Raw genomic sequence first — 53,672 nt, forward strand, 5'->3', positions numbered from 1 at the left:
TGTTCCGCCAGGAGCATAGCTGGGTAGCTACGTCGGGAAGGGATAAACGCTGAAAGCATCTAAGCGTGAAGCCCACCTCAAGATTAGATTTCCCATAGCATAAGCTAGTAAGATCCCTTGAAGAACACAAGGTTGATAGGTCAGAGGTGTAAGCATGGTAACATGTTGAGCTGACTGATACTAATAGGTCGAGGGCTTGACCAATAAAAAGGCTAAAACTTATGTGCAATTTTGATGGAATAAAATTTCATCAACAAATCTGGTGATGATGCTTTTAGAGGATACACCCGTTCCCATACCGAACACGATGGTTAAGCTCTAAGAGGCCGATGGTACTGCACGGGCGACTGTGTGGGAGAGTAGGAGGTTGCCAGGTTGCGTGGCTCGATAGCTCAGTCGGTAGAGCAGAGGACTGAAAATCCTCGTGTCGCTGGTTCGATTCCTGCTCGAGCCACCATGTATGGCGCCATAGCCAAGTGGTAAGGCAGAGGTCTGCAAAACCTTTATTCCCCAGTTCAAATCTGGGTGGCGCCTCCATATTAAAAAGCGTAGTAACTTAAGTTACTACGCTTTTTATTTTTCTTTATAGATTTTAAAATAAGCTTATTTCATAGTTATATAGCTTTTAAGATAATTATTATTTAGTTGTGTATAATTAAAAAGTTATTCACAGAAAAGTGAGTAAAACGTCAAATAATACACAGTTTTTGTGGATAAGTATTGTTAATTGTTATTAAACTGTGGATATCTTTTTGTTTTATAAACAATTTTAAGATTAATTATCTTACTACAGGATGAGGAATATTTATCTTTTTATTAGTAAAATCAAAGGTTACTTCTATTCCAATAGGAATAGTTAGATTAGGATATTCATGTCCAAAAGGAAAATTTAATATTGTTGGTTTGTTTAAAGTTAAAATTCTATCCTTAATTACCTCGGTTATAGTAAAGTTATCTATAGTCTTATCTTCCTTATTAGGTGTAAAATATCCTAATATAAATCCCTTACAGCATTGAAGCTTATTTGCCATTAAAAGTTGGGTAAGCATTCTATCAATAGCATAAATTTTTTCATTTACTTCTTCAATAATTAAAATTTTATTTTTTGTTTCTATTTCAAAGGGAGTACCAAGAGAACTACATATAAGAGATAGATTTCCTCCTACCAAAACTCCCTTTATATTATTAGGATTTAGCATTTCAATTTGAGAATATCCGTTTAAATCAATTTTGTATCCTTTATTTCCTTTAATTAATGCAGAAATAAAACTTTCTCTAGTATTTTCTTCTTCAAAATTAGACTTAATCATTGGACCATGAAAAGTAATAAAACCTAACTGTTTATATAAATAGTTTAATAGAATTGTTATATCACTATAACCACAGACAATCTTAGGATTTTTTTTTATAATGTTTAAGTCTAGGTATGGAAGAATTCGCATAGTTCCATAACCGCCTCTAAAACATATAATAGCAGTTACTGTATCATCTTTAAACATATTCATAAGATCTGCAGCTCTTTGTCGATCATCTCCAGCAAAATAACCTTTTTTATCATAGAGATGATCACCTATCTTTACTTTAAATCCAAGATTCTTAAAGTCTTTTATTTTTTTTTCAATAATATCGAAGTCATCACAACTAGCAGGAGCTATAATACCTATAGTATCACCAAAACTCAATTTTTTTCCTAATAACATAGTTCTCCTCCAAGTATAAAAAAGAGAAAATGATTCTTATACTAATATTTATGATGAAAATAATAATAGTAGTATATAATTTATGAAAACATATCTTTTTTATAAAGAAGTGCCGCAACTATTAAGCATATACCTATAGTAAGTCCCATGACTATATAGAAAGCAAAAGGATTATCCTGAAATGGTAAGGCTATATTCATACCATATATACCTCCCATTATTGTAGGTATAGCTAAAAGTATTGTAACAGATGCAAGAACCTTCATAACTATATTTAGATTATTAGAGATAACTGAGGCAAAAAAATCCATAGTGCTTGCAAGAATGTTGCTATAAATTTCAGTCATTTCTATTGCTTGTTTATTTTCTATAATAACATCTTCTAGAACATCTTTATCTTCTGAATATTTTTGCATTATATCAAGTTTAAGCATCTTCTCAAGAGTTGCTTCATTGGATTTTAAAGACGTTGAAAAGTAAACAAGTGATTTCTCAAGAGAATGAAGCTGTATAAGTTCTCTATTCTTCATTGACCTATGCAATCTTTTTTCTATCATAAGACTCTTTTTATCTATTTGTCTTAAATACAAAAGATAATAAGTTGAGACTCTGTTTAGTATTTGAAGTATGAATCTTGATTTTTTAAAGGAGTAGAAAGATTTTATCTTACCTGAAACGAAGTCTGTTAATATTTTTGAATTCTTTAAACATATAGTTATTATTTCTTTTTCAGTATGTATAATACCTAATGGATATGTATCATATGTTAATGAGTTATCTTCCATTTCTGTAAATGGAATGTCTACTATAACTAAAATATTATTATTTTCTATATCAATACGAGAAGTTTCTTCATCATCAAGTGGCGCTCTCAAAAATTCTATAGGAACACCTGTCTTTTTAGAGATTAATACTAATTCTTCATATGATGGAGCTACTATGTTAATCCAACAACCGGGTTCTAAGTTGTCTATGCTGTTAAGGGTAGCATCAGTTTCACTTAATGATTTATAAATTTGAATCAAAAAAAACACCTCCAATCATGCTTTATTAAATTATACTAAGTATTGCAGTACGGGTAAACTATTAATGAAGTATTTTTCTAACAGAATAAAGTTTATAACGGAATAAAAACTTGCAAGTTTATATCTTTAAGCAATAATGAGAGAAAAGAACTACTATAAAGTATTAGTGGGACTATGTTCATAGATTATTAATAAAGGAAGTATTATAAGTTTAATGAAACATGAATGATATGGATTTAATTCTAAAAGAGTAGTATAATCACATTATTGATAGTATATAGGATTATGGGGGATCTTTTTAATATGGGGACTTTACACAGAGAAGTGATAAAGAGAAGAAAAGTTAGAGGCATAGTTCTTTCAATTATTATTCTATGTATGATGATTACAGTTTCTAATTTTGTTGGACAAATATTAGTAATTCAATCTAATATGAAAGCAATTAGTGATGGTTTGATTTCAATAGTAACAATTGGATTTTTATCTTTTGAAATTCTAAGGTGTAGAACTAGATATAAGTATTCAATAATTGTTGATAAATTAATTATTCATAAGATATACTCAGAAGATCAAAAAACTTTAGAAAACATTAAAATATCTGATATAGTGTATATTGATAAAATAGGTCCTAAGTCTAAAAAGTTTAATATTTCCTCAATAAGAATATATCTCTGTAATATCTTAAGTTCGGATACTTACTGCTGTATATATAAATATGAGGAAGAGTATAGAAAGTTCTATTTTCAGCCAAGTAAAGAGTTGGTAAATAAGATTATTAATTCAAGTTTAAAATATAATAAAGTAGCAGGTTAGCAATAAGCCGTTAAGCATAAGTTAAAGCTTAACGGCTTTATTGTTGCCATTTCATAAAGTGAAATCTAGCTAAAACTAAGCAGGGAGGATGATATTCAGTTTTATTATGCCAAAAAGTAAAAAATCATTTATATTATTAATTCGAAATGTTCGAACTAGTTTTTTAAGTTAATATAGAGATTTTTTCATATCATAGAATTCACCTTTTACATCGCCTAAAAGATTCTCACTTTGAATTAAGTCAAGGCCAGTAAATGCTAGACCTAAAGCAGCTTTAAGAGCTACTTCTTGACTATATTGAGACAAAGTCGCTTCTCCAAAGGCTTTTGTTCCATACTTAATAGATTTATCTTTAATAATTGATATATAAGGATGGATTGTAGGTACTTTATGACTTATAACGCCAAGGCTTAATCCTGCATCAATATCTCTAGGGTCACATATATCAATTATTCCAGTTTCTTTAAGATTATGGCTGAATAATCTATTTAGAGTTATGTTAGTTATAAGTTGTTCACTTGGAGGTTCATATAGAGCTACAATATTTTGAATTCCCATTAACTCGCTTACATAATGAGCTATTTCTCTTAGCTTCTGTTCAGCAAGTTTAGCTACATCCATTTCTTTTGCTCTAATATAGAATTTTGCTTCAGATTCTGCTGGAAGTAAGAGCGGTGTTGAACCACCCTTTGATAATATTGAGTTTACAGTAACATCTTTAGGGAATCCTTTAAGCAATGCATTTAAAATATTTATGGTTAATAGTATTGAATCTAAAGAAGTATAAATATCCTTATTTAAAAAGCTTAATCCATCATGTCCTATAAATTTAACACTTAAAGGGATAATGGCAGAGGATGTACCACTTTCACAGGTAACTACATCGGGATGTGCTATAAGCACTGCATCAATGTCGTCAAATATACCCTGACGAACCATAGTTGATTTTGTTCCTCCAAGATATTCGCCAGGACATCCTATAACTATAACAGTACCACCAACCTTTTCTATTATTTTTCCCAATCCTAAGGTGGCTGTTATAGACATGGTAGCAAGGAGATTGTGCCCAGTTATATGCCCTTCTTCTTTTACTGCATCATACTCACAAAGATAACAAATTTTTGGATGCCCATTACCTTTACTAGCATAAAAAGCAGTGGATATATCTAGAAAGTTATTTTGAACGTTAAAACCTCTATCAGAGAGAAATTTTGATATATATTCGCAAGCTTTATGTTCACAATAGCTTTCTTCAGGGTTATCATATAAAAACTTGCAAAGTTTATATAAATCCTCTTTTTCAGTGGATAGATATGATATCATTTCTTGCTTCATTATACTTAACCTCCTGATACTTATTCAGAATTATTTTATCCTTTGAAAAGAAAAATATTTATTGTGGACAAATTAAGATTATTTAATGAACTGAATAAAATATAGTATATAAGGCAAGAATCAAGATAGGTTATATGTTTTAAAGGAGGTGTAATGTAATTCATGTATAAAGATTTATCTGCAAAAAATAATTGTATAATATGTGGCAAACATTGTGAAAATGGTATAATAATAAAGGGAAAAGTGATATGTTCAAGTTGTGAGGAAAAGCTTGTAAGTTGTGAAATAGGAACAGATTTTTATGAATACTATAAAGATTGTATAAAAAAGCATCTTGTACCTAGTATTTTAAGAGATAATGTTGAAATGAATGAATACCTAAGATAAGTAAGGGGAGAGATAGTCGTGAAAAATATTCCTCTAGTACAAGGATTAAGCCAGTATATTAAAGAAGATAATGCACCTTTTTCTATGCCAGGACATAAGTATGGTAGAGGTTTTGATTTATCTTCATTAAAAACAAACTTAAGAGAAGTTATGATTTGTGGAGATATTACGGAAGTTGAAGGTCTAGATAATCTTCATAAGCCAGAAGGACTAATTAAAGAAGCACTTTTAAGATTAAAATTGCTATACACAAGTGAAAAATCATATTTCTTGGTCAATGGAAGTACTTCTGGAAATTTAATTATGTTATTTTCTTGTTTTGAAGAAGGGGACAAGGTTTTGGTAGAAAGAAATTGTCACCGTTCCATTTTTAATGGAATTATAATGAGAAAGCTGGATCCAGTTTATTTAAAGAGTAAAATAAGTGAAAAGATAATGGCTCCTGTTTCCATAGACACGGAGCATTTTTTTAGTGTGTTAGAAGAACATGAAGATATTAAAGGAATAGTAGTAACCTATCCCAATTATTATGGAATAACTTCAGATTTAAAAGTAATAATAAGGGAATGTAAAAAAAGAAATATAAGAGTTTTAGTAGATTGTGCGCATGGTGCTCATTTTGGAGTTCATAAGGATTTACCACAAAGTCCTTTGATTTTAGGAGCCGATATGGTAGTTATGAGTGCTCACAAAACACTTCCTAGTTTAACGCAAACAGCATATCTTCATGTTAATAATAAAGATTTCATTGAGAGGGTAGATTTTTATTTAGGAGTATTTTTAAGTACAAGCCCTTCTTATATATTAATGGCATCTTTAGATTATGCTAGAGCCTTTTTGGAGGAGCAAGGTTATAACGCCTATGATAAGCTTTTATCAAAAATAAAAGAAGTAAGGGAAAAAATAAATAGTCTTTCTTATGTTAAAGCTGTGGATAAAGAGTATTTAAAGGATGATATAAAAAAGTATAATATTGATATAGACGAAAGTAGAATAGTTTTAAATTTAAGAAAAGGATTAAGTGGTCATAAGTTATTAGAGTATTTAAGAAAGTGTAAAGTACAAGCAGAAATGAGTGATGAACATAATGTAGTATTAATATGTTCACCTTTTAATAATGAAGAAGATTATGATAAGCTAATATATGCCCTAGAAAAAATAGATGAAGAAATTATAAAAGAAAAAATTAAGCCAGTTTATAGTTGTTCCTTGCCCCAAAAGATTATAGCTCCTTTTGAGGCATTTAATAAACCTAAAGAAATCGTAGATTCGCATATGGTTAATGGCAAAATATGTGGAGAGAATATAATTCCGTATCCTCCAGGTATACCTCTAGTAATGATGGGAGAAAAAATTGAAAAAGAACATGTTGATATAATTAACCACTATATTAAATATGGTGTAACAGTTATTGGAGTAGAAGATAATAAAGTTAAGATTGTAAAAGATACTTAGAAAGAGTGATGAATATGGATAAAGGATTATTTATAGTATTTGAAGGTCCAGAGGGGTCGGGAAAGACTACAATATTAAAAACTGTTGAAAAGTACCTAAAGGAGCTTGGGCTAGGCTTTGTTACTACGAGAGAACCAGGAGGGATATCAATTTCTGAGCAAATAAGGGAAGTGATATTGAATAAAGATAACGTAGCAATGGATGGAAGAACAGAAGCACTTTTATATGCTGCTGCAAGAAGACAACACCTTGTTGAAAAAGTAATTCCAGCCCTAGAACAAGGAAAGATTGTTTTATGTGATAGATTTGTAGATTCCTCTTTAGCATATCAAGGATATGCAAGAGGGTTGGGAATGGAAAATGTTATGAAAGTTAATGAGTTTGCTATTAATGATTATATGCCTGATTTAACTATATTATTCGATTTAGATCCAGAAATAGGATTGAAGAGAATTGCTGAAAATAAAGATAGAGAAGTTAATAGATTAGATCTTGAGGGATTAAATTTTCATAGAAAAGTTCGAGAAGCATATCATATACTAGCTGAAAAATATAAAGAAAGAATAAGAGTAATTGATGCAGGAAAAGTTCTTGAAGAAGTTATTGCAGATGTAAATAATATTATTTATAACTTTTTGTTAAGTAAAGGATACATAGAATAATATAGTATCCAAACAGTATCTATTATGATAAAATAAGAAATAATATATAGCTAAAGAGAACTTTGAAAAGTCAGCATGACTTAACTTAATACGTAATGGATTTCAGAAATAGCCTCGATATTAAATGTTTTTCAAGTTCTAAGTTTAATTAAGAACTTGTTTTCTGTATTAAAGGAGGTATTTTTATGAAACTAGTTATAGCTATAATACAAGATGATGATGCTTTTCATGTGGTAGATACCATCACAGAAGCAGGTTTTAGGGTTACAAAACTTGCAACTACAGGCGGGTTTTTAAGGGATGGAAATACTACTCTTTTAATTGGAATTGAAAAAGAGCATGTAGATAAGGTAATAAACATCATTGAGGATATTTGCAAGACACGAAAGCAGATAATTACATCACCTTCACCAGTGCTGGGAACAATAGAAAGGTATACTCCATATACTACGGAAGTTGAAGTTGGAGGTGCAACAGTATTTGTTGTAGATGTCGATAAATTCGTTAAGTTATAAATAAAAAGGAGAGTGTACATTGAGTTTTATTGGTCATGAAGCTATAAGAGAAAGATTTAATAAAAGTATAAAAAATAGTGCACTCTCACATGCTCATCTGATAATAGGTGATGATGGCATTGGGAAGAGTATATTGGCAAAGGACTTTGCTGTAAAGATATTGGGTAGGGAAGAATGCAGAGATTATGTTGATATAGTAAATTATAAACCCAAAAAAGGTTCTTTTGGAGTAGACGAGGTAAGAGAAATAATCTCTGAGGTAAATAAAAAGCCTTATGAAGGAGATAAAAAGGTTATAATAATATATGATGGAAATAAGCTTACCACTCAAGCTCAAAATGCTTTACTTAAAACTATAGAAGAACCTCCTAAGGGAGTTTACATGATTTTATTATGTGAGAGCACTGAACTAATTTTAGATACAATAAAATCAAGATGCCAGATACATAAATTATCTCCTCTTTCCCTAGAAGAGATGGAGAATTTTATAGAAAAAAATTATGAAGCTTTAGATGAGAAAGTGAAAAAAACTCTTTTAGCCTTCAGTGAGGGTATACCAGGAAGAGTGCAGAAATTCCTAGAAGACAAAAGCTTTGAGGAAGTAAGAAATATAGTTTTAGATATGCTGAAGGATATAAATAAAAGAGATGAAAAAATAATAATAGAATATGAACAGCGTTTTACTCAATATAATGATAAGGAAGAAGAGATTCTTTCAACTATAGTATCCTTTGTAAGGGATATAATTGTTTATAAGGAGATAGAAAATTTATCCATGATAATAAATGGAGATAAAATAGATGATATAAAAGATCTATCAAACTTAATGTCTTACAAAAAGCTAAAGGCAATTGTAGGGGTAGTTGATGATACAAGAAAAAATTTTAAAAGTAACACCAACTCTTCTATGACCTTTAATGTTATGCTTATAAGTCTATTGGAGGTTTAATATGATAAAAGTTGTAGGAGTACGTTTTAAAAAAGCAGGTAAGATATATTATTTTGATCCTAATAGTATTGATATAAATAAAGGACAGAGTGTAATTGTTGAAACTGCAAGAGGGGTAGAGTTTGGAGAATGTGTTATAGGAATAAAAGAAATAAGTGAACAAGAAATTGTAGCACCCTTAAAAAGTGTTTTAAGAGTAGCTGATGAGAATGATATAAATAAACATGAAGAGAATAAGGCAAAAGAAAAAGATGCTTTTGAAATATGCTTAAAGAAAATATCAGAACATGGTCTTCAGATGAAGCTTATAGATGTTGAATATACCTTTGATAATAACAAGGTTATATTCTACTTTACAGCAGATGGAAGAGTAGATTTTAGAGAGCTAGTAAAGGATTTAGCTACAATTTTTAAAACAAGAATTGAACTTAGACAAATAGGGGTTAGAGATGAAGCAAAGATGATAGGTGGAGTCGGACCTTGTGGTAGACAAATGTGCTGTTCAAGCTTTCTAGGAGATTTCGCTTCAGTATCTATAAAGATGGCAAAGGAGCAAAGCCTTTCACTTAACCCAACTAAGATTTCAGGAATATGTGGAAGACTTATGTGCTGTTTAAATTACGAACAAAGTACTTATGAGCATATAAGAAAGAGACTTCCTAAAGTTGGTTCTGTAGTTGATACACCAGATGGCCGTGGAGAAGTTATTTCTAATTCTGTTGTTAAAGAGATGGTTAAGGTTAAGGTTAGAAAAGGAGAAGAGGAGTTAATAGAACAGTTTGATATTGAAGAAATTAAACTTATATCAGGAAGTTATGAAGGAAATGTAGATGATATGGACATTAAGCTTGAGCTTGAAGATGAAGCTGATAAACAGTTAATTAAGGATCTATTTAGCGGTAATTAGTATAGATAAGTTAAGTTTTTACTCAATCGACAGAATAATTTAACTATAGCTTCTGTATCTATAAAAGGAGGTTGATTATGAAATCTTCAATTAAGATTCCTAATATGAAGGGGCCAGATGATGTTAAGAAAATAAAAAAAGCTATAGCTTGCAATGAAGGGGTTATCGCTTGTGAGATTAGCAAGGAAAAGGGAGAAGTAAATATAGTTTATGATACTTATTTTATTCAACTAGATGATATTATAGCTTCTATTGAAGATTTTGGATATACAGTTTTATAAGAGTAAAATAATTATTACCAAAAATTCTTTAAAAATTAAAAAAAACATGATAAAATAAATATGGTGCTTAAATGCACCATATTTTTTAGGGGGGGTGCTTTATTATGGCATTTACAATTCAAGATTCTTGTGTAAGCTGTGGAGCTTGTGCTTCAGAATGTCCAATCAATGCTATAAGCCAAGGAGATACACAATTTGCTATAGATGCAGATGCTTGTATCGATTGTGGAAACTGTGCTAATGTTTGTCCTGTAGGAGCAGCAGTTCAAGAATAATTTTAAACCGGACAGGCCATCTTTTAAGATGGCCTTCTTTCTTTAGTAAGAAGAGTAAAAGCTCTCACCAAAAGGTGAGGGCTTTTTTGTATAATATTTAGATTAATTGGTAAATTATATATGAAATATTTACGGGAAGTGACTTATATGGAGGTTAAAAAATTTACAATCTTAGAAGGAACAAACCTAAAGGGAATAAACCAGCTTTTTTATGTTTTAGTGTCAGAAAAGGAACAAAAATTACTTCAAAGTAAGTTAACAAGCTATGAAATTATATGTACTGACTTAGGACTTAAAGGAGAAATTATTGATGAAGGTTTTTCTAATGAAGGTTATGAGGCATGGGTAAGTTATGATAGGTATTATATATGTCTTTATATAGTTGAAAGTTTGTTAAATGGAGAAAATGAGGATGAAATAAGCCAAATAGCTTGGGAAAAAGTAAAGGATGATTGGAGTTATGAACTTATTTTAAGGGTTAAAGATGAAGGTATTCCTGTAGTAATGTTATCTGAGCAAGAAATACAGATTGGATATGGAATAAATTCTTTAAGAGTGAATAAGGGGGTTTTTAAAAATGACTATTTAGAAAGCATAGATGAGATAATAAAAGAAATGAAGATTAAGAATAATGGACTAATACCTATAATTTCTGTTACAGGAACTAATGGAAAAACAACTACTGTAAGACTTATATATACACTTCTCAAGAATATAGGATATTCAGTTGGTATGGCATCAACAGGAGGTATTTTTATAGGAGATAAAAATATTAAGCATGGAGATACCACTGGTTTTTATAGTGCAAGGGAAGTGTTAAAGAACAATACTGTAGATGTAGCTGTACTTGAAACTGCCAGAGGCGGAATTATAAAAAAGGGATTAGGGTATGAAAAATGTTGTGTAGCTATAATAACATCTTTATCAGAGGATCATATAGGGATGAATGGGATTGAGGACTTAGATGGTCTTGGCAGAGTTAAGGCATTGATAGCAGATGATATGATTTATGGAGGTAAAATTATTATTAGAGCTATAGAGCCTTTGGTAAAGCTATTTACTAATAGAGAAGACATTGTGCTTTTTGATTTTGAAAAAAATGAATTTATTATAAAGCATATAGAGTTAGGAGGAGAAGCTTGGTATGTAGAAGATGGGTGTATAGTATTAAACAAAGATGGTATAGAGCATGAAATTATTAATCTTCAAAAAATACCTTTTGCTCATAAAGGATATTCAAAGGGTAATGTGAAAAATATAATAGCGGCCTTGGCTGCTATAAATACTTTCTATAAGGATATTCAGGATGTTATTGCAGTATTAGAGAATTTGCAATGTGATATTTATACTAATGCTGGAAGGCAAAATATAATAACTATTGATGATTATAAGATAATTTTAGACTATGGACATAATGCTGAAGCTTTTGAAGAGGTATTCTATATAGCAAAGAGTTTAAATCCATCAAGTATAACTGGAATTATAGCAGCAGCAGGAGATAGAAGAGATGAGTATATAAGGGAACTTGGTACTATAGCTGCAAGATACTGTAATCATATAATAATAAGAGAGCAGGTAGAAAGAAGAGGAAGATCTCAAGGAGAGTCTCCAGAGATTATTAAAAAAGGAGTTATGAATACTGGTTTTAATAGCAGTAAGGTGGAGATTATTTTGAAAGAGGAAGAGGCTATAGTCTATGCTATGAAGAAGGCCATAAAGGATGAAGTTATTGTTTTATTTACTCAGTGTTTGGATGTTGTTATTCCTGCTATAAATAACTACTTAGATAGTAGAGGATTAAAAAAAATTGCAGAGGATATAGATTTATTACATTAACATAAAAAAGGTGACAAGTTACGTCACCTTTTTTGGTGGAGATAAGAGTATTACTTTATTTATAGATGAAGTTTTTTCATTTAATATAAAACAGTTTGAATTTAATTTATTCACATTTTGCATGGAGGTTAAAAATTTTTCAGGGCCGTCAAGGAGAAATGAGAGAGCTGGGGTTTTATAATGCATTGGTATAATATATGAAGGATTTATAGAGCGTGATACTTTTGCAGCTTCTATTCCGTCTAAGGTATAATGTCCTCCTACGGGTATAAGAAGAAGGTCAATTTGTCCAAGTTCCTCTATCATTTCCTTTGATAGGATATGACCTAAATCTCCAAGATGACATATTCTAAAGCCATCTACTTCGATTATAAAAATTATATTATCTCCTCTCTTACTTCCTTTATCTTTATCATGATAACTTTTAAGTCCTATTATTGCACATAGGTTTAAGTTGTATTTACCAATTGTATCAATTACCTTTGTATTTTTTAGAAAGTGTCCTGTATTGGAATGATCAAAATGATTATGACTCACAGTAACAACATCTACATCACTTTTATAAGGATCATATCCTATATCTCCATCAAAGGGATCAGTTAAGATTCTTTTTCCAATAGAGGTTTTAATCAAAAAAGAAGCATGACCAAGCCATTCTATTTCCATAATGAAATCACCTTAATTCTAAATTTACTAAGTATTTTTACCATTAGGGTGAAAAATAATACTATAAAGAGAAAAAGTGAAAAATAAAAAGTTTTTTTCTTATAATCGTCTATAAACAGTATATTAAAAGATAATTGATATTTTTTGTATATTGATAACAAAATAAAAACATATTAATATATAATTAAGGTCAAAGAAAGTCAAAGTAAGGTCGGTGGATAATATGGCAAGACTATCTGATATTATAGAAGAATTTATAAAAAAACTTATGCAAGAAAATATTGAGCAAGAACTTCAAATACAAAGAAATGAGTTAGCCGATAAGTTTAGTTGTGCTCCTTCTCAAATCAATTATGTGCTTACTACTAGATTTACCTATGAGAAAGGTTATTTGATAGAAAGTAGAAGAGGGGGCGGGGGATATATAGTAATAAGAAAAGTTAATTATGATAATAGGGAACGTAGAAATAAGCTTATTAATGAAAGTATTGGAGAGGGTATAACATATCATAATTCCATTGCACTTCTTGAAAGTCTTTATGATGCAGATATTATAAATGAAAGAGAATTTGAAATTATGAAAATTGCTATCAATGATAGGACTCTGCAAAGTGTAGATAATAAGAATAAGGTAAGAGCAGATATATTAAGAGCAATGATTATAGTTTTATTATCTTAAAGAAAAGGATGGATGATAAATGTTATGTGAAAAATGTGGTGTAAATCAAGCTAATGTCCATATTGTAAAAGTTGTTAATGGAAACAAAAAAGAAATGAATTTGTGTGATAAATGTGCAAATGATGTATCAGATATACCTATTACTCCTTTTGAGGACTTGGAGCATGTCTCTAACTCGTTTCATAATTTGCTAAGTGGGTTAGTAGATTATATAAACAAATCCTCAAAAACTCCCGATAGCTTAGAGGTTAAGTGTGATAATTGTGGTATGAGTTATAGAGAATTTAAGAAGTTTGGATTTTTAGGTTGTAGCGAATGTTATAAAACTTTCTCCAATACTATAGTCCCAGTAATTAAGAGAGTTCAAGGAGATGTTGAGCATATAGGAAAAGTTCCATCAAAAGCAGGAAAGGGAATTTTAGAAAAGAAAAAGATATTAAAGCTTAAGGAAGAACTTCAGCAGGCTATTTTATCAGAAGAATATGAAAAAGCAGCAGTGCTTAGAGATGAAATAAAATCTTTGCAGGAAAAGTTAGATGAATAGGAGGGATATTAATGGAAAACTGGATCAATGCTGAAGAGAGAACTGAAGACATTGTTATAAGCTCTAGAATAAGACTTGCTAGAAATCTTAAACATACTCCTTTTCCCAATAAGCTGGAGGAAAAAGAAGCTAGAGAAAATATAGATACAGTAGAAGCCGCTTTTAATATCAATGAGAAGAATAGAGCTAAGTTTAAGACTGTAAGACTCTGGGAGAATAGTCCTAGTGTTGCTAGAAGTTATTTTGAAAAGCATTTAATTAGCGCAAATCTTATTAAAGGATATACTAAAACTGCTTTTTTATTAAGTAAAGATGAAACAGTAAGTGTTATGATAAATGAAGAAGATCATATAAGACTTCAGTGCATAACAAAGGGTTTAAATTTAAGGGAGGCTTTCCATGAGGCTGATAGGCTAGATTCAGAATTAGAGCAGTATCTTGAATATGCTTTTGATGAAAAGTTTGGATATTTAACGGTTTGTCCAACTAATTTAGGAACTGGACTTAGAGCTTCTGTAATGATTCATCTTCCTGCTCTAACTATGAATAATGAGATAACTAGTCTTTTAAAGGGATTAACACAAGTGGGAATGACTATTAGAGGTCTTTATGGTGAAGGTTCAAGTGCTGATGGTAACATGTACCAGATATCTAATCAAATTACCCTTGGGGTATCAGAAGAAGAGATACTTAGTAATCTAGAAGCAGTTGTATCTCAAGTAATAGATCAAGAAATAAGAGCAAGAGAAGTGTTAAAAACAAAATATTACTATGAACTTTTGGATAAAATATATAGAGCTTTAGGGGTACTAAAAAATGCTGTGATTTTAAGTTTAAAGGAATGTTTAGAATTACTTTCTTATGTAAGAATGGGAGTAGAAATGTCAATAATAAATGATATAAATAAAAAGCTCTTAAATAATCTATTAGTAGAAATTCAACCTGCTTCGCTTCAAGTAAAGGTAGATAAAAAGTTGAGTGGTAAGGATATAGATATAGAAAGAGCTAAGCTTGTAAGAGAAGTGCTTAGATAGAAATAGGAGGTGTATTTAGCATGTTATTTGGAAGATTTACAGAAAGAGCTCAAAATGTTTTAATGAATGCAAGAGAGCAATCTAAAAAATACAAGCATGGATATATTGGAACAGAGCATATTCTTTTAGGTATATTGATGGATGAAGGAAAAAGCAGAGAACTTTTAAATGGTTATGGAGTAACTACAGAGGGTGTAAGTAAGCTTATAGAACAGTATGTAGGTACAGGAGAGGTAGAATATTTCTCAGAGGAAATACCATTGACACCAAGAACTAAAAGGCTATTGGATAACTCACTGATAGAGGCAAGAAATCTAGGACATAATTATATAAGCCCTGAACACATTCTTTTAGCATTGATGAAAGATAATGAGGGTGTTGCTTATACAGTATTAAACAACCTAAATGTTAATTTTGATAAACTCAGAAGTGATTTAATTAATAGTTCAAATGCAAAGGGTGGAGCAGCTAGTGCCGGTCAAGAAGGAAATCAAAGAAAAACAAAAAATGATAAGACTCCAACTCTTGATCAGTATGGAAGAGATTTGACGCTTATGGCAGAAGAGGGAAAGCTTGATCCGGTCGTAGGAAGAGACGAAGAAACTCAAAGAGTTTTAGAAATACTTTGTAGAAGAATCAAAAACAATCCTTGCTTAATTGGAGATCCTGGAGTTGGTAAGACAGCCATTGCAGAAGGATTAGCACAAAAAATCATAGATGGAAATATCCCAGAGATACTAAGAGGTAAAAGAGTAGTGGCTCTTGATTTAACTTCAATGATTGCAGGTGCAAAGTATAGAGGTGAGTTTGAGGATAGACTTAAAAAGGTTATGGAAGAGCTAAGAGTTGTTGGCAATGTAATATTATTCATTGATGAGATACACACAATTGTTGGAGCTGGAGGAGCAGAGGGAGCTATTGATGCATCTAATATATTGAAACCAGCTCTCGCAAGAGGTGAAATTCAGTGTATTGGTGCTACGACCATAGATGAATATAGAAAGTATATAGAAAAGGATTCAGCTCTAGAAAGAAGGTTTCAACCTATTAATGTAGGAGAACCAAGCAAAGATGAGACGCTTCAAATTCTTAAGGGATTAAGAGATAAATATGAGGCTCATCATGGAGTGAAGATTACTGATGAAGCACTAGAAGCATCAGTGAATCTAGCAGATAGATATATAACTGATAGATATATGCCAGATAAGGCCATCGATCTTATTGATGAAGCTGCTGCAAAAGTAAGAATTGAGAATCTTACAACTCCACCAGATTTAAAAAATATTGAAGAAGAAATAGAAAAAGTAACTAAGGAAAAGGAAGATGCTATAACTGTTCAAAACTATGAAAAGGCTGCTGAACTAAGGGATAAAGAGAAATCTTTAAGGGAAAAGCTTGAAAATATGAAAACAAACTGGACTACTCAAAGTATTGCACAAACTCATATTGTAGGACCTGAACAAATAGCAGCAGTAGTTGCAAAGTGGACTAAGGTTCCAGTAGAAAAGTTAACTGAAAAAGAATCTGAGAAACTTTTAAAGCTCGAAGAAATACTTCATAATAGAGTTATAGGTCAAGGTGAAGCTGTAAAATCAGTAGCTAGGGCTGTAAGAAGAGCGAGAGTAGGACTTAAGGATCCTAATAGACCAATTGGAAGCTTCATATTTTTAGGACCAACTGGTGTTGGTAAGACAGAACTTTCAAAAGCACTTGCTGAAGCTATGTTTGGAGACCAGAACAATATAATTAGAGTAGATATGTCTGAATATATGGAGAAATTCTCTATTTCAAGACTTATAGGTTCTCCTCCAGGATATGTGGGATATGAAGAAGGAGGGCAGCTCACTGAAGCAGTAAGAAGAAATCCTTATTCAGTAGTACTTTTAGATGAAATAGAAAAGGCTCATCCAGATGTATTTAATATTCTTCTTCAAATACTTGAAGATGGAAGATTAACAGATAGTAAGGGTAAAACTGTTAACTTTAAGAATACAATTATAATAATGACATCTAACGTAGGTGCTCACACAATAAAAAAACAAAAAAATATTGGCTTTGGTATAGATCCTACTAAAGAAGAGTCAGCTTATGAAAAGATGAAGGATAATGTGATGGATGAGCTTAAAAAGAGCTTTAGACCAGAGTTCTTAAATAGAATAGATGACATTATAGTATTCCATCAACTTGAAGAAAAAGATCTTCTTCAAATTGTTGACTTAATGATAAAGTCTGTAGCAGAAAGATTGGAAGGTCAGGAAATTTATCTTGAATTTGATGAAGAAAGTAAGAAACTTTTAGTTGGAGCAGGAGCAGACTTGACTTACGGAGCAAGACCTTTAAGAAGAGTTATCACAAAGAAAGTAGAAGATAAGTTAAGTGAAGAAATGCTTAGAGGAAATGTACAGAGAGGTCAAAAGGTTAAGGTAACAGCAGAGAATGGAGAATTAAGATTTGTATCAAATAGTAAAGTTTAACTCATATTTTATAAGAATATAAAAGCTGCAGCGGAATGCTGCGGCTTTTTGCATATATAAAATATAGAATTAAATGAATTCTCTCGTAATATTAAATAATGTATAGTATGAAAGTTTATAAAATATAATTGGTATAACAAGGGTATAGTTATTTTTTAATCCAGTATAAATAAATTATATTTCTTCAAAATAAATTTATAGAAAGAATAATCTTTGATAATAATTATTTGTTAATACATAGTTGCTGAAATTCAAATTAGTAGTATAATAATATTAAAGGTACCCCTAATGGGTAATTCGAAGATTATTATAATTTATATATAAATTATGAAAGAAGAGGTAATTAATATGAGTAAAACAGTGAAAGATGTTGAATTAATGATAATCGGTTCAGGACCTGCTGGATTAACTGCTGCAATATATGCTGCAAGAGCAAAACTTAATGCCATACTTATTGAAAATGCAGTAGTTGGTGGTCAAGTAAGATCTAGTTATACAATAGAGAATTATCCTGGGTTTAAGTCAGTAGAAGGGGGAAAGCTTGCAGATCTAATGCAGGAACAAGCTTTAATATTAGGTGCAAATATAGATGAATTTGATATGGTAGAGAAAGTATATCTTTCAGAGAATGAAAAGATTATAGAAACTACAAATTATACGTATCATCCTGAGGCAGTAATAATTTCTACAGGAGCTACTCCAAAGAAACTTCCTATACCTAATGAAGAACAATTTGAAGGTAAGGGAATTCACTATTGTGCAGTATGTGATGGAGCTTTGTATGAAGGTAAGGTAGTAGGTGTAGTTGGGGGAGGAAACTCTGCATTAGAAGAAGCCCTATTCCTAGCTAGGTTTGCTTCAAAAGTAATAATCATAAGAAGATATGATTATTTTAAAGGAGAAGCTGCTACTTTAGAACAAGTGAAGAATAATCCGAAGATTGAAATTATGTACAATTATGATTTAGTAAAAGTAAATGGTAGTAATTTTGTTGAAAAAGCAATAGTAAGAAATACTCAAACAGGAGAGAAAATGGATATAGCATTATCAGCCGTTTTTGGATATATAGGGACAGAACCAAAGACAGAGCTATTTAAAAATTATATAGATCTTAATGATCAAGGATATATAAAAACTGATGAGAATATGAGAACAAATATTAAAGGCGTTTATGGAGCTGGAGACGTAAGAGATAAGAAGTTTAGGCAAATAACAACTGCAGTAGCAGATGGAACAATAGCTGCATTGGATGCTGAAAAGTACATTGTTGAAAAGAAAAGAGGAAAATAGACTTAATAAAAGCATATTCAATTTCAGAAGTATGGGGGGATATATATGTTTAGTAGTTTATGCTGTGAAAATAAAGTTTATAAAAATTTAGTAAATGGACAGTGGATCGACAGTAACACAGGTAATTTAATTGAAATATTTTCTCCGGTAGATGATTCAATTGTAGGTAAGATTCAAGCTATGAGTAAGAAAGAAGTAGATTTTGCAATCGAAAATGCAAAGGAAGCTCAAAAATCATGGAGAACCATTCCTGTAAACAAAAGAGCACAGATACTTTATAGAGCAGCAGAACTTTTAGAAGAAAAAACTAATGATATCGCTGAAATTATGATGAGAGAAATAGCTAAGGATAAAAAAAGTGCAGTTTCTGAAGTTCAAAGAACTGCAGATTATATAAGGTTTACTGCTGATGCAGCAAAGAGTATGGAAGGGGAAACTATACCAGCAGATAGTTTCCCTGGTTTCAACAGAAGTAAGATTTCTGTTGTCACAAGAGAGCCTTTAGGTGTGGTTCTTGCAATCTCACCATTTAATTATCCAGTTAATTTATCAGCCTCAAAGATTGCTCCAGCACTAGTTGCTGGAAATAGCATAGTACTAAAGCCAGCAACTCAAGGCTCCATTTCAGCTCTTTACCTAGCAAGAGTATTTCAAGAAGCAGGACTTCCGGCTGGAGTATTTAATACAATAACAGGGAGAGGAATTGAAATAGGCGATTACTGTGTTACGCATCCATCTGTAGACTTCATAAACTTCACAGGTAGTACAGAGATAGGTAAGAGAATATCTCAGATTTCAACTATGAAGCCTCTACTTATGGAACTTGGAGGGAAGGATGCTGCTATAGTTTTAGAGGATGCTGATTTAGAACTTGCTGCAAAGAATATCGTTGCAGGGGCATATTCTTATTCAGGTCAGAGATGTACTGCTGTTAAAAGGATATTAGTTGTTGACTCTGTAGCTAATGTACTTGTAAAAAAGTTAAAGTTTAAGATTGAAAAGCTTAAAGTTGGAAATCCTCTTCAGGAACAGGTAGATATAGTGCCGCTTATAAATGTAAAAGCTGCTGACTTTGTTGAAGGATTAATGAAGGAAGCACAGGAAAAAGGTGCTAAGTTAATTATAGGGGGAAGGAGAGAGGGTAATATCATTTATCCAACACTATTTGATAATGTAACTTTAGACATGAGATTAGCTTGGGAAGAACCTTTTGGGCCTATACTGCCAATCATAAGAATTAAAGATAGAGATGAGGGTATAGCCATTGCTAATAAGTCAGAATATGGCCTTCAAGCTTCAGTATTTACGAAGGATATAAACTCGGCTTTTTATATTGCCGATAAGCTTGAAGTTGGAACTGTTCAGGTAAACAATAAGACGGAGAGAGGACCAGACCACTTCCCATTCCTAGGAGTTAAGTCTTCAGGAATAGGAACTCAGGGAATAAGATATTCAATAGAAGCAATGAGCAGACCTAAAGCTATTGTAATTAATATAGGGGATTAACGAAATGTAAATTAGTCATTTTGTCGCACACTTATTATATAAAAAGGTAAAACAGCACCTCACCGGCTGCTGTTTTATTTTGAGTAAATGCTTATATATTTTTAGGGCTCTTAATAGCGCAGTTTGCATGTGATTCATGAATTTCTATATTTGATGGATATCTGGCAATATTAATGAATGAAGTTATAAAGTTAATAATTTTCAAGAATTTTAAGTATTTTAATAGAATTAATTATCTATACCTACTCCAGTATTTTTCTGCCTCTACTTCTAATTTAGCAAGCCTTGTGTAGTAATCTGGGAATTCATTTAAATGAGCCAAAGCAATTTTGCCAGTTATAATAGGATCATCATTTGTAACATTAGTTGCAGCATCTTTTTTACCATGCTCTAGTTCTACATCTAATCCCATTCTAAATTGTTCTATATCAAACTTACTAAAATCAATATTTAGCTGTTTAGCTATTTCAATGGCTTCTTCTGTAGTAAATGTTGTTTTAGAAATTTCTGAATTGATTGCAAATCTATAAGGTATTAGCATTTTGTCTGGTACATAGTAAAAGTATATTGGAATAAGTCGTACTACACAAGCAGGATATATTAATTGATACATAAGTTCCTCCATTAGTTATTAAAATATAGTCTATTTTATGCATAATTAATAATATTTGATAGTAGCTTTATCAAATATAAAGGAAGTTTTATACCTACATATTTCTAGTTTAGGAAGATGGAAGAAGTAGACCATATGATGAGTATAAAGAAGAAGCAAGTAGGAACGTAAGTAGCTACTTGCTTCTTTATAGATATTATAATACAGATATTTTTTAATATTTTGAAAAATTAACATAATGTTAACTTTAGTGGTATAATTTATAAAAAAATATAATATCTTACGGGGGTTATTTATCTATGAAGAAAAATGTATTATTAAAAAAACTAACGGTTGCTTTAGTTGCTGGATTATTGTCTGTTGGAGTTTTAAGTGGTTGTAGTAATAAAGAAACTAAATCTATTCAAACTGAAAAAGAAACAAATGTTATTGCTACACATGATGACAATCTTCACAAAGATAAAGTTACTGCTGGAGAAGCAGAAAAAGCTATCATAGAAGGTAATAAAAGATTTGTATCTGGAAAGCTTGCGAATAAAGATTTATCATCAGAAGTGCGTAAAGATCTTTCTAAAAATGGACAACACCCTTTTGCTGTAGTATTAACTTGTTCTGATTCAAGAGTTGCTCCAGAATTAGTATTTGATCAAGGGTTAGGTGACTTGTTTGTTATTCGTGACGCTGGAAACGTAGTTGATGCTATTGAGACAGGAAGTGTAGAATATGCTGTTGAACATTTAAATGTTCCACTAGTTGTTGTATTAGGTCATGAAAAATGCGGTGCTGTACAAGCAACTATTGAAGGTGGAGAAGCTACTCCAGACATTGAAGTAATGATAAATAAAATTAAACCATCTTTAGATAAAATAAAAGTAGAGAATAAAGATGCAAAACAAGAAGAAATAGCTTCAATGGTTGAAGATGAAAATGCAAAAGAAACTGTTAATGAATTATTAAAAAGTTCTGCAATTAAACACCTAGTAGATTCAGGGAAATTAAAAGTGGTTGCAGCAAAGTACCATTTAGAATCTGGTGAAGTTGAGTTCTTAAAATAAATATAAATTATATTTGATATGTAAAGAAGCAAAACAGTACTTCAATAGGAGGTGCTGTTTTGCTTTTTTACTTGTTGCTATTTAACAAAGTTAAGTCTAGCTAAGAGTAAAAGTATTTGATTTAAACGTTAGTTATTTTAAGTAAAGATTATTGAAGAAATTGATGAGTAGGTATTTTAAAAAATATAGAAATTAATTAGGATATATTTAAGAGAAATTTGTAATAATATTTTTGTTCACTTTAGATTAACACCAACTAAAGAACAAGAAATAATGTTAAACAGGACCTTTTGTTCTTGTAGGTTCGTATATAATTATTATGTTGGAAAGAAGATAGAACTATATAAAGTGAAGGCGACACTATGTCTTATGTTGAATGTGCTAAATTGGAGTTAAGCTTGTGGAGATAGTAGATTGAAGTATAGAGGAGGCGGGAAGTCTCATCACCTTGGGGCAAGGTAAGTTTACCAACATAGTAGGTAGGAGATAAATATGAGTACTAATTTAAGAAATTCTCTTGAAAAATCCATAAGAGCTTTAAGTAATGTAATAAGAGATATATTTAGAAAAATACCATATCTGTTTTTTGTAGTTGCTTGGAGTATTTATAGGATAGTTAATGAGTATTTTAATACAGTTGGACATAAACAGTTTATATTATGTCTACTTATTTTTGTAGTATCAGTTGGAATTTATGCAAAAAACAAGAATATATCTGAAACTATGTTAACATTTATGATAGGTGTATTGACTGTGTTCACTATTGATTGGGAAGAGGCAGATTTTAGATTGTTTATGTTGTTTTATTTGGTGTTTAATTTAATGATTTTCGTCATTGGCAGTATTAATTTGGCTGTTAAAAAGGATAATATTTTAATACAGGCAGCTAATAGTCTATGTAATGATTCTAACTACGATGAGATACACAGAAAATTAAATAAAATATTTGATAAGTCTACACCTAATAATCAATTAGCGCCCATTGAAAGAGCTGAAGCAATAAGGTTTCTAGCTTTTAGAAGAGTAGATATAGATGATATGTTGAAAGCTTTATCATCTATAGAAATTATTAAAACGGTATGGGAAATTGATTTAAATAAAGCCTGCAATGTATTCTATATATTATATGTATTTAGCTATAACCACTTTCCACATAAAAATCCATCAAAAAATACTATTGAACTCTTTAACAAAATTCTTACAATATCATTACCTCCAGAACAGTTTTTTGAATTATTTTTAAAAACAAAGAAAAAGATAATTTCAGATGAAATGGATTTTGACACATATATTAAAAAAATAAAAGAATTAGCTATTAATGGGATGGATTCCTGTGAAATAATTGAAGAACTTAGAAAACCCCATGAAGAATGATAACTATGCGAGGTTAACAATCTTCAAGGGTTTTTTTAAATCTATAGATTTAAGCTCCTAACATCTTTAATATACAATTAGCTAAATCTAATCCAGTATGTCCACACATATGGATACATTGTGCTAATGCTAAACCAGCCATTACCTCACCTCCCAAAGCAGTTTGTATTATTAAATATAACTGATAAATGTGGAGATAATATGGATATTTTTGAAAGTCTTATTATAATGAATGAGGTTTGAATGCATGACTTAGCTATAGAAGCGGAATTTCTTTATATAATAAGCTTATTTGCTATCATTTCACGAAATAAAATATGACTGAAGCTTAGTACGTTATTATTTAATAGATAAATCATATTGTATAGTTATTGACAATTACTTACATTGAGAATAAAGTGGAGGTAAGTAATCACTCATTTTCTTAGGAGGTATTATAATGAGTAAAAAAGTCATCTTAGTTTTATCGTTAATATTTACGTTTAGTTTAACTGCCTGTAGTAACGGAATAAGTGCAGATGAAAATGTATACAGTGGTACTGTAGAGTCTGAAAGTTTTAATGTATCTGCAGAAGTAGGAGGAAGGATTTCTGATATCAATATAAGTGAAGGCAGTTTAATTAAAGCAGGAGAAAAAATAGCTCAAATTGATCCTAAATTTTACGAACTTCAAAAAGCACAGGCTGAAGGAGCACTTAAAATAGCAAAGGCAAAGCAGGCTGAGGTTCCTGGTAATGCAAGAGATACACTTAAGGATCAGGCTCAAGGGGCAGTGGAACAGACACAGGCAGCTGTTGATTTAGCTCAACTGCATATTGATAAGACATCAATAACTGCTGCTGTAGAAGGTGTAGTCACAGAAGTTTTTGTTCATAAGGGTGAGTTAGTGTCATCAGGAATGAATATAGCGAAGTTTAGAGATAACAAAAATAAGTACGTAAAGATATATGTAGAAGAGAGTAAGAGAAATAAAATAACAGTTGGTAATAGTTTAGATATTAAAATAAATGATAAAACTGAAAAAGGCAAGATAATATATGTTTCACCAGAATCTGAATTTACTCCTACAAATGTTGAGACAAGGGATGAGAAGGAAAAAACATTATTTGAGGTTAAGGTAAAGTTTGAAGGTAATAGTGAAACGATACCAGGAATGATGGTAGATGTAAATTTACAATAGGAGTGATAGGAATGAATGCCATTGAAGTTCAGGGATTAACAAAAAAGTTTGGAAGGTATACTGCAGTAGATCGTATAAGTTTTCAGGTACCAGAAGGCAAAATTTTTGGTTTTTTAGGACCTAATGGTTCAGGAAAATCTACCACAATTAGAATGTTGTGTGGTGTACTTACTCCTACTAAAGGAAGTGCCAAAATATTAGGATATGATGTAAATACCAATGTAGATAAAATTAAGCAGAGTATAGGGTATATGTCTCAAAAGTTTAGTTTGTATGAGGATTTAACTGTTAATGAAAACTTAGATTTTTATGCTGGTATATATGGACTAACTAATAAAGAAAGGGAGGAAAGAAAAAAAGGCATAATTGCCATGGCAGGACTTGTTGGAAGAGAAAATATCTTAACTAGGAACTTATCAGGAGGATGGAAACAGAGAATTGCTTTGGGATGTGCATTAATTCATAAACCTAAGATTTTAATCTTAGATGAACCTACAGCAGGAGTAGACCCAGTTTCAAGAAGAGTTTTTTGGCAGATGATATTTACTTTAGCTAAGCAGGGAATTACAGTACTGGTAACAACTCATTATATGGATGAAGCTGAATGCTGCGATAGCTTAGCATTTATATTCAACAGTAGGCTAATAGCAGTTGGTACCCCTAGGGAATTAATTGAAAAGGAGAGGGTTAGTAACTTAGAGGACGTATTTATTAAATACGTTGAAAGAGAAACAAATCAAAAAATACAGTCTTCCTTTGAGGAGTTAAAGTTTTTAGTTGGAGAAGAGAGGGCTTAGCTATGAATATGCAGAGGTTTTGGTCTATAGTAAAAAAGGAATTTATTCAAATAAAGAGAGATAAGGCTAGTTTTGGGATTGCTATAATGATGCCGTTAATGATGATGCTTTTGTTTGGTTATGCTGTTACTACTCAGCTTGAAGATATATCTATGCTAGTATTAGATCAAAGTAATACTGTAGAAAGCCATGAGCTTATTAAAAGTTTTGAGAATACATCTTATTTTAAATTAATAGGCAAAGCCCAAAACATAGATAAGATTGAAAGTGAAATGAATGAAGGAAAGATTCATGCTGCACTTATAATTCCTCCTGATTATTCTAAAAGCTTGTTAAAAAAAGAAAGACCCAAGGTACGATTTATTGTGGATGGTTCCGACCCAACTACTGCAAGAACTGCATTTAGTAGTGGTGTATTAGCCGTAGAAAGACATGGAATGAAGACAATTGAAGCTAGTAATAGTAAGATACCTTCTAAGCTTAACATGGGAGGTATAGAAGTAAGTACTAAGGTTTTATATAATCCTACTTTAAGAAACCAAAACTACACTATTCCAGGACTTATTGGACTTATAATGCAAAATATAACTATAATTCTAACTGCTTTTGCTCTTGTAAGAGAAAAAGAGAGAGGTACAATCGAACAGCTTATTGTTTCACCTTTAAAGTCTTCAGAAATAATATTAGGTAAGCTTGTGCCTTATATTTTGATTGGTTTTGCAGATTTTATATATGCTTTACTGTTAGGAATATACTGGTTTAATGTTCCTGTTTCGGGAAGCATAGGACTTTTAATATTTTTGGGTTCAGGCTTCGTAATATGTGCACTTGCTATTGGAATACTAATTTCTACAGTGGCTAAAAATCAACTTCAGGCAATGCAAATGACTTTTTTAGCACTGCTGCCTAGTGTGCTTTTATCAGGATTCGTATTTCCAAGAGAAGCAATGCCTAAGGTAATACAGTATTTAGGAAACTTAATTCCACTAACATATTTCTTAAACATATTAAGGGGTATTATATTAAAGGGTATAGGGATGAAATATTTGGTTAATGATGTAATACTATTGTTTGTACTAGGACTAGCACTTTTAGTATTAAGTATAATAAGATTTAGAAAGAAACTAGATTAAAATATCTCTAAGGAGTAACTTGAATGAATGATATAAAAGTAGTTATATTTGATTGGGGAGATACCTTAATGAAAGATTTCAAAAATTATGATGGTCCAATGTATAACTGGCCGCATATAGAGGTATTACCTAAGGTTGAGAAAATATTAAGTAAGGTATCTTCTTCATATGAGTGCTGTGTTGCTTCCAATGCAGGTTGTTCTGATGCAGAGTTAATGAAGTTAGCTTTGAAACGTGGAGGTATAAGTAAGTACTTTCAATATTTTTTTACATCAAAGGAACTTAAATATAATAAATTAGATTATAATTTTTATTTAGAGATTACTAGAAGGTTAAAAGTTAAATCTAATGAATGTGTTATGATAGGAAATGATTATATAAATGACATTATTCCTGCGAAAGAGGTGGGGATGAAAACAATATTTATTTCTACAGATGATAATGTTAATTATAACAAAGCTGATTATATAATAAGATCTATGGAGGACTTATTAGTTATTTGGGATAAGATTTAATATTAAACTATTCTTTTAAAATTTAATCTAATAAGTCTAACATTTCTTAAGAGGTTATCCATTATGAAAAATAAAAAAATCAATTACATAATCATATTTGTTTTAATATTTGTACTTTTTATAGTTTTTTTGTAGCGTGCGGTTTTTACTACAAAACTTCTAAAAAAGAAAGTGAAGATATAACAGTCAATTTGAATATGTTAATATTTTTATTGGTAAGGCCTTGACAAGAGAGTTAAAACTTTTATAATATAGCATTGATAATCATTATCAATGCTATGGTGATTATGGATAGGAGAGAATTTAATATGAATAAGATAAAATTAAGCAATGCTGGCTTGAGCAAATTTAAAATAGTTAATGTTGTAAGAAGTCCTATAACGAAGCATATTCATGGGGGAACTTATGTAGGTGACCGAAAGAATGGTAAGATGGAGGGGGAAGGAACTTACTTTTACAATGATGGCAGTAAATATGTAGGACAATGGCATGATGATCAAATGGATGGACAGGGTACTTTTATGTGGGCTAGAGGGGAAAAATATATAGGTGAATGGAAGAACGATGAAAAACATGGATATGGAATATATACCTGGGCAGATGGTGAAAAATATATAGGATATTGGGAAAATGGAGAAAAAAGTGGTCAGGGTATTTATACTTGGTCAGATGGAGACACTTATATAGGTGAATGGAATAATGATTTAAGGCATGGTGAAGGTATTCATACATGGGCAGATGGAGAAAAATATATTGGGCAGTGGCAAAATGATAACAGAGAAGGAAAAGGGATGTATATATGTAATGATGGAAAAATTTATACGGGAGAGTTTAAAGATAATAAATTAGAAAAAGAAAACTTTAATATATAACTTAAACTTCTTACATGAATAATGATGTCTATCCACTGAATAGTCTAGTTTTAATACTCATGGTCTTAAGCCTTTTCAAAGGCTAGCATAGTATTTTCTGGGTAATATCCACTAAAGCCTCTATGAGCAATGTTCAAAGCCATAAGTATCATTACTTCAATCTTAATATTATAATTATAAATTACTATAAAAAATATAAAGGTAGGGTTAATGTTTAATTAAATTTATTTATAGGAAAAAATTATTATAATAAAATAAGGAACTACTGGTGTAGCTCCTTATTTATTAATTTATACATATTAGGCTGCTTTTTTTCTATCAAGTTTATGTTCAACTTTATGTGAGAATACGATTTTTAACAATATAGGTGTTATTAAAGTTGTTATTAATACAACTACCAGAGTGGGGATAAATAGTTCAGAAGATATTATACCACTTTGTAAACCTATATTAGTTGTAATTAGTGCTACTTCTCCTCTTGAAACCATACCAGTACCTATCTGTAAAGATTCAGATGTACTCATACCAACCCATTTGGCAGGCAAACTGCATCCTATTACTTTACCTATAATAGCTACAACTAACAAAATCAATGTAAGTAATATTATATTTAAAGTTATGTCTTTCATATTTACACTTAATCCTATACTAGCAAAAAATATAGGTGTTAAAAATAGCGTCGATATTGTTTTAACTCTTTTTTCAATATAGTGCTTATGTGAAACAGAAGATAACATAAGTCCACATACATAAGCTCCTGTAATAGCAGCAATACCTAGTTCTTCTGCTAAGAAAGCAAATAGTAAAGTTAAACCAATAGAAAATACGGCAATTCTTTGAGATGATCCTGCTTTTTTAGTATATTTATCTATGTATCTTGGTAAAAATGCTATTGCAGCTACAGATGCCGTACAAAATATTAATACCTGTCCTACAACTTTTAATAATTGTAATAAAACGTCACCACCGCCAGCTACCTGTGAGCTTTGTGCTAATACAAGAACAAAAGAGATTATAATCAGGCCCAAAATATCATCTATAACAGCTGCTCCTAAAATATTTATTCCTGCTCTTGTATTTAATTTGTTCATTTCAGTTAGTGTTTGAACTGATATAGTTACACTGGTAGCAGTTAAAATTACTCCTATAAATATACTTTCCCATAAGTTATCATACATAAAGTAAGCTGGTAGAAATCCTAATACAAGAGGAACAATAATACCTCCTATAGCAATTAATAAAGAAGAGGGTCCAGCTTTTTTAAGTTCATCTAAGTTAGTCTCAAGGCCTGCTAAAAACATAAGCATTACAACGCCTAATTCTGCTAACAACTTTATATGTTCACTTTCATGAACAATTCCTAATATAGAGGGACCTATTATTACTCCTGCGATTAAAGCTCCTAGAACTTGAGGTTGTTTGAATTTTTTACTTATTATACTTCCTAGTTTAGTAAAAATTAAAATTATAGCTATATCTAAAAAAACTTTATGCATTTCTCTTCAACTCCTTAAACTAATATTTATAAAATATAAAATAAGAAGCAGGAGAATATAGTTGCCCTCCAAATACAAGTCTTTCAAGCTTAAACAAAAGACTTTATATTAACTTTAATTACGATTTTACTAAAACAATATGAAAATGTCAACCGTTTAATGTGGTATATTAAACCTTATAACTCAACTATTTTATTTGCTACCATTTCATGAAGTGAAATCTGGCTAAAAGTTAATAGATTTGATATCTATTAACTTTAATTAATTATATATATCAGAAAATTCTATTTTAATTCTTTCTATTCTATTTTCATTTGTATAAGTACTAAATTCAGACGGATTTTCATATTCAGGTAACATTTTTACAGGAAGTTCTATTTTGAATTCGCTTCCCTTACCTGGAGTACTTTCTAATTTAATATCTCCATTATGTAGAACTACTAGTTCCTTAACTAATGAAAGACCTATGCCGCTACCTTCTCTATTTCTAGATAAAGATTTATCTATCTGGATAAACTTTTCAAATATAGAAGATTGTTTTTCAGTAGGTATTCCTATTCCTGTGTCTTTAATAGATATAACTACACTATTTATTTTATCATATAAAGTTACTTCTATACTTCCTCCACTAGGTGTGAATTTTACACAATTTGATAATAGATTTAATATTATTCTTTCCATTGCATCTGGATCAAAGGCCATGATTTTTTCTTCTATTTCTGTATCAAAAGTAATAAAAATACCTTTACTTTCTACATAGTCAACTACTGATAGCACAATATTTTCTACAACATTTACTATATCTTTATTTTGAAAGTGCGTAAAAAAATGACCAGCATCAATCTTTGTTATATCTATAAGGTTGCTTATAATTCTAAGTAATCTATAGCAATTTTGTCTCATTATAGATATATATTTTTCTATGCCTTTATCTTCTAATTTAACTGAGCTATTCTTTAATTCTATAACCTGAAGAGCACTAAAAATTAAATTTAAAGGAGTTCTCAGTTCATGAGAAATGTTTGAAAAGAAATTAGTTTTTAATTTATCATGGTATATCAAGTCCTTAATGATCTTTTCATTTTTTTCATTATGCTTATGATCTGTTATATCAATACCTAGGGACATTAAGCCTTTACGGGTTCCATCATCATTGAAAAGAGGTATTCTTAAAATATCATAAACTTTATTTATTTTCTCTTTCTCATTAAAGATAATTTCTTCATGTCTATGTATAGAATCCAACTGCCATGCTTCTATATCTTTGCTTTCCCAACGAGCTAACATGTATTTTGATGGAATTGATATATTGATTAACTCGTTAATATTCTTATTTTTATAATCTTTTTCCTTTATATCTAATAAGTTTAAAGCAGTTTTATTTATTTCAAGAAACTTACCTTCAGGATCTTTAAAGTAAACTATGTTAGGAGTAGAATTTATTAATGTACTTAACAAACTTTCAGTATTAGATAACAATCTTTCAGCTAGTTTACGTTTAAATATATTAACGATTACAAAACCCATTCCAAGAATAATCATGCAGATAATAATAGATATAAGATATAAAGCTAACTTTTTAGAAATATTATAAGATGTTGAAGGTTTGTTAACTATTTCTGAACCTTCTGGAATGTCTTTATAATCTGCGTGTAGTGTAAAAATCCTTCCTTAAAACTTGATTAGAATAGAGAGACTCAAGGTTAAGCTCTTTGAATAGTTTTCAAAATCATACCAATTAAAATATTAACACAACTTTTTAAATTATATATCAGAAAGTTCTATTCTTATTTTTTCTACGTTATATAACACAAAACTCCTTGTATGACACAAAACTCCTTGTATGACACAAAACTCCTTGTATGACACAAAACTCCTTTAATTCGAGTATATATTGAAAAAATTTATCTTTTAAAAATGACTTAATAAACAATACATTAATTTAATCAAATTATCAAGGTAGTGGTATAAGGTACATAGATATAACAATTATATGGTATAATAATTATATGGATATTATTGGTGTGAAGGCGAGGTGAAAGATTTTATGAAGAAGTATATTTTTGAGGGAAAAGCCATATGTAGTGAATTTAATATAGGCAACTTAAGCCGTGAGTTTGGTATTAATAGGAAGATTAAGTGGGAAGAAGCACTTATTCTTAAAAGAGATGCTTTAGAAGGTATTTTCTCAGATGTTGAAAATAAGATGGTATATATATACTATTTTGGAGCTATAGTTTTTGTGAATTTTCAGAATAAAGATATAAATGCTTTTATAGAAAGGATAAGGAAAATACCTAATAGTATAAAGAGTATAAATAAAGATATGGTCTATGATTGTACGGAGAGTTTTGAAATTATAGTGGATGAGAATAGTGACGAACAGTTAGGAAATGAAGAGTTAATTCTTAGAAAGATCGAGAGTTATCATTTAGATATAACAGCACTAGTTGTCGCAAAATCTGTAGCTCTGGAAACTATAGAGAAGAGAATGGATGTAGTGTTTGATGAAGTAGAAAAAATAACAGATTCCTTAAAAAGAGGAAAGTTAGATATAAAGGAGAAAAAAATTACTTCAATAATAGGTAGAATTCTTTCTTTTAAATATAATACTATTTCATATATCATGCTTTTAGATAAACCAGATATAACATGGGATAATGAGAGCGCCGAAAAGATTTTTAATAACCTTGCAGATTTGTTTGAACTAAACGATAGATATGAAAATCTAAGTGCTAAATCGCAAATTTTACTAGATACTACTGAAATATTTGCAAACCTAAGTCATTCAAGAAGAGCAAATATACTTGAGATTATAATAATTGTACTTATTCTAATTGAGGTAATTATGGCTTTTGGAGAACCTATAATGAGTTTAATTAAATAGAAGACATTTTTTTGTCTGTTTACAGTAATTATTTCTAATAAACTAGCATATAACTGAAAGTAAAGGTATTCATAAAACGTCTTAAGTGTAGATACAGAAGAAAGAACCAGCGATATTTCGCTGGTTTTTAATATCAAACTTTCATTATAGTCCTAAGGCTTTATCTATAGCACCTTTATCAAAACCAATTATAACTGTTCCATTAATATCAAGAACTGGAACCCCCATTTGTCTTGACTTTTTAACCATTTCTTCTCTAGCAGACATATCGTCTTGAACGTTTAGCTCTTGGAAATCCATTCCCTGTGACCTTAAGTAGCTTTTGGCTTTAACACACCAAGGGCATGAATTTGTAGTATATAATTTTATCATAATACTTCACTCCTTATTAAGAAAAAATCATTATCTATACCTATGATTATATTATACCAAGTGGGGGTATTTTGTGCAATGTTTTCAAATATTTTTTCTATATTTTATGACAGATATTATTGTATACCTTAGTAGTATATGATAAAAAGATTCAATTATGTTATAAAGAAAATTTTGTTGAAACATTTCTCTATATATTTGCATATAATTAAAGTTAAGAAAACAAATAAATCAAGAAGTAAATACAGAATATTATTTACCTAAAATATTATTAAAATTATTTGTGATTTTAAATGTGGGGGTACAAAATATGAGTGTAATGAAGGAAAGTAGACTTAAAACCCTGCTCTATATATTAGAAAATAATATTCCGGCAGGAGAAAACTTAACATATGCTGTGCCAGATATGTGGAACTGTTTTGATTACAATGGTGAAGAACTAAAGAAAAAGGAGAATGGTCTACTTTATGTAAATCCATATAAATTTTATTATCAGTGTATAAACAATTTTATTATTAGAAATTATGATGAGAGTATTCAATACAGTAAATCTCTTGCACAAATCAATAATTTATTTAAAGAAAGAAACGAAGACGGTCGCGGTGACTGGATAAGAAAAAGCTCAATCTATTCAATGCATGTAAGAACCACAACATCGTGGGATCATGATGGTTGCGGTGAACTAAAGGATATTAATGGAAACGGTTTCAAAGAAACGGGTACTTTTGTGAAAAGTATAGTTTTATTACCTCTATTAAAGAAAATGGGTATAGATACAATATATCTTCTTCCTATAGCTATGCATAGTATAAAAAATAAAAAGGGTGAGATGGGATCGCCGTATGCTGTAAAAAACTTTTTTAAGATTGATCCTGAACTTAAAGATTATATTACTGGTGATGATTTTTCTGTTGAGGATGAATTTGGGGCTTTTGTTGAGGCGTGCCATATGGTCGGTATTAGAGTAATGATAGATATAATTCCAAGAACTGCGGCTAGAGATAATGAACTTATGCTAGAACATCCAGAGTGGTTTTATTGGATTAGAGTTAATGACATTCCATATTACAGACCACCTCATGTATCAGGACTTGGAGAAAATGTTAAGCCTTTGCCTGAAAATCTTCATTTTGTATATGAGTCAGAGGATGTATGGAATTTAATTAAGAAGTTTACTGTTTCTCCAGATCAGTTTAATTCAACAGAATGGAATAAAATTAAGAACGAATGTAGGGAGAATGAAAACTTAAATGTTTTAGAATTAATAGAAGGAAGAATAGGAATTACTACTGCACCAGCATTTTCTGATTGTATAAATGATCCTCAACCTCCATGGGATGATGTAACATTCTTAAGACTTTATTGGGATCATCCTTTAGAAACAAGAAAATATATGAATGATCCTTATCAGCCCCCATATATTTTACATGATATTATTAAATCTAATTCATTTAAAGGTCAGTATCCAAATGAAGATTTGTGGCGTGTACTTTCAGATGTAATTCCATTCTATCAAAGAAACTTTGGTATAGATGGAGCAAGAATAGATATGGGGCATGCATTGCCTTCAGAGCTTGTGGATAGGATAATTAAAAATGCAAGAGAAATAGATAAGGATTTTGCATTTGTTGCAGAGGAACTATTCCAACTTGCAGCAGAAGAGGCTAAAAAATGTGGGTATAATATGATTATTGGTCATGGTTTCTATGCTGAACCAAGAGTAGCTGACTTTAGTGCTCATGCTTTTATATATGAATCAAGACATCTTCCTCTTCCTGTATTGGCTTGCGGGGAAACTCCAGATACTCCAAGATTAGCAGCTCGATTAGGTGGGGAAAGACTTTCAAAATGTTTAACTGTAATAAATCAGTTTATGCCTAATGGAGTTCCTTTTATCAATTCAGGACTTGAGATTTATGAAACCCAACCTATGAATACGGGACTTGACTGTAGTAAGGATGAACAGTGGATAAGACTAGCGTGGGATGATCCTTATAATGGAAAATTAGCATTCTTTGATAGATACCAGCTTCACTGGACGTATTGGAATAGATGGGACATAGCAGATACTCTAGATACTGTTTCAAAGATAAGAAAACAGTACCTAAATACAATAACGAATTTAAATAATTTTATTCCACTATGGTTTGGTCAATGGGATGTTCCAGTAATAGGTCTAGGCTGGATTGAAGAAGGCAAGAAGGGATGGCATGAAGATAATATCCTTTTAGTAATAGGTAATACAGACATGAATAATAGTATAGATATAAATGTTTACTTAGATAGTATAAGAAATCAATCAGGTAATTCTGAAAGAAAAGTAAGATTTTTATATTCGACTCACATATGGAAACATGATATATATTACTTAGATGATTATTTTAATATGAGATTTTCACTTCTACCAGGTGAAGTGAAAATAATAAAGATATAATAAAACTGAACTGACATCGAGCTAATTCAGCTTTAGCTAGACTTCACTTTGTGAAATAGTAGCAAATAGGGGACAGCGTATGCTGTCCCCTATTTAATTTCCTTCAGGAAAAATAAAATTATTATAAAGTTGTATATATATATATGATATAGTTATTTTTATAAATAAAATTATTAAATAATACAATAAATAAAATATATAGTGATTTACTTAGTATTAATATTTTAAGTAGGAGGGAAGAATCTGTGATAGATAAGAATAGTCCTATACCGGTTTATTATCAGTTAAAGGAAGATATAAAAAAGAAAATAGCTCATGGTGTATGGAAGGTTGGTCAATGTATAGACAGTGAAAGAGAACTTTCAGAAAGATATGAAGTGAGCAGAATGACTATTAGACAGGCACTTGGAGAACTTGTGCAAGAAGGTATGCTGATAAGAGAAAAAGGAAAAGGGACTTTCGTATGTGAGCCTAAGGTAAAACAAAAGGATATGATGAGTTTTTCTGAGATTATTAAGAAGTTGGGCAGAAAACTTGAAACAAAGGTTTTGGAATTTGAGATTATTCATACTCCAGAGGAGTTGTTGGATGTATTTCCATTTGAACAGGTTTATAAAATAAATAGAATGAGAACGGTTGATGGTGAAAGTGTTGCAAATGAGATTGTCTATATACCTTGTGATTATTGTGGGTACATAGATGAAGAAATGCTTAAAGGTTCACTGTATAAACTTTTAGAGAAATTTGGATATAAAATAGATTATACTGAATCCTCAATTAAGGCAGTCATAATGAATGAAGATTACAAAACACTATTTAATCTAGAAGGAGAAGTTCCTCTACTTCAAATACACTCGAGGACAATGACTAGAGAAGGAAAACTTTTGTTTGTAGAGGAATCAATTTATAGATCTGATAAGTACATTTTAGAAGTTAATATTTCTAGGAGAGAAGGAAAGATGCGATAATATTAATATTAATTTATCGTTTTGTTAAATAGTTTTAGTTTTTAAATGTTGTTAAATTTTTTTACTTAGTTAGGATATTTATTTAAATATATGATATTATAAATATTGTTTAAATGTTTATAGTTTTATAAAATATGAACACATGCTAATGTATACTAAAGTATTATGAGTAGATGTGGTGGAGTGGTAGATATGGCTAAGGTTAGAACTTTTTATGTTTGTCAGCAGTGTGGGTATGAATCACTTAAATGGCTTGGAAAATGCCCTTCATGTAGTGCTTGGAATTCAATGGTTGAGGAAGTTAAAGAAAAAAAGATTGAAAAATCAACTATTCCTATTAAGGCAATTAGTTCTCCAAAGGCAATAGGACAGATTAAGTCAGGAGAAAAGGAAAGATATGATACTGGTATCTCAGAGCTTAACAGAGTACTTGGAGGAGGTCTTGTAAAAGGTTCTTTAACATTAATTTCAGGGGATCCGGGTATAGGAAAATCAACGCTTCTTCTTCAAACTGCAAATAACATATCTCAAAAATATGGTAACGTTCTATATATATCAGGAGAAGAATCTGAAGAGCAGATAAAGATACGGGGGGACCGTTTAGAAGTTCAGGCTTCTAATCTTTATATAGTTTCAGAAACAAATATGGATATAATAGAAGCGTATATAAATGAGTTGAAGCCTATATTCGTAATAATAGATTCTATTCAGACTGTTTATAAAGAAGGAGTAACTTCAGCACCAGGGAGTGTCTCACAAGTGAGAGAATGCTCAAATATTATTATGAGATTAGCAAAAAGTAATAACATTCCACTATTTATAGTAGCCCATGTTACAAAGCAAGGTGAGCTAGCAGGACCAAGAGTTTTAGAACACATGGTAGATACAGTTCTTTCTTTTGAAGGTGAGAGAACTGAGGATTTTAGGATTTTAAGAACCATGAAAAATAGATTTGGAACTACTAGTGAGATAGGTGTATTTGAAATGAGAGAAGAGGGACTCATGCAGATCTATGATCCTTCTCGTATGTTCCTTGAAGACACAAGTTATAATCAGGAAGGTTCTATGGTTATAGGAATAATGGAAGGAACAAGACCTATACTAGTAGAAATACAAGCTCTTGTTACAGAAACTAAAGCTATAATGCCAAGAAGAACACCTGTAGGTATAGATAACTCAAGATTAAACCTCATGTTAGCTGTTTTAGAAAAGAAACTTAAAATACCATTCTATAATAGCGATGTATATATGAATGTAGTTGGAGGTTTAAATATAGAAGGAACTACAGCAGATTTAGGTATAGCCCTTGCATTGATATCATCTTCTAAAGGAAAGGCCTGTGCGTTAGAAAAGGCTATGGTTATAGGAGAGGTAGGTCTTACTGGAGAGATAAGACCAGTTACTCATTGCGATCGTCTTGTAAATGAAGCTGAAAAAATGGGTTTTACAAATGTTATAGTACCATTTAGAAATATGGAGAAGATAACGAATGATAAGCTAAATGTTATAGGGGTAAAGACAGTTAAGGAAGCAATTAGCAAGATTTTCTAATAGATTGGGTGAGTGTATGAGGATAGAAAGTGATAAGGAAATAAAGAATATCTTAAGGATTGTTGGCCCAGGAACTCAACTTAGAGAGGGCCTTGAAAACATACTTAGAGCCAAAACTGGTGGTCTTATAGTATTGAGTGATAGTGAAGAAGTGATGAAAATTGTAGATGGTGGATTTACCATAAATGCAGATTATACTCCTTCATACATATATGAATTAGCTAAGATGGATGGCGCTATAGTTATTAGTTCAGATCTAAAGAAAATAGTTTGTGCTAATACTCAATTAGTACCTGACTCTGGAATACCTACTTTTGAAACTGGTACTAGGCATAGAACAGCTCAAAGAGTAGCAAAACAAACAGGATTTATTAGCGTTGCTATTTCTCAGAGAAGAAATATAATAACTATTTATAAAGGTGATTTAAAATATGTTTTAAGAGAAAGCAGTGTTATTTTAGGAAGAGCTAATCAAGCCATTCAAACTTTGGAAAAGTATGTTTCAGTATTGGATAGGGTTATAAATAATTTAAACCTTCTTGAGTTTCAGGATTTAGTTACTCTTTTTGATGTGGTTACTGCTGTTCAAAGAACTGAAATGGTGATGAGAATAGTAAGTGAAATAGAAAGATACATTGTGGAACTTGGAAATGAAGGAAGATTGATTTCTATGCAGCTTAATGAGTTAGTTAGAAATATAGAGCAGGATGGATTATTGCTTATAAGAGATTACTGTCAGCGTGATTTAGAGTATAATGAGATATATAAAGAGATGCAGAAATTCTCAGCAGAGGAGCTACTTGATTTAGAACTTATTGCTAGGGAAATGGGATATGTTGGAGTTCCGTTGGTAGATACTCTAATTTCACCTAGAGGACATAGGATATTAAATAAAGTTCCAAGAATACCTGCTAGTGTTATAGATAATCTCATAAAACATTTTAAAGAATTAAAGGGTGTACTTGAAGCCAACACTGACGATTTAGATTTAGTTGAAGGAATTGGTGAGGCCAGAGCAAGAGCAATAAGAAATGGACTAAGAAGAATTAAAGAGCAGGTTTCACTAAATAAACAATTATAAAAACATATTAGCAGGATCACTCCTGCTAATATGTTATCTAAAAGTAAATTTTCCGAGCGTGTTTATTTTATCAAATTCCCTAATGAGGATATCGTAAAGGTTTAAATCTAAGGCATTGCAAAGAGAAGTTAAGTAGAATATGTTGTTGCCTATCTCTCTTTCTATAACCTCTCTACAACTGTCACAGAGGTCTCCATTAAGGTGACTCTTCAAACATTTATCTAAAGCTTCTATAGAATCGTTTTCTTTTGGAAGACATTGTTTTTCAGCAGTCATTTTTACACATCCACAATTTGTAACTGCTTTTGCAACTGCTCTATTTACTCTAGCGGTTGATTCTTGATATTTTGTCAATATATCCAATATACTTTTATGTCTTAATAGGGATTCTTGGACTACATCTTGAAAATTATCAAAGATAACATCTTTCATCAGTCTCACTCCTTTAACAAATATAGGTTGACTGTCAATTTAATTATAAATATTTTCTGATAATTTTGTCAATAAGCTTCTGGTTTCCGTTTCTTGATATTATATTAAAACAATTAAATTTCTTTTTACAGGGGGTAATGTTGAGTAATTTTTAACATTTCATGAAATCAGAATTTTTTAGATTTTAGTATATTTTTCCGTATGGTATAATTAAAATGGTAAGATATATATGTAATTACAGCAATTATGATAGAATGTATTTTCAAATTGATGGAAATACTTAATATATTAGGAGGTGAATTTTTTGATAAAAAAGCTTTTTAGGCTCATATTTACAGTTATAGGCTTATTTTTAGGCTTCTTTACAATAGATGCATTAATAAGGTTGGACTATGTTGTATCTATGTTTCCTTTAGTAAAAGAACCAGTATGGGCAGTGATTTTTTATACTTTATTTACAATCATTTTTGGACTCATACTTTTTATTGTTTCTCCGCTCTTATATTTAGGAATTGCAAAGTTAATAGATTCTATTGAGAATAATATGCAAAAGCTTACAGCTAGCGAAATTATTTTTGGTGCAATAGGAGCCATAGTATCTTTAATTATTGCATCACTTTTTATGGTTCCACTTAATAGAGTTTTAAACAAAATTAATGATGTCATAGGACCAGTACTTTTTATCCTTATAAACCTTATAGCAGGTATTATAGGAGCTGATATTTCAGTAAAGAAAAAAGATGATATTCTTTCTATTTTTGGAGGATTAAAAAAAGGTTCTTCAAAGGATAAGAAAAATAAACAAAGTATTAAGGTGTTTTCTAAGGTTTTGGATACTTCAGTTATTATTGATGGAAGAATCTTTGATTTATGCCAAACAGGTTTTATTGAAGGACCTTTAGTTATTGCTAATTTTGTATTAGATGAACTTAGACACATTTCTGATTCATCAGATACTCTTAAAAGAAATAGAGGAAGAAGAGGATTAGATATACTTAATAGAATACAAAAAGAGTTAAGTATAGAAGTTCAAAACTGGGAAGGTGATTTTCCGGAAATTTCCGAAGTTGATTCAAAGCTCTTAAAACTTGCTCAAACTTTAGGCGGAAAGGTAATAACGAATGACTACAATCTTAACAAGGTAGCAGAATTTCAAGGAGTTCCTGTTTTAAACATAAATGAACTCGCTAATGCTATAAAGCCTGTAGTGTTACCAGGTGAGGATATGAAGCTAACCATTGTTAAGGATGGTAAAGAAGCTAATCAAGGTGTTGCTTATCTTGATGATGGAACTATGATTGTTGTAGAAGGCGGAAGAAAGTTTATTGGTGAAGAGATTGATGTAACAGTCACTTCTGTACTCCAAACAGCAGCAGGAAGAATGATATTTGCAAAACAAAAGGAAGTTTAGAAAGGAAGTCAATATGGGAAAGGTTTGTGCAATAGTTTTGGCAGGTGGCAGAGGAACTAGGATGGGAAGTTGCTTATCAAAGCAGTTTATTAAAGTAAATGATAAACCTTTACTTTATTACACTTTAAAGACTTTTACACAATGTAATTTTATAGATGAGATAATATTGGTATTACCTAAAAGTGAGATTGAATTTTGTAAGAGTGAGGTGTTGGATAAGTTTTCTATCACTGTTTCAAAAATAGTTGAAGGTGGCTCAGAAAGACAGGATTCTGTATATAATGGATTAAAGGTACTTGAAAACTGTGATATAGTACTTATACATGATGGTGCACGGCCTTTTGTTTCTAAAAGAATTATAGAAGATGGAGTTCATTTTGCTAGAAAATATGGAGCTGCTGCTCCAGGGGTTACCCCAAAAGACACAATAAAGATAAAGGGAGAGGCTGGATTTTCACAGAATACTCCTGATAGAAGAACTTTGTGTGCTGTCCAAACTCCACAGTGTTTTAGATATGAAACTATAATAAGATGTCATGAAAATATCAGTAAAGAAGGAATAACAGTTACTGATGATACTATGGCTATAGAAATTTTTGGAGAGAAAGTTTACTTGTATGAAGGAGAGTATACTAATTTAAAAGTAACTACTCCAGAGGATTTGATTTTAGCAGAAAAACTTTCAAAGGAATATTGTATTAAGTAAGTGTAATCTGTATATAGTAACTTCATATTTTCAGAATATTGACAGTAATATTTAAAGTATGTATAATAAATTAGGCTAAACTTAATATTGCAAAGCAGTGAAGAAGAATAGTAGGAGCTATCATACAGAGAGAAGATCCTTGGCTGAAAGATTTTCGCCAGCTTTGAACCCACTTCTGAGTTGTAGGCAAAAACTATCGGTTTAATACCGTTATCATTTTTGAGTACAAATTTAGGTGGTACCGCGACTGTAAGTTCGCCCTAATATAGGGGCGGACTTTTTTATATATTTGGAAATAATAGTTAATACATAGTGAATTAGGAGGAATTGCTTATGAAAATGTCAAATATGCTAGTATCTACACTGAGAGAAGTGCCAGCAGAAGCAGAAATAGAAAGCCATAAGCTTATGCTTAGAGCAGGAATGATGAGAAAGATGGCTTCAGGTATATATAATTTTATGCCATTAGGACTTAAGGTTTTGAAGAACGTTCAAAATATAGTTAGAGAAGAAATGAATAACGCTGGAGCACAAGAGTTTTTAGCATCAGCATTACTTCCATCTGAACTTTGGAAAGAATCAGGAAGATGGGATGCTTACGGTGCAGAGATGTTTAGATTAAAAGACAGAAATGATAGAGAGTTCTGCCTTGGGCCAACTCATGAGGAAGTATTTACTGATATAGCTAGAAATGAAATAAAGTCATATAAGCAACTACCAGTAAATCTTTATCAAATTCAAACTAAGTATAGGGATGAGAGAAGACCAAGATTTGGTGTAATGAGATCAAGAGAATTTGTAATGAAGGATGCTTATAGTTTTGATAAGGATGAAGCAGGATTAGATGTTTCATACAACAAGATGTATGAAGCTTATGTTAATATATTTAACAGATGTGGATTAGATGCAAAGTGTGTTGAAGCAGATTCAGGTGCTATAGGAGGTTCAAATTCAGCAGAATTTATGGTTAAGTCTGAAGTTGGAGAAGACGATGTAGTTTTTTGTACAGCTTGTGATTATGCTGCTAATATAGAAAAAGCTTCATCAACTCCAGAGATGGGTGAAAAGGAAGAAATGAAGGAACTTAATAAGATTGAAACTCCAAATACTAGAACTATAGAAGATCTTGTAAAGTTCTTTAATACATCAGAAAAGAATTTCGCTAAAACTCTTATCTATAAGGCTGATGGAAAAATTGTTGCTGTTATGATAAGAGGAGATAGAGAAGTAAATGAAACAAAGGTTTCAAATGCTTTAGGTGGAACTACCGAATTTGAAATGGCAGATGTTGAGTCAGTAATGAAGGCTACTGGTGCTCAAGTTGGTTTTGCTGGTCCTGTAGGAATAAAAGTAGATGAACTTTTAGTTGATATAGAAGTTGCAAACATGTTTAATTTTGTAGTTGGTGCTAATGAAACAGGATATCACTATGAAAATGTAAACTACGGAAGGGATTTCGAAGGCAAAGTTGGAGACTATAGAAACATAACTGTAGGAGAAAAGTGTCCACGTTGTGGAGAAACAATAACAATTGCTAGAGGAACGGAAGTAGGACATATATTTAAGCTTGGAACAAAATATTCAGAAGCTATGAATGCTACTTTCATAGATGAAAATGGAGAATCTAAACCATTTATTATGGGTTGCTATGGTATTGGTGTTACAAGAACTATGGCTTCAATAATAGAACAGCATCACGACGAAAATGGTATTATATGGCCAATCTCTGTTGCACCATATCATGTTTCGTTAATCCCAGTAAATATAAAGGATGAACTTCAAATGAAAGTTGCTGAAGAAATGTATCAAAAGCTTAGAACTGCTGGTGTCGATGTAATTATGGATGATAGAAATGAAAGAGCGGGAGTGAAGTTTAAGGATTCAGACCTTATGGGAATTCCGATGAGAATAACTATTGGAAAGAAGATAAGTGAAGGACAGGTTGAATTTAAGCTTAGAAATTCTTCTGATATTGAGGTAATAAATATACAGGATGTATATAATAAGGTAAAAGAACAATTTTAAGTTAATTAATTGAGTTTAAGATAATTAAGATTGAAGAGTATTTAATTAAAAAAGATTTAGATATACTAGATTAACAATTTTAAGAATATAATAGTAAATTTAGATAGAAATTTGGCTTTTGTGAATTCTATCCGCTGCTGTTATAAGTGAAAATTTTTAATTGTTAATTGAGAAAAGGAGGTATAGTGGTGATCAGAGTATATAACACTCTTACGAATAAGAAAGAAGAGTTCGTCCCAATAGTGACAGGTGAGGTCAAGATGTATGTTTGTGGACCTACAGTATACAATTTCTTCCATATAGGGAACGGTAGAACTTTTATAGTATTTGATACAATAAGAAGATACTTTGAGTATAGAGGCTACAAGGTAAAGTTTATTCAAAATTTTACAGATATAGACGATAAGATGATTAAAAAAGCTAATGAAGAAGGCACTACTGTTAAAGAGCTTGGAGATAAATATATAAATGAGTATTACAAAGATGCTGATGCTCTTAATATAGAGAGGGCAACTGTTAATCCAAGAGCAACGGAATATATTCAGGAAATCATAGCCTTTGTAAAAGGGCTAATAGATAAGGGATATGCTTATGAAGTAAACGGAGATGTATATTTTTCAACAAAGAAATTCCAGAGCTATGGAAAACTTTCAGGACAAAATCTTGATGATCTTCAATTAGGAGCAAGAATAAATGTAGATGAAAGAAAGAATGATCCGATGGATTTTGCAATTTGGAAGGCGCAAAAACCGGGAGAGCCAGCTTGGAAGAGTCCATGGGGTATGGGAAGACCAGGATGGCATATAGAATGCTCATGTATGGTTAAAAAGATTTTAGGAGAAACCATTGATATTCATGCTGGAGGGTCAGATTTGGTTTTCCCACATCATGAAAATGAAATCGCTCAAAGTGAAGCTTTAAATGGAGAACCTTTTGCAAGATATTGGCTGCATTCAGCCTTTGTAAATGTGAATAATCAAAAAATGTCTAAATCTCTAAATAATTTCTTTACAGCTAGAGAAATATTAGAAAAGTATGATGCTGATATCATTAGATTTCTAATGCTTTCAGCTCATTATAGACAACAAGTTAACTTCAGTGAAGAACTTTTAGAGTCAGCGAAGGCTTCAGTTGAGAGATTATACAATGCAATAAGTAATCTTGAGCATCTTCTTGAAGAGGTTCAAAAAGAAGAGATGAGCGGTGAGGAAGAAGCTTACCTTAAGGAGTTAGTAAAGCATAGAGATAAGTATATTGAAAAGATGGATGATGACTTTAATACAGCAGATGCTATTACAGCTATTTTTGATTTAATTAAAGATATTAATACAAATATAAATATAGGATCTTCAAAGAGTGTTATAAAGGCTTCTCTTGAGCTTATAAGAGAGCTTGGTGCTCCACTTGGTATGCTCCAAAAGTCCACAAAAGAAAGTATCGAAGAGGAAATAGAAAGACTTATAGAACAAAGACAAGAAGCTAGAAAGACAAAGAATTGGGCTCTTTCAGATAAGATAAGAGATGACTTGAAAGCTAGAGGAATAGTTCTTGAAGATACACCACAAGGTGTAAGATGGAAGAAAATATAGAAGTTTATTCATAAAAAAGTTTATAATTAAATTAGATTTTAAGAAATGCTAGAGGCAAATGTAACTCAGTCATAGAGGGGTAGCTTCGAGTGAACAATTATAATTTCCTTCTTGGTTAAAGGTGACTTCGTTAAGAAGGGCAACTGTTCCAACGATAGCTAGGGTTGGCCTTTAAGAAGTTAACAGCCGACAAGGAGAGAAATCTTTGTGGACCGAAGCGTACATCGAAGTGAATGAGTTACATTTTTTTACTTTCATTAGGGGGTGAGATTGTTGAGTAGATTTGAAAATATTAAAAGGATTGTAGTGAAAGTTGGTACTTCAAGTTTAACTCATGCTACAGGATTATTAAATTTAGTTAGAATAGAAAACTTGGTAAGACAGCTTACTGATATACATAATAGGGGAATTGAAGTAGTATTAGTTACTTCAGGTGCTATAGGGGCTGGTATTGGAGTATTAGGTTATAAAGAGAAACCTAAAGCTATGCCAGAAAAGCAGGCTTGTGCAGCAGTAGGGCAAGTAGCTCTTCTACACATGTATCAAAAGTTATTTTCTGAATATGGAAAAATAACGGCACAAATTCTTTTGACTAGAGATGATATGAGTCATAGGCAGAGATTTTTAAATGCTAGAAATACTTTTTTTGCCCTTCTTGACTTAGGTGCAGTACCAATTGTTAATGAAAATGATGCTATTTCTGTAGAAGAAATTAAGTTTGGAGATAATGATACCTTATCTGCTATGGTAGCTTCGTTAGTAGAAGCAGATCTTCTTATTATTTTATCAGATATAGATGGGTTATATGATTCTAACCCAAAAGACAATAAAGATGCAAAGCTTATAAAATTTGTTCCTAAGATAACTAAAGAAATTGAAGCAATGGCTGGTGGAGCCGGAAGTAGTTTAGGTACAGGTGGCATGGCAACTAAAATAAAGGCCGCAAAGATTTCAGTAGCTTCAGGAAGTTCCATGATGATATTGAATGGATCAACTCCTAATGCGCTTGTAAGAGCTATCGAAGGTGAAGAAATAGGAACTCTTTTTCAAGGAGATGAATGTCCTCTAAAGAGAAGAAAACACTGGCTAGCATTTGAAGTCTTGCCTCAAGGCTATATTTATATAGATGAGGGAGCGGAACTGGCTATAAAAAATCACAAAAGCTTACTTGCAAAGGGTATAGTAAAAGTTGAAGGGAAGTTCGATGAAGGAGATCCTATAGCGATATTAAATATTAAGGGAGAAAAGTTGGCTCATGGTATTACCAGCTATAATTCTCAGGATTTAAGCAAAATCTTAGGTATAGAATCTAATAACATTGAAGAAGTTTTAGGTTATAAACATTATGACGAAGTAGTTCATAGAAATAATATGGTTATGGTATTGTAAGGAGGATGGTTATGGATTATAGACAATATGTAATTTCTAAGGCAGAAAAAGCTAAAAGAGCATCAAGAGTTATGGCCACGTTAAGTACAGATATTAAAGATAAGGCTCTTTTAAATATGGCCAAAGCTTTAAGAGATAATATTAATGATATAGTTGAAGCTAATAAGAGAGATTTGAAAAATGGAGAAGATAGAGGTGTTTCTAAGGCTCTGCTTGATAGATTAATGTTAAATGAAAAAAGAATACAGGAGATGGCTGTTGGATTAGAACAGGTAGTATCATTAGCTGATCCTGTTGGAGAAAGTTTAAGAGCATTTAAAACACCTAATGGTCTTCAAATAAATCAAATAAGAGTTCCTTTAGGAGTAGTAGGTATGATTTATGAAGCAAGACCAAATGTTACTGTAGATGCTGCTGCATTATGTATAAAAAGTGGTAATGCTTGTGTTTTAAGAGGTGGTTCTGAGGCTATTAACTCAAATGTAAAGATCAGTGAAATAATATCGAAGGCTGCTGAAGAAGCTGGATTACCAGAGGGAACAATAACTCTCTTAGATGTTACTGAAAGAGAAGCAGCAAATGCTATGATGAGACTTAATGGATATATAGATGTTTTAATTCCAAGAGGTGGTGCTGGTCTAATCAATGCAGTAGTACAAAATGCATCTATTCCAGTTATTGAAACAGGAGTTGGAAACTGCCATGTTTTTGTTGATGAAACTGCAGATTTCAAAATGGCTGAGGATATAATAATAAATGGAAAGACTCAAAGACCTGCTGTTTGCAATGCTATAGAAAACATATTAGTTCACGAAAAGATAGCAGACAACTTCCTACCGTTAATAAAAAAAGCTCTTCAAGATAAGGGTGTTGAACTTAGGGGATGTGAGAAGACTAGAGCTATAATAGCATGCGAAGAAGCGAGAGATGAGGATTGGGATACTGAATATCTTGACCTTATCATTGCAGTAAAAGTAGTTAAGGATATAGATGAAGCTATAGAACACATATATAACCATGGTACTAAGCATTCGGAGTGTATCGTGACAGAAAACTATTTTAATTCTCAAAAGTTTTTAAGAGAAATAGATGCTGCAGCTGTATACGTAAATGCTTCTACAAGATTTACTGATGGAGGACAATTTGGATTTGGAGCAGAGATAGGAATATCTACTCAAAAACTTCATGCTAGAGGACCTATGGGTTTAAAAGAACTTACTTCATGTAAATATATAATTTATGGAGAAGGACAAATAAGATAGTAGTATAATTCATAATGAAAATTTTGAGTATAATCACTTGTAATGCTGGATAGTGTAGTTAATTGAAATTTTTGCAAATATATCATATAATTTTAAATAATTGGAATAAAGGCGGTGTATAACCGCCTTTATTAATAGCATGTATTGTATATCCGTTTATTTAAGTTAATGGTAAAAAACACATATTATTTTCATTATTGAGGGAGGAAAGCGTAATGAAACGAAAGAAAGGAGTACATAAAAATAAGCGATTAGGTATTGTTATAGCTATTCTAACAAGTGTCTTTATTATTTTATTTGCACAACTTTTTAGAATAATGATAATTAACAGATCATTCCTAGTTTCTCAAGGAGAAGAGCAATCTACTAAAGAGTTAATGGTAATGCCTAAAAGAGGAAGTATTCTTGATAGAAATGGAAATGAGCTTGCAGTAAGTGCAGATGTATATAAAGTAAGATTAGATTTGCAAAATCTTGATGAGTATTCAATAAAATATAAAAAATCAAAGGATATAATAGCTGATGAAATATCTAATGCTCTTAATTTAGATGTTGATAATGTTAGAAAATCAATGGAAAAGAAAAATGCAGTTGGAGGATATTTAAGAGATTTAGAGTTAGCAAGAAAGATAAAAAAAGAGGTAATAGATAAAGTAAAACAGTTAAGAAGCGATAAACAGTATTATTTTATGGTTATTGAAAATGATACTAATAGATATTATCCAAACAATAATTTTTTAGCCCATGCATTAGGTGCAGTTGATTCTGATGGTTCAGGGCTATTGGGGTTAGAAAAGTATTATGATAAAGACTTAACAGGGGTTCCTGGAATTAAGATTTCAGAGGTAGATAGAATATCTCAGGAATTACCATATGATGATCCTATATCTACTCAACCTATTAATGGTAAGAATATTACTCTTACAATTGATGCAAGTATACAATTTATTGCAGAAAAAGCAGCAGAAAAAGCAATGGAAGATACTAAAGCAAAAGGAGTTAGTATTATAGTTACGGATCCCAAAAGTGGAGAAATTTTATCTATGGTTAATAAACCAGATTTTAATCCTAATGACCCACGAAAAGGTGTGAAAACTAGTGATGAATTACATCAGCTTTGGAGAAACTGGGCCGTCAATGATGCTGTTGAGCCAGGCTCTACCTTTAAGATAGTAACTACTGCAGCTGCCTTAGAAGAAGAGCTTACCTATAAAGATGATCAATTTTATGATAAAGGATATATCATAATAGATGGCGTTGCAATAAATTGCTGGAAACCTGGAGGACATGGTCAAGAAAATTTGGTAGATATTCTAAAAAATTCATGCAATCCAGGATTTATTGAACTTGGAAAAAGGTTAGGTAAGGAAAAACTAAATGAGTATATAAACAAATTTGGATTTGGTAATCCTGTTGGAATTGATTTACCGGGAGAAACAAGTGGAATAATTAAACCAACAAATAAGATGAGTAATGTAGACTTAGCTACTATATCTTTCGGACAAGCTGATGCTGCTTCAATGGTTCAGCTGATTGCTGCCTTGAATACAGTAATGAATAATGGAGTGTATACTACTCCCCATTTAATGAAAAGTATGTCAAGTGTTGGCCAGGATGGAAATAGCAATGTAGTGCAGACATATCAAGACAAGAATGTAAGGCAGGTTATAAGTGAAAAGACAGCAAATGAATTGGCTGGATATCTTGAACAAGTAGTTTCAACTGGTTCTGCAAAAGCAGCATATATTGAAGGGTATGGTATAGCTGGGAAAACAGGGACCGCTGAAAAGGCTAATATAGGTGGGAAGGGATATTCAGAAGGAAAGTATGTAGCTTCATTTGTAGGAGCAGCACCATACGATGACCCTAAGGTGAGTTTGTTGATTGCTATTGATGAACCTAAGGGCCAATACTTCGGAGGAGATATTGCTGCACCTGTAGCAAAGGATTTATTTGAACAAATATTTAAAGAGATGTCTTTTAAACCAGTTAAAAATTAAAATTAACCTTAAGTAAAGATAACTAACTTTAATATTTAATCAATTCAGTTATGAAGTTGATTATTTATAGATATAAAAATCTAATGTTTGATAAATTTTTCAAAAAGTATCCTCCACCAAACAATTATTTGTTAGATGGAGGATATTTAAATTATAGGTGAATTATGATAAAGTATGTTTTGGGTTGATTTCTGGAATGAATTAATTGTTAAATTAGTTTATTTTAAACTGGATATAATTAAAAATAAAAGGAGAAATATATGCTTGACAGTCTATTGTATAAATCTTTTTCTAAAGAAGAAGCTATAAGACTTAATCCGTTACAATTAGCATTGGTGGGAGATGCTGTTTATGAGGCTTTTATTAGAAACTATATTTTAAGTACAAATACCCAGCTTTCAGCACATAAAGTTCATTTAAAGGCAATTTCTTTTGTAAAGGCACATGCTCAAAGTGAAATAATAAAAGTTTTAGAGGAACAATTAACAGAACAAGAGTTTTCTATATACAAAAGAGGAAGAAATGCTAAATCTTCTACCGTGCCTAAAAATGCAGATGTTAGAGAATATAGAGCGGCAACGGGGTTTGAAGCACTTATTGGGTATTTGTTTTTAATAAATGAAAAGGAAAGATTAAGAGAAATTCTATTAAAGTGCATTAATATTAATGATTAAGGGGGGAGTTAAAAAGTGTCATTAAAGGTTAAACTTATACAGTATACACCAGAGCCAGAAAAAACTATAGCAGCTGCTGCTAAGCTATGTTATAGTGCTGTTGGAGTAGAAGGAATAATGGAAAATCTTACAGAGGAAAATACAGAAAGATTTCTTAATATGTTGATGTCATTTGGTCATGAGTCACCTGTTGAACATGTATCTTTTACTTTTGCTGTAGAGGGAGTTTCTAGAAGTTTAAGTCATCAGCTTGTAAGACATAGAATTGCTTCGTATTCCCAACAGAGTCAAAGATACGTGAAGTTGGATCAATTTGAATACATAATACCTCCAGATATAGAAAATGATTTAAAGGCAAGAGAAGTATTCATAAAGGCTATGAAGGAAAGTCAAAGGGCATACGATGAACTAACTAATATATTAAAGAAAAAGCATATAGAAAATGGAATAGATGAAAAGTCTGCAGAAAAAAAAGCTATTGAAGATGCTAGATATGTATTTCCAAATGCGTGTGAAACAAAAGTTGTATTTACAATGAATGCAAGAAGTCTTTTGAATTTCTTTCATCATAGATGTTGCCACAGAGCACAATGGGAGATAAGGGATATGGCAGATAAGATGCTTGACGAAGTTAGAAGTATAGCTCCTACATTATTTAAATATGCAGGTCCAAGTTGCCTTCAGGGTCCTTGTCCAGAGGGGAAAATGACTTGTGGTAAAATTGTTAAGGTTAGAGAAAAGTATTTAACAAGATGATGAAAGTATAATTTTTTAAAGTTCTAAAACTTAAAGATTAGGAGATGACAAATATGAGTCAAAAAGGTGGAAAATTCACAAAAGAATATGAAGGAAAAAAGACTGGAAGGTTTACAAGAAACAATGAAGATAGAAAGAATACTAGGTTCACAAGAAGTAACGAGGATAGAAGAAGTGAAAGATTTACAAAAAATAATGAGGATAGAAAAAGTGAAAGATTTACAAAAAATAATGAGGATAGAAAAAGTGAGAGATTTATAAAAGGTCATGAAGGTAATGAAGTTAATGAAACTAGACCAGTAAGAGAAGATATAGTTGAGGGCAGAAATGCTGTTATAGAAACTTTGAAGTCAGATAGAACTATAGAACAAATTTTTGTTGCTAAAGGTAACATGGAAGGATCTATAAATAAAATTTTAGGAATGGCTAAAGATAAGGGGATAGTCATTAAAGAAGTTGATAGAAAGAAGTTAGACTTTTTAAGCGAAACTGGAGCCCATCAAGGAGTTGTTGCCATGATTACTCCTTTTAAATACTCATCTGTTGAAGATATTTTAGGTTTAGCAAGCGAAAGGGAGGAAGCTCCTTTTATAATTATACTTGATGAGTTAGAAGATCCGCATAATCTTGGTTCAATCATCAGAACTGCAGAGCTTTGTGGAGTCCACGGTGTAATTATTCCGAAGAGAAGAAATGTAGGCGTAACCTCCACAGTATACAAATCTTCAGCTGGTGCAGTTGAACATATGAAAATTGCAAAGGTAACTAATATAAATATTATTATTGATAAGTTAAAAGAACAGGGTGTATGGGTTTATGGTGCAGATATTGATGGAGAAGAATATTGCTATAATACTAATTTTGGAGGACCTTGTGCTTTAGTTATAGGCAGTGAAGGAAAGGGTATGTCAAAACTTACTAAGGAAAAATGTGATAAACTTGTAAAAATACCTATGGTAGGAAAAATAAACTCTTTAAACGCTTCTGTTGCTGGTGGTATAATGATGTATGAGGTATTAAAATCAAGAATTGATAAAAAAATGCAATAGAAGTAGAGTGATAGTGTGAAAATCATTTTTATTGATGGATATAATGTTATTAATAGTTGGCCTACATTAAAGAAAATAAAGGATTTTAGCTATGAGTCTGCTAGGCAGCAGCTCATAGACACCCTTCAAAATTACGCAAGCTTTAACCTGTGCAAGGTAGTAGTAGTTTTTGATGCACATAAGGTTGGTGGAAATATGGAAAAAAGGGATGAATTTGAATACATTACCGTTATTTTTACTAAAGATGGTGAAACCGCTGATGCTTATATTGAGAAAACAGTCAATAACATTGGTAAGAAGGTTGAAGTAGTTGTCGTAACTTCTGATTGGTTAGAACAACAGACCATATTCCAAAGAGGAGCAGTTAGGATGTCTTCTATTGAATTTTATCATGAGGTGATAAAGGTGGAAGCGAAGATAAGAAAAAACACTGAAAAAAGCTCAATAGGTAACAAAAATTTACTTGAAGATAGCCTGGATAAAAATATACTAGAAAAGCTTGAGAAAATACGAAGGAGCCATTGATAACTTGACTTGATTAGTTTTACTGTTTTATAATTATTAAGAAATGGCAGGAGTTTTTTGGGGGGGATAAGGTGGAGAAGAGAGGTAATGATAATAGCTTTGGTAAATTTAAAGATTTATCTGACGAAAAAGTAGTAATTGAAGCAAAAAGTGGAAATACTAAAGCTCAGGAGTATTTAATAAGTAAATATGAAAACTTTGTAAAAACTAAGGCTAAATCTTACTTTCTTATTGGAGCTGATAAGGAGGATATTTATCAAGAAGGAATGATTGGTCTGTATAAGGCTATCAGAGATTTTAACCCAGATAGACTTACCTCTTTCAAAGCATTTGCAGAGTTATGTGTTACAAGGCAGATTATAACTGCTATTAAGACTGCAACAAGACAAAAACACATACCTCTCAATACTTATATTTCATTAAATAAACCGATTTATGAAGAAGAATCTGATAGAACACTTTTAGATGTACTGGCAGGACTCAAGATCACAGATCCAGAAGAACTTGTTATAAGTAAAGAAGAAATGATGCATATAGAAAAAGAAATAGGCAGAGTGTTATCAAGTTTAGAAATGGAAGTGCTTATGTCTTACCTTGATGGTAAGTCTTATCAAGAGATTGCCTGCGATTTAGATAGGCATGCAAAATCAATTGATAATGCACTTCAGAGAGTTAAAAGAAAGTTAGAAAAATGTTTAAATATTAAATAATTTATAAATACAAAAAATATTGACAAAGAAATACATTGGTAGTAAACTTAATAATTGGTATAAGTTATATATCAATTATTAATTACATAAATTGCTCACGTAGCTCAGTAGGCAGAGCGTCACCTTGGTAAGGTGGAGGTCGACGGTTCGATCCCGTTCGTGAGCTCCAATTTTTTGGAAAATACAAAACGCTAGGCAAGGTTTATTATCTAATAAGGAGGAAGTAAAAATGGCAAAGGCAAAGTTTGAAAGAAATAAACCACACGTTAATATTGGAACAATAGGTCACGTAGACCACGGTAAGACAACATTAACAGCAGCTATTACATCAGTATTAGCAAACAAAGGATATGCAGAAGCATTCAAGTACGACGAAATAGATAAGGCACCAGAAGAAAAGGAAAGAGGAATCACAATCAACACTGCACACGTTGAGTACCAAACAGACAACAGACACTACGCTCACGTTGACTGTCCAGGACA

General features: G+C 31.3%; 51 protein-coding genes, 3 tRNA genes, 2 rRNA genes and 1 pseudogene. 47 read left to right on the forward strand and 10 right to left on the reverse strand.

The features are described from left to right. The 4 genes from CPJCM30710_RS13500 to CPJCM30710_RS13515 form a co-directional block, all read left to right on the forward strand. Positions 1-204 (forward strand): 23S ribosomal RNA (locus tag CPJCM30710_RS13500); the annotation flags it as partial. Between the two features lie 54 nt (positions 205-258). Then, positions 259-376 (forward strand): 5S ribosomal RNA (gene rrf, locus CPJCM30710_RS13505). A 5-nt stretch (positions 377-381) separates the two neighbouring features. Continuing rightward, positions 382-457 (forward strand) — tRNA-Phe (locus CPJCM30710_RS13510). 5 nt (positions 458-462) lie between these two features. Beyond that, positions 463-537 (forward strand) — tRNA-Cys (locus tag CPJCM30710_RS13515). Between the two features lie 242 nt (positions 538-779). Here the strand turns inward: CPJCM30710_RS13515 and CPJCM30710_RS13520 are convergent. Both CPJCM30710_RS13520 and CPJCM30710_RS13525 read right to left on the reverse strand, forming a co-directional pair. Further along, entirely contained in the window at positions 780-1,700 is a 921-nt protein-coding gene (locus CPJCM30710_RS13520) for a S66 peptidase family protein (RefSeq protein WP_212904703.1), read from the reverse strand. A gap of 80 nt (positions 1,701-1,780) precedes the next feature. Beyond that, complete coding sequence (locus CPJCM30710_RS13525; protein ID WP_212904704.1) at positions 1,781-2,725, reverse strand: magnesium transporter CorA family protein; 945 nt, start codon at positions 2,723-2,725, stop codon at positions 1,781-1,783. Positions 2,726-3,028: 303 nt separating this feature from the next. Between CPJCM30710_RS13525 and CPJCM30710_RS13530 the strand changes: the two genes are divergently transcribed. Next, complete coding sequence (locus CPJCM30710_RS13530; protein ID WP_212904705.1) at positions 3,029-3,538, forward strand: hypothetical protein; 510 nt, start codon at positions 3,029-3,031, stop codon at positions 3,536-3,538. A gap of 168 nt (positions 3,539-3,706) precedes the next feature. On the opposite strand, the gene CPJCM30710_RS13535 is transcribed toward CPJCM30710_RS13530, so the two are convergent. After that, entirely contained in the window at positions 3,707-4,873 is a 1,167-nt protein-coding gene (locus CPJCM30710_RS13535; RefSeq protein WP_212904706.1) for a zinc-binding metallopeptidase family protein, read from the reverse strand. Between the two features lie 162 nt (positions 4,874-5,035). On the opposite strand from CPJCM30710_RS13535, the gene CPJCM30710_RS13540 reads away from it, so the two are divergent. The 9 genes from CPJCM30710_RS13540 to CPJCM30710_RS13580 all read left to right on the forward strand — a co-directional run bounded on the left by CPJCM30710_RS13540 (position 5,036) and on the right by CPJCM30710_RS13580 (position 12,140). Then, entirely contained in the window at positions 5,036-5,260 is a 225-nt protein-coding gene (locus CPJCM30710_RS13540; protein WP_212904707.1) for a sigma factor G inhibitor Gin, read from the forward strand. Positions 5,261-5,278: 18 nt separating this feature from the next. Further along, entirely contained in the window at positions 5,279-6,715 is a 1,437-nt protein-coding gene (locus CPJCM30710_RS13545; RefSeq protein ID WP_212904708.1) for an aminotransferase class I/II-fold pyridoxal phosphate-dependent enzyme, read from the forward strand. A gap of 14 nt (positions 6,716-6,729) precedes the next feature. Beyond that, on the forward strand, positions 6,730-7,377 hold the full coding sequence (gene tmk / locus CPJCM30710_RS13550) for a dTMP kinase (RefSeq protein ID WP_212904709.1): 648 nt from the start codon (positions 6,730-6,732) through the stop codon (positions 7,375-7,377). A gap of 185 nt (positions 7,378-7,562) precedes the next feature. Beyond that, entirely contained in the window at positions 7,563-7,892 is a 330-nt protein-coding gene (locus CPJCM30710_RS13555) for a cyclic-di-AMP receptor (protein WP_212904710.1), read from the forward strand. Positions 7,893-7,911: 19 nt separating this feature from the next. Further along, a complete protein-coding gene (locus CPJCM30710_RS13560; RefSeq protein ID WP_212904711.1) occupies positions 7,912-8,841 on the forward strand; it encodes a DNA polymerase III subunit delta' in 930 nt (309 codons plus the stop codon). Position 8,842: 1 nt separating this feature from the next. Then, on the forward strand, positions 8,843-9,748 hold the full coding sequence (locus tag CPJCM30710_RS13565) for a PSP1 domain-containing protein (protein ID WP_212904712.1): 906 nt from the start codon (positions 8,843-8,845) through the stop codon (positions 9,746-9,748). A gap of 77 nt (positions 9,749-9,825) precedes the next feature. Then, positions 9,826-10,029, forward strand: coding sequence for a heavy-metal-associated domain-containing protein (locus tag CPJCM30710_RS13570; protein WP_212904713.1), 204 nt, complete (start codon positions 9,826-9,828; stop codon positions 10,027-10,029). 104 nt (positions 10,030-10,133) lie between these two features. Next, complete coding sequence (locus CPJCM30710_RS13575; protein ID WP_212904714.1) at positions 10,134-10,304, forward strand: DUF362 domain-containing protein; 171 nt, start codon at positions 10,134-10,136, stop codon at positions 10,302-10,304. Positions 10,305-10,451: 147 nt separating this feature from the next. Further along, positions 10,452-12,140, forward strand: a complete 1,689-nt coding sequence (locus CPJCM30710_RS13580; protein ID WP_212904715.1) for a Mur ligase family protein — start codon at positions 10,452-10,454, stop codon at positions 12,138-12,140. 18 nt (positions 12,141-12,158) lie between these two features. Here CPJCM30710_RS13580 and CPJCM30710_RS13585 read toward each other — a convergent pair whose 3' ends face one another. Further along, positions 12,159-12,806, reverse strand: a complete 648-nt coding sequence (locus CPJCM30710_RS13585; RefSeq protein WP_212904716.1) for an MBL fold metallo-hydrolase — start codon at positions 12,804-12,806, stop codon at positions 12,159-12,161. 223 nt (positions 12,807-13,029) lie between these two features. On the opposite strand from CPJCM30710_RS13585, the gene CPJCM30710_RS13590 reads away from it, so the two are divergent. The 6 genes from CPJCM30710_RS13590 (at position 13,030) to CPJCM30710_RS13615 (ending at position 20,333) form a co-directional block, all read left to right on the forward strand. Next, complete coding sequence (locus CPJCM30710_RS13590; protein ID WP_212904717.1) at positions 13,030-13,485, forward strand: CtsR family transcriptional regulator; 456 nt, start codon at positions 13,030-13,032, stop codon at positions 13,483-13,485. A 19-nt stretch (positions 13,486-13,504) separates the two neighbouring features. Continuing rightward, a complete protein-coding gene (locus CPJCM30710_RS13595) occupies positions 13,505-14,029 on the forward strand; it encodes a UvrB/UvrC motif-containing protein (protein WP_212904718.1) in 525 nt (174 codons plus the stop codon). An 11-nt stretch (positions 14,030-14,040) separates the two neighbouring features. Then, positions 14,041-15,063, forward strand: coding sequence for a protein arginine kinase (locus CPJCM30710_RS13600; RefSeq protein ID WP_212904719.1), 1,023 nt, complete (start codon positions 14,041-14,043; stop codon positions 15,061-15,063). Positions 15,064-15,083: 20 nt separating this feature from the next. Continuing rightward, entirely contained in the window at positions 15,084-17,537 is a 2,454-nt protein-coding gene (locus tag CPJCM30710_RS13605) for an ATP-dependent Clp protease ATP-binding subunit (protein WP_212904720.1), read from the forward strand. A 348-nt stretch (positions 17,538-17,885) separates the two neighbouring features. Further along, positions 17,886-18,827 (forward strand): thioredoxin-disulfide reductase, encoded by a 942-nt coding sequence (trxB, locus tag CPJCM30710_RS13610; protein WP_212904721.1) that lies wholly within the window; start codon positions 17,886-17,888, stop codon positions 18,825-18,827. A 45-nt stretch (positions 18,828-18,872) separates the two neighbouring features. After that, positions 18,873-20,333, forward strand: coding sequence for an NADP-dependent glyceraldehyde-3-phosphate dehydrogenase (locus CPJCM30710_RS13615; RefSeq protein ID WP_212904722.1), 1,461 nt, complete (start codon positions 18,873-18,875; stop codon positions 20,331-20,333). Positions 20,334-20,565: 232 nt separating this feature from the next. On the opposite strand, the gene CPJCM30710_RS13620 is transcribed toward CPJCM30710_RS13615, so the two are convergent. Then, positions 20,566-20,874 (reverse strand): DUF5661 family protein, encoded by a 309-nt coding sequence (locus CPJCM30710_RS13620; RefSeq protein WP_212904750.1) that lies wholly within the window; start codon positions 20,872-20,874, stop codon positions 20,566-20,568. Positions 20,875-21,245: 371 nt separating this feature from the next. Between CPJCM30710_RS13620 and CPJCM30710_RS13625 the strand changes: the two genes are divergently transcribed. The 8 genes from CPJCM30710_RS13625 (at position 21,246) to CPJCM30710_RS13660 (ending at position 27,872) form a co-directional block, all read left to right on the forward strand. Beyond that, a complete protein-coding gene (locus tag CPJCM30710_RS13625; protein ID WP_212904723.1) occupies positions 21,246-22,001 on the forward strand; it encodes a carbonic anhydrase in 756 nt (251 codons plus the stop codon). A 228-nt stretch (positions 22,002-22,229) separates the two neighbouring features. After that, positions 22,230-22,397, forward strand: coding sequence for a helix-turn-helix domain-containing protein (locus CPJCM30710_RS18255; RefSeq protein ID WP_407644998.1), 168 nt, complete (start codon positions 22,230-22,232; stop codon positions 22,395-22,397). Positions 22,398-22,493: 96 nt separating this feature from the next. Continuing rightward, positions 22,494-23,375, forward strand: coding sequence for a hypothetical protein (locus tag CPJCM30710_RS13635; RefSeq protein WP_212904725.1), 882 nt, complete (start codon positions 22,494-22,496; stop codon positions 23,373-23,375). A gap of 439 nt (positions 23,376-23,814) precedes the next feature. After that, the gene (locus CPJCM30710_RS13640; protein ID WP_212904726.1) at positions 23,815-24,555 is read left to right on the forward strand and encodes an HlyD family secretion protein; all 741 of its coding nucleotides are present in this window, start codon (positions 23,815-23,817) and stop codon (positions 24,553-24,555) included. An 11-nt stretch (positions 24,556-24,566) separates the two neighbouring features. Then, positions 24,567-25,352, forward strand: a complete 786-nt coding sequence (locus CPJCM30710_RS13645; RefSeq protein WP_212904727.1) for an ABC transporter ATP-binding protein — start codon at positions 24,567-24,569, stop codon at positions 25,350-25,352. A 2-nt stretch (positions 25,353-25,354) separates the two neighbouring features. After that, positions 25,355-26,485: an ABC transporter permease gene (locus CPJCM30710_RS13650; protein ID WP_212904728.1), complete on the forward strand. Its 1,131-nt coding sequence runs from the start codon at positions 25,355-25,357 to the stop codon at positions 26,483-26,485. 23 nt (positions 26,486-26,508) lie between these two features. Then, entirely contained in the window at positions 26,509-27,000 is a 492-nt protein-coding gene (locus CPJCM30710_RS13655; RefSeq protein WP_212904729.1) for an HAD family hydrolase, read from the forward strand. 308 nt (positions 27,001-27,308) lie between these two features. Next, complete coding sequence (locus CPJCM30710_RS13660; RefSeq protein WP_212904730.1) at positions 27,309-27,872, forward strand: MORN repeat-containing protein; 564 nt, start codon at positions 27,309-27,311, stop codon at positions 27,870-27,872. Positions 27,873-27,940: 68 nt separating this feature from the next. Here CPJCM30710_RS13660 and CPJCM30710_RS17890 read toward each other — a convergent pair. The 3 genes and pseudogenes from CPJCM30710_RS17890 to CPJCM30710_RS13670 form a co-directional block, all read right to left on the reverse strand. Then, positions 27,941-28,021, reverse strand: a pseudogene (locus CPJCM30710_RS17890) (glycerophosphodiester phosphodiesterase family protein); the annotation flags it as partial. A gap of 150 nt (positions 28,022-28,171) precedes the next feature. Beyond that, positions 28,172-29,368 (reverse strand): cation:proton antiporter, encoded by a 1,197-nt coding sequence (locus tag CPJCM30710_RS13665; RefSeq protein WP_212904731.1) that lies wholly within the window; start codon positions 29,366-29,368, stop codon positions 28,172-28,174. A 261-nt stretch (positions 29,369-29,629) separates the two neighbouring features. After that, on the reverse strand, positions 29,630-30,895 hold the full coding sequence (locus tag CPJCM30710_RS13670) for a PAS domain-containing sensor histidine kinase (protein WP_246503544.1): 1,266 nt from the start codon (positions 30,893-30,895) through the stop codon (positions 29,630-29,632). Positions 30,896-31,415: 520 nt separating this feature from the next. Here CPJCM30710_RS13670 and CPJCM30710_RS13675 point away from each other — a divergent pair. Continuing rightward, complete coding sequence (locus tag CPJCM30710_RS13675) at positions 31,416-32,255, forward strand: RMD1 family protein (RefSeq protein ID WP_212904732.1); 840 nt, start codon at positions 31,416-31,418, stop codon at positions 32,253-32,255. Positions 32,256-32,399: 144 nt separating this feature from the next. Here CPJCM30710_RS13675 and CPJCM30710_RS13680 read toward each other — a convergent pair whose 3' ends face one another. Continuing rightward, the gene (locus tag CPJCM30710_RS13680; protein ID WP_212904733.1) at positions 32,400-32,627 is read right to left on the reverse strand and encodes a glutaredoxin family protein; all 228 of its coding nucleotides are present in this window, start codon (positions 32,625-32,627) and stop codon (positions 32,400-32,402) included. A 310-nt stretch (positions 32,628-32,937) separates the two neighbouring features. Between CPJCM30710_RS13680 and CPJCM30710_RS13685 the strand changes: the two genes are divergently transcribed. From CPJCM30710_RS13685 to disA, 4 genes are all read left to right on the forward strand, one after another. Then, on the forward strand, positions 32,938-35,061 hold the full coding sequence (locus tag CPJCM30710_RS13685) for an alpha-amylase family glycosyl hydrolase (RefSeq protein ID WP_212904734.1): 2,124 nt from the start codon (positions 32,938-32,940) through the stop codon (positions 35,059-35,061). Positions 35,062-35,306: 245 nt separating this feature from the next. Next, positions 35,307-36,029: a GntR family transcriptional regulator gene (locus tag CPJCM30710_RS13690; protein WP_212904735.1), complete on the forward strand. Its 723-nt coding sequence runs from the start codon at positions 35,307-35,309 to the stop codon at positions 36,027-36,029. A 192-nt stretch (positions 36,030-36,221) separates the two neighbouring features. Next, the gene (radA, locus tag CPJCM30710_RS13695) at positions 36,222-37,580 is read left to right on the forward strand and encodes a DNA repair protein RadA (RefSeq protein WP_212904736.1); all 1,359 of its coding nucleotides are present in this window, start codon (positions 36,222-36,224) and stop codon (positions 37,578-37,580) included. A 16-nt stretch (positions 37,581-37,596) separates the two neighbouring features. After that, positions 37,597-38,661, forward strand: a complete 1,065-nt coding sequence (disA, locus tag CPJCM30710_RS13700) for a DNA integrity scanning diadenylate cyclase DisA (RefSeq protein WP_212904737.1) — start codon at positions 37,597-37,599, stop codon at positions 38,659-38,661. Positions 38,662-38,694: 33 nt separating this feature from the next. On the opposite strand, the gene CPJCM30710_RS13705 is transcribed toward disA, so the two are convergent. Continuing rightward, positions 38,695-39,093: a nucleoside triphosphate pyrophosphohydrolase family protein gene (locus CPJCM30710_RS13705; protein ID WP_212904738.1), complete on the reverse strand. Its 399-nt coding sequence runs from the start codon at positions 39,091-39,093 to the stop codon at positions 38,695-38,697. A 304-nt stretch (positions 39,094-39,397) separates the two neighbouring features. Here CPJCM30710_RS13705 and CPJCM30710_RS13710 point away from each other — a divergent pair, with 304 nt between their 5' ends. The 14 genes from CPJCM30710_RS13710 to CPJCM30710_RS13775 all read left to right on the forward strand — a co-directional run. Beyond that, a complete protein-coding gene (locus CPJCM30710_RS13710) occupies positions 39,398-40,504 on the forward strand; it encodes a PIN/TRAM domain-containing protein (RefSeq protein WP_212904739.1) in 1,107 nt (368 codons plus the stop codon). Positions 40,505-40,517: 13 nt separating this feature from the next. Continuing rightward, positions 40,518-41,210: a 2-C-methyl-D-erythritol 4-phosphate cytidylyltransferase gene (gene ispD, locus CPJCM30710_RS13715; RefSeq protein ID WP_212904740.1), complete on the forward strand. Its 693-nt coding sequence runs from the start codon at positions 40,518-40,520 to the stop codon at positions 41,208-41,210. Positions 41,211-41,543: 333 nt separating this feature from the next. Then, on the forward strand, positions 41,544-43,235 hold the full coding sequence (locus CPJCM30710_RS13720) for a proline--tRNA ligase (protein WP_212904741.1): 1,692 nt from the start codon (positions 41,544-41,546) through the stop codon (positions 43,233-43,235). A 191-nt stretch (positions 43,236-43,426) separates the two neighbouring features. Beyond that, positions 43,427-44,824 (forward strand): cysteine--tRNA ligase, encoded by a 1,398-nt coding sequence (cysS, locus tag CPJCM30710_RS13725; RefSeq protein ID WP_212904752.1) that lies wholly within the window; start codon positions 43,427-43,429, stop codon positions 44,822-44,824. A gap of 273 nt (positions 44,825-45,097) precedes the next feature. Beyond that, on the forward strand, positions 45,098-46,213 hold the full coding sequence (proB, locus tag CPJCM30710_RS13730) for a glutamate 5-kinase (RefSeq protein WP_407644997.1): 1,116 nt from the start codon (positions 45,098-45,100) through the stop codon (positions 46,211-46,213). Positions 46,214-46,224: 11 nt separating this feature from the next. After that, entirely contained in the window at positions 46,225-47,475 is a 1,251-nt protein-coding gene (locus tag CPJCM30710_RS13735; protein WP_212904743.1) for a glutamate-5-semialdehyde dehydrogenase, read from the forward strand. Positions 47,476-47,690: 215 nt separating this feature from the next. Continuing rightward, positions 47,691-49,475, forward strand: coding sequence for a penicillin-binding transpeptidase domain-containing protein (locus CPJCM30710_RS13740; protein ID WP_212904744.1), 1,785 nt, complete (start codon positions 47,691-47,693; stop codon positions 49,473-49,475). A gap of 260 nt (positions 49,476-49,735) precedes the next feature. Then, the gene (locus CPJCM30710_RS13745) at positions 49,736-50,149 is read left to right on the forward strand and encodes a Mini-ribonuclease 3 (protein WP_212904745.1); all 414 of its coding nucleotides are present in this window, start codon (positions 49,736-49,738) and stop codon (positions 50,147-50,149) included. A gap of 15 nt (positions 50,150-50,164) precedes the next feature. Continuing rightward, entirely contained in the window at positions 50,165-50,905 is a 741-nt protein-coding gene (gene thyX, locus CPJCM30710_RS13750) for an FAD-dependent thymidylate synthase (RefSeq protein WP_212904746.1), read from the forward strand. Between the two features lie 53 nt (positions 50,906-50,958). Continuing rightward, complete coding sequence (gene rlmB, locus CPJCM30710_RS13755) at positions 50,959-51,954, forward strand: 23S rRNA (guanosine(2251)-2'-O)-methyltransferase RlmB (RefSeq protein ID WP_212904747.1); 996 nt, start codon at positions 50,959-50,961, stop codon at positions 51,952-51,954. A 15-nt stretch (positions 51,955-51,969) separates the two neighbouring features. Beyond that, the gene (locus CPJCM30710_RS13760; protein WP_212904748.1) at positions 51,970-52,479 is read left to right on the forward strand and encodes an NYN domain-containing protein; all 510 of its coding nucleotides are present in this window, start codon (positions 51,970-51,972) and stop codon (positions 52,477-52,479) included. Positions 52,480-52,550: 71 nt separating this feature from the next. Further along, the gene (gene sigH / locus CPJCM30710_RS13765) at positions 52,551-53,189 is read left to right on the forward strand and encodes an RNA polymerase sporulation sigma factor SigH (RefSeq protein WP_212904749.1); all 639 of its coding nucleotides are present in this window, start codon (positions 52,551-52,553) and stop codon (positions 53,187-53,189) included. Between the two features lie 93 nt (positions 53,190-53,282). Further along, a tRNA-Thr gene (locus tag CPJCM30710_RS13770) sits at positions 53,283-53,358 on the forward strand. Between the two features lie 60 nt (positions 53,359-53,418). After that, positions 53,419-53,672: GTP-binding protein (locus CPJCM30710_RS13775; protein WP_246503545.1), on the forward strand; the 254-nt coding region annotated here is incomplete at its 3' end.

Origin of the sequence: Clostridium polyendosporum, assembly GCF_018332455.1 — a bacterium.
GTDB classification, from domain to species: Bacteria; Bacillota; Clostridia; order Clostridiales; family Clostridiaceae; genus Clostridium_AY; species Clostridium_AY polyendosporum.

Bases quoted from the DNA above. Each gene is read 5' to 3' on its own strand.
- CPJCM30710_RS13520 (WP_212904703.1), bottom strand. From the start codon at position 1,700: ATGTTATTAGGAAAAAAATTGAGTTTTGGTGATACTATAGGTATTATA.
- CPJCM30710_RS13530 (WP_212904705.1), top strand. From the start codon at position 3,029: ATGGGGACTTTACACAGAGAAGTGATAAAGAGAAGAAAAGTTAGAGGC.
- CPJCM30710_RS13535 (WP_212904706.1), bottom strand. From the start codon at position 4,873: ATGAAGCAAGAAATGATATCATATCTATCCACTGAAAAAGAGGATTTA.
- CPJCM30710_RS13540 (WP_212904707.1), top strand. From the start codon at position 5,036: ATGTATAAAGATTTATCTGCAAAAAATAATTGTATAATATGTGGCAAA.
- tmk (WP_212904709.1), top strand. From the start codon at position 6,730: ATGGATAAAGGATTATTTATAGTATTTGAAGGTCCAGAGGGGTCGGGA.
- CPJCM30710_RS13555 (WP_212904710.1), top strand. From the start codon at position 7,563: ATGAAACTAGTTATAGCTATAATACAAGATGATGATGCTTTTCATGTG.
- CPJCM30710_RS13565 (WP_212904712.1), top strand. From the start codon at position 8,843: ATGATAAAAGTTGTAGGAGTACGTTTTAAAAAAGCAGGTAAGATATAT.
- CPJCM30710_RS13570 (WP_212904713.1), top strand. From the start codon at position 9,826: ATGAAATCTTCAATTAAGATTCCTAATATGAAGGGGCCAGATGATGTT.
- CPJCM30710_RS13575 (WP_212904714.1), top strand. From the start codon at position 10,134: ATGGCATTTACAATTCAAGATTCTTGTGTAAGCTGTGGAGCTTGTGCT.
- CPJCM30710_RS13580 (WP_212904715.1), top strand. From the start codon at position 10,452: ATGGAGGTTAAAAAATTTACAATCTTAGAAGGAACAAACCTAAAGGGA.
- CPJCM30710_RS13585 (WP_212904716.1), bottom strand. From the start codon at position 12,806: ATGGAAATAGAATGGCTTGGTCATGCTTCTTTTTTGATTAAAACCTCT.
- CPJCM30710_RS13590 (WP_212904717.1), top strand. From the start codon at position 13,030: ATGGCAAGACTATCTGATATTATAGAAGAATTTATAAAAAAACTTATG.
- CPJCM30710_RS13595 (WP_212904718.1), top strand. From the start codon at position 13,505: ATGTTATGTGAAAAATGTGGTGTAAATCAAGCTAATGTCCATATTGTA.
- CPJCM30710_RS13600 (WP_212904719.1), top strand. From the start codon at position 14,041: ATGGAAAACTGGATCAATGCTGAAGAGAGAACTGAAGACATTGTTATA.
- CPJCM30710_RS13605 (WP_212904720.1), top strand. From the start codon at position 15,084: ATGTTATTTGGAAGATTTACAGAAAGAGCTCAAAATGTTTTAATGAAT.
- trxB (WP_212904721.1), top strand. From the start codon at position 17,886: ATGAGTAAAACAGTGAAAGATGTTGAATTAATGATAATCGGTTCAGGA.
- CPJCM30710_RS13615 (WP_212904722.1), top strand. From the start codon at position 18,873: ATGTTTAGTAGTTTATGCTGTGAAAATAAAGTTTATAAAAATTTAGTA.
- CPJCM30710_RS13620 (WP_212904750.1), bottom strand. From the start codon at position 20,874: ATGCTAATACCTTATAGATTTGCAATCAATTCAGAAATTTCTAAAACA.
- CPJCM30710_RS13625 (WP_212904723.1), top strand. From the start codon at position 21,246: ATGAAGAAAAATGTATTATTAAAAAAACTAACGGTTGCTTTAGTTGCT.
- CPJCM30710_RS13635 (WP_212904725.1), top strand. From the start codon at position 22,494: ATGAGTACTAATTTAAGAAATTCTCTTGAAAAATCCATAAGAGCTTTA.
- CPJCM30710_RS13640 (WP_212904726.1), top strand. From the start codon at position 23,815: ATGAGTAAAAAAGTCATCTTAGTTTTATCGTTAATATTTACGTTTAGT.
- CPJCM30710_RS13645 (WP_212904727.1), top strand. From the start codon at position 24,567: ATGAATGCCATTGAAGTTCAGGGATTAACAAAAAAGTTTGGAAGGTAT.
- CPJCM30710_RS13650 (WP_212904728.1), top strand. From the start codon at position 25,355: ATGAATATGCAGAGGTTTTGGTCTATAGTAAAAAAGGAATTTATTCAA.
- CPJCM30710_RS13655 (WP_212904729.1), top strand. From the start codon at position 26,509: ATGAATGATATAAAAGTAGTTATATTTGATTGGGGAGATACCTTAATG.
- CPJCM30710_RS13660 (WP_212904730.1), top strand. From the start codon at position 27,309: ATGAATAAGATAAAATTAAGCAATGCTGGCTTGAGCAAATTTAAAATA.
- CPJCM30710_RS13665 (WP_212904731.1), bottom strand. From the start codon at position 29,368: ATGCATAAAGTTTTTTTAGATATAGCTATAATTTTAATTTTTACTAAA.
- CPJCM30710_RS13670 (WP_246503544.1), bottom strand. From the start codon at position 30,895: ATGGGTTTTGTAATCGTTAATATATTTAAACGTAAACTAGCTGAAAGA.
- CPJCM30710_RS13675 (WP_212904732.1), top strand. From the start codon at position 31,416: ATGAAGAAGTATATTTTTGAGGGAAAAGCCATATGTAGTGAATTTAAT.
- CPJCM30710_RS13680 (WP_212904733.1), bottom strand. From the start codon at position 32,627: ATGATAAAATTATATACTACAAATTCATGCCCTTGGTGTGTTAAAGCC.
- CPJCM30710_RS13685 (WP_212904734.1), top strand. From the start codon at position 32,938: ATGAGTGTAATGAAGGAAAGTAGACTTAAAACCCTGCTCTATATATTA.
- radA (WP_212904736.1), top strand. From the start codon at position 36,222: ATGGCTAAGGTTAGAACTTTTTATGTTTGTCAGCAGTGTGGGTATGAA.
- disA (WP_212904737.1), top strand. From the start codon at position 37,597: ATGAGGATAGAAAGTGATAAGGAAATAAAGAATATCTTAAGGATTGTT.
- CPJCM30710_RS13705 (WP_212904738.1), bottom strand. From the start codon at position 39,093: ATGAAAGATGTTATCTTTGATAATTTTCAAGATGTAGTCCAAGAATCC.
- ispD (WP_212904740.1), top strand. From the start codon at position 40,518: ATGGGAAAGGTTTGTGCAATAGTTTTGGCAGGTGGCAGAGGAACTAGG.
- CPJCM30710_RS13720 (WP_212904741.1), top strand. From the start codon at position 41,544: ATGAAAATGTCAAATATGCTAGTATCTACACTGAGAGAAGTGCCAGCA.
- CPJCM30710_RS13735 (WP_212904743.1), top strand. From the start codon at position 46,225: ATGGATTATAGACAATATGTAATTTCTAAGGCAGAAAAAGCTAAAAGA.
- CPJCM30710_RS13740 (WP_212904744.1), top strand. From the start codon at position 47,691: ATGAAACGAAAGAAAGGAGTACATAAAAATAAGCGATTAGGTATTGTT.
- CPJCM30710_RS13745 (WP_212904745.1), top strand. From the start codon at position 49,736: ATGCTTGACAGTCTATTGTATAAATCTTTTTCTAAAGAAGAAGCTATA.
- rlmB (WP_212904747.1), top strand. From the start codon at position 50,959: ATGAGTCAAAAAGGTGGAAAATTCACAAAAGAATATGAAGGAAAAAAG.